Genomic DNA, 43567 nt, shown 5'->3' on the forward strand with positions numbered 1-43567 from the left:
TCAGGCGTGTCCTGCGTCCCGCCGCCCTGCGGCCGTACCTTCGACGGCGGGATCAGCGGCTCCGCGATCTCCCACAGCCCGTCCGGAACAATCCAGCTCCACGTACCCCGCCCCATGACGAGCTCAACGAGCCAACCCCCACATAGGACACGGTCTTAGAGGTTGTCTCACGTGGCGAGTTTCGCCAGCTTCTTGTAGCAGGTCAGCGCGGCGGCGAGACCGAGGAAGGCGAGGAAGTGGGAGCCCTTTCGCTCGTATCGGACGGTGAGGCGGCGGTAGCCAAAGAGCCAGGCGATGGACCGCTCGATCTTCCAGCGGTACCGGCCGAGTCGTTCGCCGGACTCGATGCCAGGCCGGGCGATGCGCGGGGTGACCGCCCGTTCCCGCAGCCAGGCGAGGTGCTCGGCGGAGAAGTATGCCTTGTCGGCGCGGAGTTTGACCGGTCGGCGCCGCCGTGGCCCGCGCCGGGAACGGATGGCGGGTATGCCGCGGATCAGCGGCCTGAGGGCGAGGCTGTCGTGCATGTTCGCGCCGGACGCGGCGACGGCGAGCGGGATGCCCTGGGCATCGGACAGCACGTGCAGCTTGCTGCCCTTCTTGGGGACTGTCAAACGAGCGGATCTGTCCCGTAGTCGGTGGTGACGTCGAGTAGCCGTCCATGATCATAATCTTGTGATGGATGTCAACTCCCTTGTCGGTACAGTGTTTTCCGGGCTTTCGGCGCTGGTCGTCGAGGATGTGGCGGATGGTGGTGACGCGATGGTGGTCACGGCCCGCACTCGGGATGTGGCGGTGCCGTGTCCGGTGTGCGGATCGCCGACGGCGAAGGCCCATGGATATCACCGCCGGACGGTGGCGGACGTGCCGGTCGACGGCCGCCAGGTCGTCGTTCACCTGCGCGTACGGCGGCTGGCCTGCCCGATCCTGGGCTGCCGGCGACAGACCTTCCGCGAGCAGATTCCCGGACTGCTGGAGCGTCACCAGCGCCGCACGGTTCGGCTGGCGGGCCAGATATCGCAGTTGGCACGGGAGTTATGCGGTCGGGCGGCGACCCGCCTGGCCGGCCTGCTGGCCGTGCCCGTTTCCCGCAGTACCGCGCTGCGCCACCTGCGGCGCCTGCCGCTGCCCCGGCGGGAGATCCCACGGGTGATCGGAGTGGATGACTTCGCGCTCAAGCGACGTCACCGCTATGCCACCATCATGACCAACGCCGAGACTGGCGAGCGGATCGACGTGCTGTGCGACCGCACCGCGGACACCCTGGAGAAGTGGCTGCGCGAACATCCTGGTGCCGAGGTCGTATGCCGGGACGGATCGGCCACCTACGCCGAGGCCGTCCGCCGTGCTCTGCCCGACGCGGTGCAGGTCAGCGACCGCTGGCACCTCTGGCGAAACCTCTGCGACAAAGTCCAGCTCGAAATCCGCGCACATGCCGGCTGCTGGGCCACCATCAACCCGTCCCGCCCCGGCGGCATACGCGAGCAGACCACCCGCGAACGCTGGAACAAGATCCACGATCTCCTCGGCCAGGGCGTTGGCCTGCTCGAATGCGCCCGCCGCCTCAGCCTGGCCCTGAACACCGTCAAACGCTACGCCCGTATGCCCGAACCCCAGGCCCTGCGCCTCACCCCCGCCTACCGGCCGACCCTCGTCGACCCCTACCGCGACCACCTGCGCGAACGACGCCGGGCCGACCCCGCCGTCCCCGTCACCCACCTGCTGCGCGAGATCCGAGACCTGGGCTACACCGGCAGCGCCAATCTGTTGGTCCGCTACCTCAGCCAAGGCCGTGCCGAAGGCGACCGACCCGTCACCACACCGCGTCACGCCGGCCGCCTCCTCCTTACCGACCCCGAAAACCTACGCCCGAAGGAAACGGCCCTGCTGGAGAAGATCACCGCGGCCTGCCCGGAGATGACCCAACTCGCCTATCTCATAAACGTCTTCGCCACCCTGCTGAAGCCGACCGAGGGAAACGACCTGAAGCTCACCGAGTGGATGACGACTGCCCGCGCCGCAGCACTGCCCCACCTGCACAGCTTCACCAACGGCCTCGAAATTGACCGGCTCGCCGTCAACGCCGGCCTCACCCTGCCCTACCACAACGGGCGCACCGAAGGCGTCAACACCCGCACCAAACGGATCATGAGACAGATGCACGGATGCGCCGGATTCGACCTCCTCCACCACCGCATCCTGCTCGCCTGACAGGCACCCACCGTCACCACCGACTACGGGACAGAGCCTGATTCCTGATAGACCCCCCTGCGACCTGTCCGACGTCAGGTACGCAAGGTGCCCCGGCAGCTGTGGGCTGCCGGGCACCCGGCTACTGGGATAGGTCAGGAGTTGGAAGTGATGGGCGGGTTGAAGCCGCCCTTGCCGTTGCCCGGGTAGACGAACAGCTTGCCGAGGTTGTTCATGGCGAGGATGTCGCTGCGGCCGTCGCTGGTGACGTCGGCCGCAGCTATCAGGCTCATCTTGCTCCAGCCGGAACCGGCCTCAATGGCTGAACCGAAGCCGCCCGCACCGTTGCCCGGATACACGAACAGCTTGCCGCCGCTGTGGACGGCGAGCACGTCGGCCTTCTTGTCACCGGTGAAGTCCGCGGCGGCGATCAGGCGCATCTCGCCCCAGCCGGAACCTGCCTGGGAGGGAGCGGTGAAGCGCCCCTTGCCATCGCCGGGGTACAAAAACAGCTTCCCGTCCTTGTGGACGGCGAGAATGTCGGCCTTGGCGTCGGCCGTGAAGTCACCGGTGGTCAGCAGGTGCATGTCGCTCCAGCCAGATCCGGCCTCAATAGCTGAACCGAAGCCGCCCTTACCGTTGCCCGGGTAGACGAACAGCTTCCCGCTGGTCTGGACGGCGAGAACATCGGCCTTCTTGTCGCTGGTGAAGTCGGCTGCCGCCAGAAGACGCATGTTGTACCAACCGGAACCGGCCTTGTAGCGGGGCCCGAACTGGCCCGTACCGTCACCGGCTTGAACGTACAGGCCACCGTCGACGGCATCGAGGGTCATGGCGTCGGCCTTGCCGTCGCCGTCGAAATCGGCGAGGTGCAACTGCCGCGCCCACACCTTTTCGACCGTGGCACGCACCCACTCAGCAAGGTCGTCCGTACGTGCGGCGATCGCGCCGGTGCGGGTCTCGCTCTCACCGAGGCAGCCACCCTGCCAGGAGCGGGAGGCCACGCCGACCAGTTCGGTCCTGCCGTCCTGGTTCTGCCGCACCAGGGGGGCGCCGGTGTCGCCCTTGCACAGGACGTCATCGGCGCTCGCGCCGACCAGGGCAACGTCCGTACCGGCAACGTCGTCGACCTTGAATGAGACGGTGTGGGCCGCGTCGGGCACCCATTCGGTCTTGGTACGGCCGAAGCCGGTCCCCTGGAGGGTTTCACCGGTGGCAGTAGGAGTGGTCGCCAAGGCCAGGGGGGTCTTACCCGTCGCGGGCTGCGAGAGCCGGGCCATGACCATGTCGCGGTCGTCACGGGGGACGAGTTCGACCACCTCGGTCACATGGCCGTTCGCACCGAGACCGATGGTGGCAGTGGTCTTCCACTGGGGCTTGCCGGGCGTGACGCCGGTTCCTGCGTTCGGAACCGCAGCGAAACAGGCGGCAGCGGTGAGCACCCACTGGGAATCCACCAGGGTCCCGGAGCAGGAGCGTCTCTGTCCCCCCTCTCCGATGTCGAGCTTAGCCGTGAACGCGTACGCAGCGTCCGGGGCCGCGGAGCCCACACCAGCCTGTGCAGGGCCGCCGGCAAGCATACCGGCCGTGGCGACGACCATCGCGAGAGCCGCTGTCGACACTGCTCGTGTGCGTATTGCAGACACGTTTGATTCCCTCATTTCTCATCTTCCTGATGGTGGTGGTGAAACACCGATTCCTATGAATCGGGCGGTAGGTGCGGAGCGTTCCGCCAACCGGCAACGCAGAGCCCGAGAGAATGGTGGGGCCCGCAGTCGTCGAAACAGGATGCCGTCGTCGTCATCTCGTGCCCACAGAAACTGACACACAGTACGTCCGGCCAATGTAGCGATCGGCCTCGGTCGCGGCCGAGGGGTACGAACGCCCTGCGACCACTGCGATGTCCTGGCCGAGGCGCGGCGAATACGTAGGCCGGGGACTATGGTGTCAGCGGCTCCTTGGGCCGTACTGCTGAGAATCAAAGCTCACGCGACTACTGTTCGGACGACGAGTTGCCTCGCCGCACTGCGACGTACACAGCAGGACGCCAGATTATTTGCTGATGCGGAGTTCGACGAGGACGGAGCGCTTCTCCCCGCCGGGAGTGTCGGTCTCGCCGATCTCGGTGACGTCGTTCGCGGGTGCCTTGTAGACCGTCGTCTTGCCGTCTGCGGTGACCGTGGCCTGCATGGGCTGGTCCTGGGTCCACACGAAGAAGGTGTCCGGGATTTCCATGGTGAGGTAGCCGGTGGTGCCGGTGGTAACGAAGCAGAAGCCCCGCTTGTCCAGGCGGGATTCCACGAAGACCTCCTTGGCGCCCAGGCAGGCGTTGATGCCTCCCTCGCCGTTGCCGGGCTTCAGCATGATGTTGCCGTCGCCGCGCTTCAGCACGATCTCGCGGTCCTGCAGGATCCGCTCGGCGCCAGGGTGGATGAAGTCCTCCACCAGAGAGGGCATTTCAGCTGTGGCAGCCGCCCTTGGTTCCGTTGCTGCGGCGGAGGCATCGGCTGTGGCGAGCCAGGTGAATGTCCCCCCAAGCACGAGGAAGCCGAGTCCCCCGGCCAGCGCTGCCTTCATCGATCGAGTTCTCATATCAAACCTTTGGGTCGAGCTTGGTCTTTGACCTCAATCCCATGGGGCGAGGCCAAAGCAACTTACCAGTAGGTACTACATGAGCATTTGATGTACGGTCAGGCGGCCGCCTCGGTATTCGACAGGCGTGCACGTTCGCAACCATCACGAGACCTGAACCTCCGTTGAAGGCGCCTGCCAGCCAGACTGCGGCCGGGCGGTGCTGCCCCACCCCTGCGTGTGTGGTCCTGCGCCCTTACGGGGGTCACGCAGGGAGAGTTCATGAAGCGTTCAACCCGTCCCAGATCACCCTTCAGCGGGGTGAGAAGCAGGAAGCTGCCGGAAGGCAGGGGCACGTACCGATTCGTCTCCCTTGCCCTGGTGGCGTCGGTCCTGGCCGGCGTCCTGGGGGCCAGCCCCGCGACTGCCGAGGAACCCGCTGTCATCGGCGTGGACAAGTGGGACCGTGACTACATCGTCCGGGCCTGGGAGGAAGGCGGGCCGGGAGTCAGGCAGGCGGCGGAAGCCGCCCTTGCCGGGACCGACGACAACATCCTCACCTTCCTCGCGACCGAGGAGAACCTGGCTCAGTACCACGACGAACGTATCGCGGCAGGCCAGATGGCCAGCACCGGCGGCATAGGGGTACGGGAAGCGGCCAAGAAGGCCCTGCTCGGATCCCAGGACGAGCTTGAGCAGTTCCTGATCGACGGCTGGAAGGCGCCGCAGGAACAGGACAGGCGTGTCCGCGTCGGCCAGATCATCAGCACCGGCGGCAACGGCGTGCGCGACGCTGGGAAGGCTGCTCTCCTCGGCTCCCCGGCAGATGTACAGAAGTTTCTCGACGAGGGCCAGTACGAAGCCCGCGCCACCGACCAGCGGGTCGAGGTCGGTCAGATCATGGCCGTCGGCGGACCAGCTACCAAGGCCGCCGCCAAACTCGCTCTCAGGGGCACCGAACAGGACGTCGCCGAATTCCTCGCCACAGGCCAGCATGTCGCCCGCGCTCGTGACGGGGAACAGGCCACCCTGGCCCAGCTGGCAAAACAGGCCGGCTACGCCAGCCGTCTGGCCCAGAAGGAATCAGACCAGGCAATCGAAGACGCTCGACGCGCAGAGGCCGCCTCCGTGCTCGCCAAGCTAGCTGCCGCAGAGGCGGTGAAGGAAGGGGAGGCCGCGGGCAAGGACTCTGTCCGCGCCGCCAGCGCCGCCGCCCGCGCCGCCCAGGCCGCCCGCGGCGCGGCTGCTGAAGCCAGCAACGCCATCGGAGCGGCCCGCGCCGCCAACGCCGCCTCCCGTATCGCTGCCTCCGCCGCCGCCGCAGCAGCCTCCGCGGCAACGAAGGCAGCCGATGCCGCCTCCCGCGCACGATCCGCCGCCGCTGCCGCAGCATCGGACGCGGGCAAAGCGGACGATGCCCGCAAGCTCGCGGCCGCCGCCCGCAAGGCCGCCGGTCTCGCCGACGACTCAGCCGCCGCCGCCGACCAGGCCGGGAAGGCCTCGGATGCCGCCGATGCCGCAGCGACCGCCGCCGGCAACGCAGCAGGCAACGCAAAGGCAGCCGCCGACGCCGCCGATGCCGCGAACGGTTACGCCGCACAGGCAGGGGTCAGCTCGGACGAGGCACGCAACGCCGCCGCCCAGGCACGACTGCACGCCAAGGAGGCCCAACGGGCCGCCACCGCATCCGGCGCCCTGGCACGCAAGTCCGCCACTGCGGCCTACCAAGCCCGTGATGCCGCCCGCTCCGCCGCCACCCACGCACGCAACGCCGCAGACGCCGCAGACGCCGCAGCCGACCACGCCGGAGACGCCTCCAAGGCAGCCGCAGAGTCCGCGAAGCACGCTGGCGAAGCGAGCAACGCCGCCGGCACAGCCGAGAAGGCACTTACCACCGCTCAACAGGTCTTCACACTCGCCCGTGCAGCCGAAGAGCAAGAACTCACCGACCGCACCACCGTCGGAGTGGAGAACGCCGAGAACCGCAAGAAGGAACGCGACGCCCTCAACGCCAGAATCGCCCAGTCCGTCAAACAGATCTACGCCCTGGACGACGAAGCACGCAGCCTCAACCAGGAGGCCGCCAAACCCGACACTGACCTCAAGGCGCTGTCGGCCAAGGGACGTGCCCTGGCCGTCAAGGCCATGCGGAACGGCGACCACGGCCCCTGGACCCAGGAAGCCGCCGCTGCCGCTCTCTCCGGCGACGACACCGCCGTCGTGCTCTACCTGCGCACCGGGCGAGACGAGGCGGTCGCCCGCGATACACGTTTCCAAGTCGAACAGCTTGCCGCGGACAGCCCCTACCAGACTGTCCGGGACGCAGCTGACCAGGCGCTCAAGGGCAGTAACGAGGACGTCGAAACGTTCCTGCGCCACGGACAATTCGAGGCAGCAGTCACGGAATACCGGATCCAGGTCGGAAAGGTGCACAGCACCGGCGGCCCCGGGGTGAAGGAGGCCGCTAAGGCCCTGCTCCAGGAAAACGATCCCAAGAAGCTCGCAACGTTCCTCCTGGCCGACCAGTACATCGCACGCAACACCGACGAGCGCGTCCGCGCGGGCCAGCTCCTCTCCAGCGGCGGACCAGAAGTAAAGGCCGCCGCCCGCATCGCACTGTCCGGCTCCGCAGACGAACTGCACACCTTCATCCAACACGGCCAGCACCAAGCCGACAGCATGGACCAGCTGACGGCTACCCACCTGGCACAGACAACCCAACTCATCGCCGAAACCGCACGCTCCGCCGCCAACGCCCGCGCCCAAGCCTGGAAAGCCCAACAAGCGGCCGCCCGCGCCCGCAAGGCAGAGGACGAAGCGAACAAGGCCGCAGCCAAGGCCACAGAGTCAGAGGCCCAAGCGTTCAGGTTCGCTGCCGCCGCGAATAAATCAGCCACAGAAGCTGAAGAATCCGCAGCCAAGGCCACCCAGTCCGCCGCCACCGCACGCACGGCCGCAGCCGACGCCAACCACTACGCCGACAACGCCGAAGCCTCCGCCTTCAGCGCCCAGTTCTCCGCCGACTACGCCCGCAACTCCGCCGCCGAGGCCCGCAAGTCCGCAGACAGAGCCCACGCCAGCGCCATAGCAGCCAACAAGAGCAAGGAAGAGGCGGCAGCCGACGAGAAGGCCGCATGGGACACAACCGAGAAGCTACTCAAAGCGGAACTCGAGGAAGCCAAACGTCAGGCCGAAGCAGAGTTCAAGCGTCAACAGCAGGCAGAAGAGGACCGGCGTAAGCGTACCTGCCACGTACCCTTCACCGAACGGGGAGATGCCGCCTTCCTGAACTGCGTAAAGCGGAACGGCGACGAAGCTATCATCGCAGGAATTGAGATGCCTCAATTCCTGCGGGATCTCGCCCTCGAGATCTCTGGAATCCAGGGAGTACTCGACTGCCTCAACGACCCTGCGTTCACGCAATGCGCCATAGCGTTCGCCGAGGTCATCCCCGCGGGCAAGATCCTCAAGCTCCGCAAGCTGGACAAGCTCGAAGAAGTCGCACAAAAGGTCCGCCTCCGCAAGCCCAAATGCCCCGCATGCTTCCTTGCCGGCACCAAAGTCCTCATGGCAGGCGGAAGCACCAAGAACATCGAGAACGTCCAGCCCAACGACCAGGTCGTCGCCACCGACCCTGCCACAGGCAACACCAGCATCAGGCAGGTCACCCGACAGGTCATCACCAAGGATGACAAGTGGTTCAACGAACTCACGATTGCCACCCCCAATGGCCCTGAGACACTGAACCCAACATACGAGCACCCTTTCTGGTCGCCGTCCGAGAATGCCTGGATCAATTCGGCAGACCTCCGGAAGGGAATGACCCTTCGCACCGCTGACAGTGGCAAGCAAGTCCATGTTCTGAAGAATCGGCCCTACCAGCTTTCAGCAACCACATACAACCTGTCCGTAGCAGGCGTTCACACCTACTACGTACTGGCAGGCAACACCCCCATCCTCGTCCACAACTGCCTTGAGTTCGACCCGCAAGCCGTAGGGGCTAGCCTCCCCAAGTTCGACGGAGGGCAGACCACGGGCTCTTACATGGATGAGGATGGATTCATTCTCGACCTCGCGAGCGGTAGAGACCCTGCCCACAGACGACTCATAGACGCAGTCAACAAGAGGCTCAAGGATAAACTGGGTCACACGTACAATTCGGATCGCGCGGACCATGTGGAGCAGAAGTTCGCAGGTCTCATGCTGGAAGATGGGATCGACAGAGCTGAAATAGTCATCAACAATCCGGCAGGCCCGTGCGTGGACATGGGAGGTCTCGGATGCGACCAGGTGCTCAACGCCTTGCTCGGCAATAAGTCGCTCACGGTACACTGGCCGGACGGCAAGGGTGGCTTCGAGTCGCACACCTACGGTAGCGGTAGCCCCAGAAGAGGGAATAGGCAATAATGACGATGCACGGAATTGCGGCGGTGTTTCGCCGCGAGCACATCGAGAATCCTAGGATTCTAATCACTCCCGAAGATGTTGACGAAATGATCAACATTCTCCTAGAGAGCGACATCACCGAATGTGCCGCCCAAATGTACTCGCTGGACCGTCCCCGTCTTCCCTCCGGAATCTTTGACCACTCCTTCATCATTGGAGTTCGCGAAGACCGAGAGGCTGGTGTTGTGTCATCGGCCGACGGGGGCTGCGAAGAGCCAAACGTGGTTTCAGTCGGGAACCACGAACTAGGCCGAGGCCCTGTGTACTACTGCCAAAATGGCAGCTCCTTCGACTTTCCATTGTTTTCAGAAATCCCGATCGAGAAAGTACGGGAAGTCGCCAAAGAGTTCGTTGCATCCGGCGGAAGGCGCCCTAACTGCGTCGACTGGGATGTAGCCGGGTATCACGATCAGTAGTCACAAGTTGATAGCTGTCGTGGATGCTCCGATAGGCAGGGAATCCTAAGGGCTGTCCCATATGTGCTCTGCGGGTCGATTCGGTCACCCTCTGAAACAAGCCTAAACGCGCACACGGCAAATGCCACTATGGGGCCTACAGAAGAAGGCCGCCCGCTGATCCTGCTGAATCAAGCCGGTGCGGGTGCCTTCGCTGGCGTCACCATCTTCCTTACCATCAGCGATAGCAGCTGCTGACGAGGGAAAAGCCGGTCCTGAGCCTCTTCGAGTTGGCCACCGATCGGGTGGCGGGCCGTGAATCGCAACGAGCGAGGCCCCCGAGCTGTTGATTGAGATGTCTGACGTCTCAACCACGTTGCTCGGGGGCCTCGTTGGTCGTCCATCCTGCCGCACTTGACCTGCCGCACGCACTCGTGGAATGGGTGACCATGCTGACCGTCACCCGTGAGGGCGACCGGCGCTGCAAGCTCCGCCCGTCACAGCGCGCGATGGTGGCACTGGTGTACCTGCGCGAACACACCACTTTGGCGAAGATCGCTGCCGGGTTCGGGATCAGCGAGTCCACCGCGCATGCCTACACCACCGCGGTCGTGGACCTGCTCGCCGCCCGTGCACCGGGCCTGCTGAAGACGCTGCGCGAGCACGACCCCGACTTTGTCCTGCTCGACGGGACGCTCGCCGAATGCGACCGGGTCGGCGACGGCCGGGCGGATTACTCCCACAAGCACCGACGCCACGGCGTGAACGTACAGGTCCTCACCGATCCCGACGGCCGGCTGCTGTGGCTCTCGCCCGCCCTGCCGGGCCGCACCCACGACCTGACCGCCGCCCGCACCCATCGGTTCATCCGGATCTGCGAGCGCCAGGGCGTCCCGATCCTGGCCGATCTCGCCTACCAGGGCGCCGGCCCGTGGCTGACCACCGGCATCAAACGCAGACCCCTACGGGAACTCACCACCACCGAGAAGACCCGCAACCGAGCCCTGGCCGCAGCATGCGCACCCGTCGGCGGCGTCGCCCGCCTGAAGTCCTGGCGCATCTTCCGCAGGTCCCGATGCAGCCCCAACCGCATGACGTCAATCGCCAAGGCCATCCTCACCCTGGAGCGGCCTGCGTGCGGACGTACGCCTCGATCGGCGCGACCTCGAAGCCGAGCTCCACCGCGTGGGCGACAGTGGGCGTGGCGTACCAGGCCGGGCCGGTGGAGGTGTCGCCCTTCGCCATGATCAAGCCCGGTCGGCGTTAACAACGCTCGTGATCAATACACCTAGTGTGATGCGCCGGAAATCCTGAGGGTTAGTAAGTACCCTGTTGTCATGACGTATTCGGGGCCTTCTGCTGTGGTGATCACGTTGTCCGAGGCCGAGCGTGCCGAGTTGTTGCGCCGGACAGAGGTGCCGCACCGGCGATCGGCTGAGAAGGCCCGCATCATCCTGGCGTGTGCTGACGGCATGTCAAACGCGGGTGTCGCACGGCTCGTGGGTGTCCAGGCCAAGACGGTCGGCAAGTGGCGTCGGGCTTTCACGGCGGAACGGATGGCCGGGCTTGAGGACGCCGGCTGGATCGGCCGGCCGAAGGCCGACCTGATCCTCGACGATGCTGAGCGCGGGCAGCTGCAGCAGTGGGCGCGGCGGGCCAAGACCGCCCAGTTCCTCGCGTTGCGAGCCAGGATCGTGCTGCGCTGCGCGGAGGACGGGACGAACCAGCAGGCTGCGGCCGACCTCGGTATCGACAGGTCGACCGTGGACCGCTGGCGGGCCCGGTTCATCGCGAAGCGCCTCGATGGTCTGCAGGACGAGCCGCGCTCGGGCAGGCCGCCTTCGATCCTCCTCGACCAGGTCGAGGAGGTCGTCGTGGCCACCCTGGAGTCGGTCCCGGGCCAGGACACGCACTGGTCGCGGGCCTCGATGGCCCGGCGCACCGGCCTGTCGAAGTCGACGATCGGGCGAATCTGGAAACGGTTCGACCTCAAGCCCCACCTGCAGGGCTCCTTCAAGCTGTCCACCGACCCGCAGTTCGTCGCCAAGGTCGTCGACGTTGTCGGCCTGTACCACCACCCGCCCGAGAAGGCGGTCGTGCTCTGCGTGGACGAGAAGAGCCAGATCCAGGCGCTGGACCGGTCCCAGCCGGTGCTGCCGATGATGCCGGGCATGCCCGAGCGCCGCACCCACGACTATCTGAGGCACGGCATCACCAGCCTGTTCGCCGCCTTCAACATCGCCGACGGCACCGTCATATCGGCACTGCACCGCCGCCACCGGGCGATCGAGTTCAAGAAATTCCTGATCCGGATCGACAAGGCGGTGCCCGCCGGACTCGACGTGCATTTGGTCTGTGACAACTACGCCACCCACGACACCGCCGAGATCCGGACGTGGCTCGGCAGACACCCCCGCTTCCACGTCCATTTCACCCCCACCGGCTCCTCTTGGATGAACCAGGTGGAGCGGTGGTTTGGCCTGCTGACCGACAAGCTCATCCGCCGCGGCGTCCACAGGTCCGTGAAGGCCCTGGAGGACGACATCACTGCGTGGATCGACACCTGGAACGAGAACCCTCGGCCTTTCACCTGGACCAAGACAGCCGACGAGATCCTCAACTCCCTCGCCGACTACCTCACCAAGGTCGGAACCACCGGCCAAAAAACAGAGCAGAACTAACCCTCAGGATTTCCGGCGCATCACACTAGAGCCCAGCATTGGGCGAAGGTCTGAGTCAACCCGCGTTCAGCAGAGGGCAGTAGTGCGGAATCCGGACAGACACGTGGAGCAAGTGTCGTTACCTACACGCGTCGGCGCACCTCTGAGGCGGCAACGCGGCGTGTCCGGCGGCTGCCCGTACCTTCCGGTCCTCACGCGTTTAGGCTGCTGTCGCATCTGGTCGGGGGCTCACAGCCGGGGCGACGCGCTGGGGCTTCGCGTGTCACAGCCGGCATCCAGCGAAACCGGAGAACTCCGGGGGAGGCAGTGGACCCAGATTCCAACCCCGTCCACTGCGAGGTCGAGCAGGCCCGTCACCGCCTCGGGCAGCAGATACTGAACGGCCGACTGCACAAGTTGACGGGCAGCGGCATCACCCTGCGGATCGACGGTGATCCCATACATCTGCTCGGTCTCGCGCGGGCCGGCGAGGACCGTACAGGCCTGCGCGACAGCGAACTGAGCGGCTCCCCGGTCCAGCCGGGCGTAACCGAGGGGTGAATCCGACCGGTCGCCACTGAGAGCCGGGAAGGGACAGGGTGACCGCCATGCGACCGACCGACGACCGTCGGGGACGCGTCGGGGGGACCTTGGGGGGAGACCGAATCTCATGACGGCGGTGTTGACGCGCGATCATTAACAAACCTAGTGTCAACGCTGAGCTCTATAAGGAAGGTTACCTAATAGTCTGTTGGATCATCGGTGCGGGTCCGCAGCGAGGTCTCCCGGGTTGGGTGAGGTCCTGCACGGTGATCGGACAGCACAGGAACGTCGAGCACACCGACCTTGAGCACGACGAAGCTCCCCCCTCTCTCGTCCTCTCCCTCGTCCTCCCGATCTGATGCCGTGGCATCCCGCCGTAAAACCTCCGGCGCCGTCGGGACCGCTTCGCCATGACCGACCGACGGCGCGCAGCGTGGTGTTCGCCGATCCCACATGACTCCTGTCCGCCTACACGACGTCCCCGCAACGGGACGAACAAAATCGGAGACACGTCTCTGTGACAGCGACCACACAAGCGAGCGACCCCGAAGATCCGAAGGGTGGCGGCCGGTTCGCCCTCGGCGCCGTACTCGCGAAAGCGCGTACGCGCCCTGAGTACCAGTTCTTCGCCGTCCTGCCCCGGGCACACCGCGGCCTGGCCGCGCTCTGGTGGGCGATGGTGGTGCTCCGCGGGCTGCTTCCGGCGGCGTTCACGCTGGCGGTCGGACTGCTCGTGGACGCCGTCCGGCACGGGAGGTCGCCCGGACCGGCGCTCCTCACCCTGACGGCGGTCTTCCTCTCGATCCAGGTGATGGCGCCCGTGCACGCCCAGGTCAGCGCCAATCTGGGCGAGCACCTCTCCTCGTGGCTGCACGACACGCTGCTGCGCGCCACCACCGTGCCCGACGGCGTCGCCCACCTCGAATCGCCGCGGCTGACCGACGACTTCACCCTGGCGCGCGACTTCGACCTCGGCATGGCCGGACCCCCGCTCACGCTGGCCATGGGATTTATCTCCGCCGGGCTGGTGGAGGCGACGGCCGGGCTCGCCCAGGCCGCCGTGCTCGTGGGCTACCACTGGTGGGCGGCCGTCCTGGTCGCCACCGCGTGGATCTCCACCCACTGGTGGCTGCGCGACAGTGCGGTGTGGGACCGCGACAGCCCGGAGGTGATAGCGGCGCAGCGACGGGCGGAGTACGGCTACCGGCTGGGCGTGGATCCGCCCGCCGCCAAGGAGTTGCGGCTGTTCGGGCTGAGTGAGTGGACGGTCGCCCGTTTCGCCGCCGACCGACGCAGGCTGGTGGATCTGCGCTGGGCCGACACCCGGTTGCGCCTGCGTCCCCTGCACCGCGCGCTCGCCGTGCTGTTCGTCGCCAACGGGCTCGTGTTCTGGCTGCTGGCACGGGACGCGGTCTCCGGAGACCTCGGCGCGGGCCAGGTCGTCGTCTTCGCGCAGGCCGCGATCGGCGCCATGCTGCTGGCCTTCGGCGGGCTCAACTGGGCGCTGCCCGCGGGCGCCGCGGCCGTCGCGGCGGTGCTGCGGATCGAGCGGGAGGCGGCGCCGATGGGCCGCCTGCCCACCCAGCGGCGTTCCGCCGAGGCGCTCCCGTCGACCCAACTGGTCCTCGAAAACGTTCACTTCAGCTACCCGGGCGAGTCCCACCCGGTGCTGGACGGAGTCGATCTGACCATCGAGGCCGGGACCTCCCTCGCCGTCGTCGGACTCAATGGGGCGGGCAAGACGACCCTGGTCAAGCTGCTCTGCCGGCTGTACGACCCGACGGGCGGACGGATCGAGGCGGACGGGACCGACCTGAGGGAGTTCGAGGTCGCGTCCTGGCGCGGCCGGGTGACCGCCGTGTTCCAGGACTTCATCCGCTACGAGCTGCCGCTGCGTGACAACGTCGCACCGCGGGGGGCCACGGACGCACAGATAGAGGCCGCGCTGGCGGCCGCCGGCGCGGAGGGCATCGCGGAACTGGACACGATCATGGCGCGTGGCTATCGGGGCGGTACGGACGTCTCGGGCGGCCAGTGGCAGCGCATCGCACTGGCTCGCGCGGTGTGCGCGGTGGAGCAGGGCGCGGGTCTGGTCATCCTGGACGAGCCCACCGCCCAGCTCGACGTACGGGGTGAGACCGAGGTCTTCGACCGCGTCCTGCGCGCGACCCGGGGGCGGACGACAGTGCTGATCTCCCACCGGTTCTCCACCGTGCGCCATGCCGACCGGATCTGCGTACTCGAACGCGGGCGGGTGGTCGAACTGGGCAGTCACGACGAGCTGATGGCGGCCAGGGGCCGCTACCACGAGATGTTCACCCTGCAGGCCGCGCAGTTCGACGAGACGCCGAAGCCGGACGGGACTCCGGAGGAGGGGGATCACGATGTCGTCACCCGCTGAGCAACTGCCGCCCGCAGCAAGGTCGCTGGGCCGCTCGCTGCGCCTGGGGTACCGCGCGGAGCCCCGGCTGATCGTGGTCGCCGGTGCCACCACAGTGGCGGCGGCGCTGCCGGACGCCCTGTTCGCCGTGGCGCTGGCCTCGCTGGTGAACGGGGTCGTGGACCGGTCCCAGAGCAACATCGCCGTCGCCGCGTTCGCCTTGGCAGCGCTGGCGACGGCGGGCTGGCTACTCGACGTGGTGAGCGAACGGCTCAACCGCCGGTTCACCGACCGTGCCGCTGCACGGGTCGAGGCCCACGTGGTTCGTCTGCAGTCGGAGGTAGGCACCCTGGAGCACCACGAACGCGAGGACTACCTGGACCGCCTCACCCTGCTGCGCGACCACGCGCCCGCTCTGAGCGAGCTTTACCAGCAGCTGTTCTCGGTGACGGGCGCGGTGCTGCGGGTGGTCGTCACACTGGCCCTGCTGACGTCGGTGCATCCGGCGTTCGTCCTGCTCGGCGTGTTCGCCGTTCCCTCGGTCCTGGTCTCCAACTGGTGCGCCGGCAAGGAGAGGACGGTCGAGGAGGCGGGCGCCCAGGATCGGCGTCTGTCCCGGCATCTGTTCCTGCTGGGCACAACGGCCGGGCCCGGCCGTGAGGTCCGGGTGTCGCGGATGGAACAGCGCCTGCGGACCGGGCGCCGCGCCGCCTGGGCGAAGGCGTACCGGCCGCTGGCCCGGGCCCGCCGCCGCAGCGGAGCGTGGCAGGCGGGAGCACTGGCGCTGTTCGGGGCGGCGCTGATGGGCGCCGTGGCGACGGTGGCCCAGGACGGGGTCGCCGCAGCGGGCTCGGTCATGCTGGTACTGACCGCCGGCAGTCGGCTGGCGGACTACGTGGCGCAGACCGTCAGCCAGACGCACTTCTTCCGGACCATCTGGCTGGACGGCTCGCGCCGGCTGGCGTGGCTGGAGGACTTCGCCGAAGCGGCGCGCGGCCGGGCCGACAGGCCCGCCCCGGACCGGCTGTCGCGGGGAATCGAGTTGCACAGCGTCAGCTTCCGCTACCCGGGCACCGAGAAGCTCGTGCTGGAGGATGTCGACCTGCGTCTGCCGGCTGGCGGGGTGGTGGCGGTCGTGGGCGAGAACGGTGCAGGGAAGTCCAGCCTGGTCAAGCTGTTGTGCGGCTTCTACCGTCCCGACGCGGGCCGGATCACCGTGGACGGCGAGGACTTGGCGCGCATGGCGCCCGACGAGTGGCGGGGCAGGCTCTCCGGGGCGTTCCAGGACTTCTTCCGCTTCGAGTATCCAGCGCAGCTGTCGGTCGGCGTGGGCGATCTGGCGCGGGTGGACGATCACGACGCCGTGACCGGCGCCGTCGTACGCGCCGGCGCCTCGGACGTCGTCGCCAAGCTGCCGGACGGTCTGGCCACCCAGCTCGGTGCGACCTGGACCGACGGCGCCGATCTCTCGCACGGCCAGTGGCAGAAGATCGCCCTGGCCCGCAGCCTGATGCGGACGTCCCCGCTGCTGCTCGTCCTGGACGAACCCAGTTCGGCCCTGGACGCGGAGACCGAGCACGCCCTGTTCGACCGGTACGCGGCCGCGGTCCGGCAGCCCGACTCCCGGGAGCGCGGCCAGATCACGCTGCTGGTCTCCCACCGTTTCTCGACGGTGCGGATGGCGGACACCATTGTCGTACTGCACGGTTCGCGCGTGGTCGAGCACGGCTCGCACGAGGAGCTGATGCTGCGGGACGGGCATTACGCACAGCTTTACCACACACAAGCGGCGGCTTATCGCTGACGGAGAGGTCGGCGCAGCCTTACAGCGACAAGTTCTTCGGCACTCGGTCCAGGAGGCAACGCCATTCATATATCCCGAACCCACGCCCCGGCGCGCAAGACAATCGTGAGTGCGCGCCCTGATATCGCGTCGCTTGTGGAGCGGGTACGCCGCATTCCCGACCGCTTCCGGTGGTTCCACGAGACACGCCGGTCGGCGGCGGTGAACCACGGCATCGACCCGTCGCTGCTCGGCGAACTGCTCGACCTCGGTCTGCCGCACGCGGGTGCGGGCGAGGATCTGCTGCTCGACGGAATCGACTGCACGAATCTGTCGCTGTGCCTGCGCCTGCGGGCGCCCCGGCGGATCGCGCTGCGGGGGTGGGGACGGGCCCTGCGGTCCGAGGCGGCGGGGCAGGCCCGCCGGCACCAGCTGCGGATCGTGCCGCGCTGCCCCTATCCGGGGCATCCGGGCGGGTGCGGCTTCCGTGTCCTGCCCGACGCCGTACTGGACGCGGCCCACGAGACGGCCGGGGCGACCGCCGTGCTGGACGGCTGCGACGCACGCGTCCATCTCCCCGCAGATCCGTCCGCCGGCCAGTCGGTCCCGGCCGAATTGCGACCTGTCCTGGACACGTTGAGCGAGGTGGACTACCAGATCCTGCCCCGCGAACTGGAACGCGACCTCGCCTTCCTGCGGGACAGCAACCTCGCCTGCTGCATGCTGGCCTCCACCCTCCTGGTTCAGGAGGCGGCCCTCCGCGGGATTGAGGCCCGCCCCTCCTTCGGCCTGACGGTGGTCCCCCCGTTCGCAATGCCCCACGCCTGGGTCGAGTTCCGGGTGGCGGGACGGTGGACGGCCTGGGACCCGCACCTGCTCAAGGCCCTCCGGGCCTGGGGCCTGTGCGACGCGGACAGCTGGCCCGACGACCGGGCGCTGAGCCGGTTCTTCCTGCGGCTCGGTGCCCGGAGCGGACCTGTCGCCACGCACCACGGACTGCACACCGACGTCTCCATGACGGTGGTGTGAGGCGGCCATGGCCCACGACTCCCCCGGTCCCCCGGATGCGGACCCTCACATACGCATCGTGTTCCTGGCCTCCGACCACGACCAGATGCGCTCCTACGGGCGTTGGGCCGCCGTCCTCGGTGGGCGTGCCCGGTGCCATGTGCTGAGGCCGGCCGCAGAAGGAGCTGCCGCCGGTGCGCAAGCCGCCCACTACACCCAAGAGTTGACCCGGCTGCCGCCCTTCCGTCCCAGCGCCGTCTTCGCCGCGCACGACCGGGCCGCGGCCGCGCTCGCGCTGTGCCGCTCCGCCCAGGCCCTCGGCCTGGACCACCTGGTGATCGCGAACGCGGCGCCGCCCGCTGTCTCGGACGCGCTGCGGTTGCCCGTCACCGTCCTGTTCACCGACGACCTCCCCGGAACGGGCCGGGCGCACGCCCCCGCCTGGCGGCACCACACGACAGGGCGTACGGAGCTGCGCCTGCTGGAATGCCGCGACGAGGACCTGTACGGCGCGGGCTCGCCCGGCGTCGCCGCCCTCCAGGAGGCCCTGCGCATCGCCCCCGGCTTCGGAGATCACATCAGCTGAGATTCCCTGCGGCCCGGCGCCGCCTCGCTCTAGCTCCCGGAGGAAACCGACATGCCACGGACCGGAACGACATACGACGGACGACCTCTACGAGCCCTTCTGGTGGGCACCGGCCAGATGGGCCTGGCCTGGCTCAGGACCCTCGCCGCCCATCCCGGCGTCACTCTGGCCGGCCTCGTCGACCTCGACGAACGCCGGGCCCTCGGCGCGGCGATTCGGACCGGCAACCGCCAGGTTCCGATCGCGGCACGGCTCCTGCCGCTGGCCCACGACACGGCCGCCGACTTCGTGATCAACACCGCCTCGCCCGACGCCCACCACGCCCTCTCTCTGGAGGCGCTGGAGGCGGCGCTGCCTGTGCTCAGCGAGAAGCCCCTCGCCGCGACGCTGCCGCAGGCCGTACAGCTGACGGCGCTGTCGAGCACCACCGGCGTGTTCCTGATGGTCGCCCAGAACCGCTATCACCACCCCCAACTCACGTACGTACGGGAGCAGGTGCGGCGGCTGGGTTCCGTGGGCCTGATCAGCTGCGAGTTCCTGCGCGCCCCGCGGTTCGGCGGTTTCCGCGACAGCATGGCTCATCCCCTGCTGCTCGACATGGCCGTGCACGCCTTCGACACCGCGCGTGACCTGGCGGGTGGCGTCCCGCTGTCCGTGCAGTGCGAGGAGTTCAACCCGCCGTGGAGCTGGTACGCGGGGGCCGCGGGCGCCTGTGCCACCTTCACGTTCGACGGCGGGACTCGGTTCGCCTATACGGGAAGCTGGTGCAGCCCCGGCCTGGAGACGTCCTGGAACGGCCACTGGCGTGTCAGCGCGGAGCGGGGTTCCGTCCGCTGGGACGGTACGACCGTCACGGTCCAGGAGGCTGCCACCGGGGGCGAGGACCCGACCGAGCACACCGACGGGACAGTGGCCCAGGAGCCCGGGGGGCTGCGAGAGGTGCTGGACGACTTCCTCACCGCGCTGCGTACCGGCTCCGAACCCTGGGGCGCGTGCCGGAACAACCTGCTGAGCACCGCGATGCCCCATGCCGCGGTGGCGGCCGCGCGCGGCGGACACCGGGTCCTGGTCGCGGACGTGCTGGCCGCCGCCGCGCACGACGCGGCTCGCGACGCCCCGCCCCACGTGGCCGAGGCGCTGGCGGCCTGGCGGCTCCCCGAACCGGCGGCGTCCGTATCCGCGGGGGCCTGAGCGTGCTGATCACACTGGTCCAACAGCCCGCCGCGGGGGCCGACCCCGAGGAGAACCTGTGCCGCGGCTTGGCCGCGGTGGCCGAGGCCGCCGCCCAGGGGTCCGACCTGGTGCTCTTCCCCGAGCTGTGGCAGATCGGCGGTTCCTCCTGTCCGGCCGAGCCCAGGCCGCGGGCCCGGTGGCTCGACCACGCGCTGGAACCCGACGCCCCCTGGCTCACCACCTTCGCCGAAGCCGCGGCCGAGCGGGAGATCGCCGTCGCGATCACCTATCTCGCCCGTCACCCCGACGGGCCGCGCAACGCCGCCGCCGTCTTCGACCGGTTCGGCCGCCGGGTGCTGGTGTACGCCAAGGTCCACATCTGTGCCTTCGGGTGGGAGACGGTGTTCGTACCCGGCGAACGGTTCCCGGTCGCCGTGCTCGACACCCGGACAGGGCCGGTCACGATCGGCGTGATGATCTGCTTCGACCGGGAGTTCCCCGAGTCGGCGCGGGCGCTGGCGCTGGCGGGCGCGGAGTTGATCCTGACGCCGAACGCCTGTCTGCTGTGCGACGACCGCGTCGGGCAGTTTCGTGCCCGGGCCTTCGAGAACATGGCGGCCGTCGCGATGGCCAACTACCCCGTCCCCGCGTTCAACGGCCGCTCCTGCGCCTTCGACGGTGTCGCCGTCGGCGATGACGGCCGCCCGCGCGACCACACCGCGGCCATGGCCGGGCCCCTGCCACGCCTGACACAGGCCCGGATCGACCTGTCGGCGCTGCGCCTGCACCGGGAGCGGCAAATCTGGGGCGGCCGCTGGCGGCGCCCCGCCGTGTACGGCCCTCTGCTCGGCCCGGACCCGGACCGGGCGCGCTCCCCTCACCGGCCCGAGGAGACCACGTGACCGACCGCTCTCGTCCGTATCCCTTCCGCTTCGGCGTGCTGGCGGGAGGCGCGCCCACGCCCGACGCGTGGCGCGCGCTCGCCCGGCGCGTGGAGGACATCGGGTACTGCTCGCTCCTGTTCCCCGACCATCTGGGCAACGACTGGGGCCCGTTCACCGCGTTGACCGTCGCGGCCGAGCACACCACCGCGCTCACCCTGGGCACGCTGGTGCAGGCAGTCGACCTCCGGCAGCCGGTCGTCCAGTACAAGGAACTGGCCACCCTGGATCTGATCAGCGGCGGCCGCACCGAGATCGGTCTGGGCGCGGGCTGGTTCGGCCAGGACTTCACGCGCGCCGGCATCACCATGGACCCGCCCGCCACCCGTATCGAGCGGCTGGCCGAGGCCGCGGTCATCCTGCGTGAGCTGTGGACCAAGGGCTCCTGCACATTCGACGGCCGCCACTTCTCGGTGGCGCAGGCCGTGGGGGAACCACGTCCGGTCAAGGGCGATCCGCTGATCACGATGGGCGGCGGCGGCCGCCTCATGCTGCGGACTGCCGCGCGGCACGCCGACATCGTCAACCTCAGCGCCTCCCAGGCCGCCGGCACCAAGGGATCTTCGTTCGGCGCCACGGCCACCGCCGAGCATTTCGACGAGCGCGCGCGCTGGATACGTACCTGGACCGCGGACCGCCCGGCGCCGCCCGAACTGCAATGCCTGGTGTTCGCCGCCGCGATCACCCCCGACGCCAGCCGGTACGCGGCGGGCGTCCTGCGGCGGATGTTCGGCCTGCCGGCGGAACAGGCGCTCCGGTCGCCCCTCGCGCTCGTCGGGACCGTCGACGAGGTCTGCGCGCTGCTGATCGAGCGCCGCGAGCGCTTCGGGATCAGCTACTGGGTGCTGGACAGCAGGCACGCCGAGCAGTTCGCACCCGTGGTGGAAAGCCTGGTCGGTACCTGAGGCACACCCCGCCCCGTCTGTCACGTCCGGTAGTTGACGCCCGGCCTGCACCTACCGCCCATCCGTACCGGCCCGTTCGGCCAGCCCCCGTACTCAGGAAGAGGCACCGTGTCCCCCATACCTCGGTCAGGCCCCCGCCCCAGCCCCGCCCTCGCACCCCTGGTCTTCTCCGCGGACGACTGCTATGTCCTGCCGCTGCTCGCGACCTTCAGCTCGCTCGCCGCCGCCAACGCCCACCTGCTGCCGGATCTGCGCTGCCTGCTGCTGCACGAGGACCTGAGCGAGTCCGCCCAGCGTCGTGTCCGGTCCCACGCCGATCGGCTGGGGCTGCGGGTGGAACTCACACGCATGCGTCTGCCGGATGTCGATTTCAAGGTCAACCGCGGTGCCAGCCGAGCCAATTACTTCCGACTCAGCCTCGGCGAACTGCTGCCCGACGAGAACCGGGCGCTCTACCTGGACGCCGACCTGCTCGTCCTCGGCGACCTGGAACCCCTGCTCACCACGGAGCTGGCTGGCGAACTGTTGGCCGCGGTGCGCGATCCCGTCAACCCGGTCTACGCCGAGGGGTTCGCGCTCCCGGGGTGGGAACGGCTGGGCATCAAGGCCGACCAGGAGTACTTCAACAGCGGGGTGATGCTCCTCGACCTCGCACGCTGCCGCGCCGAGCACTTCTTCGAGCGGTGCTTCACCTTCCTCCGTGAGCGGCCGGAGTGCATCCGGCTCTGGGACCAGGACGTGCTCAACTGGGCTGCCGGCGACCGCTGGAGGCGGCTCGACCGGGCCTGGAACACCTTCGCAATGTCCGCGCTGACCCGTACTCCGTACGTGCGCTACCGCTCCGACCACCTGGTCCCGCTCACGACACTGGTGGCGGAGGAGGAGGACGCGAAAGTGCTGCACTACGCCTCGACGGTCAAACCTTGGGTTCCCGGCTACCCGCCCGGGCCCGCGCTGGACCGCTACCGCGCCGTCCTAGACTCCGTCCATCTGGCCGAGGCCCCGGACCAGGGCGGCGGCCGATGAGCGAACGGGTCGTCCCGTGGGACAGCGGGTTCGAATCACTCCTACGCGCCTATCTGCCGTTCCTCGCCCCCTCGACCGCGATCGAGCCCGCCACGCGCCTGTCCCTGCTGGGGCTGGACTCGTTGGGGACGGTCAACCTCATGGTCGATCTGGAGGACGCGTACCGGATCGAATTCCCCGACGGCGCGATCGGCCGGGCCCTGGAGGCGGACGCCTCCTGGCTGTGGACGACGGTGCGGGAACTGAGCACAGGACGGACCAAATGAATACCGACCGCGTAGGCACATACCGAACGGGCACGGACGATTCCGCCCCGCTGGCGCTGTCGCAGGAGCATATGTGGGAGTCGATGCGCTTCCTGAATCCGGCCCATCCCGGTGCCACCTTTCTGACCATGCCAGCCGCCAACACCATCCGCGGCGAGCTGCGCCCGGCCGCGCTGGAAGCCGCGCTGAACGCGGTGGTGAGCCGCCACGAGGAACTGCGGATCACCTTGAGTGAAACGGGCGCGGGGGCCCGGCAGCGGGTGGCCGAGCACATCCGTGTCCCTCTCGCCGTCGACGAACTGCCCGAGGACCCGGACCAGGCCCGGGCGCGGGCCCACCTCCTCCACGCGGCCGAGGACGACCGCCCGTTCGACCTCGTACGAGGCCCCTTGCTGCGCGCCCGCCTGCTCAGGCACTCGGCCCGCGAGCACGTGCTGCTGATCACCTTTCAGCATCTGCTGGTGGACGGATGGGGCCTTGGCTCCTTCTACCAGGCCCTGGAGGCCGCCTACGGCGACACGGTCACCGGACGCGCGCCGTCGCTGCCCCCGCTGCGCGCCTCCTACCGCGAAGTGGCCGCCAGGCAGTGGGCGAGGGCCGATTTCGGTCGCGCGGCGTGCGAGGCTTACTGGCGCGAGCAGTTGGACGGAGCGCCGCCGCCGCTAGAGATCCCCTGTGACCGGCCGCGGACCGCGCTGTCCGGCGGCGAGTACGCCGTGCGCGGCTTCGCGTTCGGGCAGGCGACGGCGGACCTGCTGACCTCAGCCGCGTGGCGCTGGCGGACCAGCCCGTTCACGGTGCTGACCGCCGCGTTCAACCTCCTGCTGCACCGACTGACCGGGACGACGGACGTCTGTGTCGGTTCGGTACGCACCACCCGTAGCGACCCCGACGCGGCAGCGCTGGTGGGCCAGTTCACCAACACCGTCTTCCTGCGGACCCGGTTCTCGCCGGCCGATGACTTCGCGGCCCTGGTGGGGCGGGTCTCCCGGACGGTGCGGGAGGCCTATGACCACGACATCCCCTACCGGCGCCTGCTCGATCTGCTGGGCCTGGACCGTTCCGGCGGACATCCCCGCCCGCCCGGCGACGTCTGCCAGGGATGGCTGCAGGTCAACGGCGGCGGCCCGGCGCCTGAGGCGGCCTCGGCGGCCCTACCCCTCGACGGGTTCGACACCCCGCCGGACTCCCTACCCACCAGGCTGTACCCGGCCGGGGACGACCCGCGCAGGCTCGCCTCGTTCGCGCGGGAGAACCCCACGTTCGAGTTCGACGCGGACTACGCGACCGGCGTGATGCAGTACAACACGCAAATCTTCGGGAAAGAGACGATCGATCACCTCGCGGATCAATTCAGACGCACGTTGACCATGGCTCTCAACAATCCCGGTCAGCCGATCTCGAAGCTGAAACGCAGCTAGCAACAAAGGAATGCAAAGAAAGCTCACGCAGGGCCGTGGGCGAGTTTTGTGCTGCCTTTTTACGCCGTTATGGAAGGCGAAAATAGTTCATTGCCGAAAAGATTTTCCAGTGGTAGATTTTTTCGTGCCCGAGAATTTCCGAATAGATCGGGAAGGGAAATTTCTGCTATGCGTGTACTCGGCCTTGGAGGCTCCCACCACGACTTCTGCGCCTGCCTCGTGGACGAGGGCCGGGTCGTCGCGGCGGTCGAGGAGGAACGCCTGACGCGGGCCAAGGTCGCCTTCGGCCTCGGCCCCCGGCTGGCTCGCTGTCTGGCCGCCGACTCGGTTCTGGAGCAGGGCGGGATCGGCATTGACGACGTCGACCTGGTGGTGGCCAACGACTTCCTCAACAAGGTCTACTCGGTCCGCTTCCAGGACCGGGTGACCTGGATCGGCCACCACCTGTCCCACGCGGCGAGCACCTATTACCCGTCCCCCTTCGAGCGTGCCGCGGTCCTGGTGATGGACGGCCGTGGGAGCGAGACGACGGTCGGCGGCAGAGCGGCGGGCGAGACCGTCACGCACTATCTGGCGCAGGACACCGACCTGCGGGTGGTGCGGGCCCAGGTCGGCCTGGTGACCCGGACGGCCTCGCCACTGGACGACCCGTACGAGGACTCGGTGGGCTGGTTCTACGAGATCATCACCAAGTGCATCGGCTTCATCGGACGGCACCGGCTGTCCGAGCCCGGCAAGACCATGGGGCTCGCTCCCTACGGTACCCCCCGGTACGTACAGGACATGGCGCAGACCTACACACTGCACGACGGCGAGTTCCGGCAGTCCACCGCGCAGCAGCAGGCGTTGCGCGCCTTCGCCGAAGAGCAACTCGCCCGCGCGGCCGGCTCGGAACAGGCTGTCGCCGAGACGGCCGCCGACCTCGCCTACGCCACCCAGGCCAACACCGAGCGGATCGTGGTGGAGTTGGCCCACTGGCTGCACACCAGGACCGGCGCCACAGCACTGTGTCTGGCGGGCGGCGTCGCGCTCAACAGCGTCGCCAACTACCTGATCCTGGAACGGACTCCGTTCGAAAAGCTGTTCATCGTTCCTGCGGCCGGGGACCAGGGGACGGCGCTCGGCGCCGCGCTGTACGGGTACCACGCGCTGGCCGGCCGGCCGCGCGAGGTCTCCGCCGAGCCGTTCTCCCCCTATCTGGGCCGTGCCTACGACGAGGCCGACGTGCGGCGGGCGCTCGACGCGCAGGGCGATCGGATCGTCGTGGAGCGGCCGACGGACATCCACCGGGCCACCGCGGCGGAGCTGGCGGGCGGGAGCGTGGTGGGCTGGTTCCAGGGGCGGGCTGAGATCGGCCCGCGGGCGCTGGGAAACCGCAGCATCCTCGCCGACCCGCGCCAGGCGGACATGAAGGACCGCATCAACCACAAGGTGAAACACCGCGAGCCCTTCCGGCCCTTCGCCCCCGTGGTTCTGGAGGACCGTCAGGCCGAATTCTTCAGCACGGCGGTGCCGGCCTACTACATGCTCCTGGTCCCCCAGGTGCGGTCGGACAAACGGGACGTGATCCCCGCAGTCACCCATGTGGACGGCACCGCACGGCTGCAGACGGCCTCCGCCGTGCTGAACCCTCACCTCACGCTGCTGTTGGAAGAGTTCGACAAACTGACCGGTGTACCCGTCCTGCTGAACACCTCTTTCAACGATAACCACGAACCGATCGTCGAGACGCCCGAGGACGCCGTCCGCTGCTTCCTGGGCACGGGCATCGACGTGCTGGCCATCCATGGCTTCCTCGTGCGGAAGGCCCCGTGAACGGCGGGGGCGCGCAGCACGCACCGGCCTGCGGCCCGATGCCCGTGGTCGTGATCCTCTGCGGCGGCCAGGGACTGCGACTGCGCGACGACACCGACGATCTACCCAAGCCGCTGCGACCGCTGCACGACGGCCGGCCGCTGCTCCTGCATGTGCTGGACTACTACCGCTCCCGCGGCTGCCGCGAATTCGTCCTCTGCCTAGGCTACGGCGCGGCGGCCGTCCGGTCCACGCTCACCGGCGCCTACGACGGCTCCCGTGACCGGCCGCAACTGACCTATGTGGACAGCGGCCCCGAGGCGGAGAAGTGCGACCGGCTGCTGGACGCCCGACCGTACATCGCCGGCCGGCGGTTCCTGCTCGGGTACGCCGACATCCTCTCCGACGTCTCCCTGGACCACCTGCTCACCGTGCACGAGGCCGCCGGTGCGCTCGTCACCCTGGTCGGCACTCCGACCCGGTCGCGTTTCGGTCGTATCGCCCTCGGCCAGGGCTCTCGGGTGGCCCGCTTCGAGGAGAAACCCCCCGACCCTGAACTCGCCTCGGCCGGCTACTTCCTGTGCGAGCCGGCCTTGCTGGACCGCATCGCGGCCGACCACTCCTTCGAGTCCGAGATCCTGCCCGCGCTGGCCCGGGAGGGGCAGCTCGCCGCCGTGGTTCACGACTCGTTCTGGCAGCCGCTGGACACCTACAAGGACTTCCTCGAACTGGAAACGCTGGCGTCGACAGGGCAGGCGGTGACGTCATGGACGTTCTGAGGCACGGCGGCGTTCCGAGCCGGGGCAGTTGGACCGGCCGGCACGTACTGATCACCGGCAGCAGCGGCTTCATCGGATCGTGGCTGGGGGTGCTGCTCCAGCAACTCGGCGCGGAGGTCAGCGGGTTCGGACTCGACATGACCGAGCACGACGCGCGCCGCACCGCCTGGCTGTCTGCCCGCGGCATCCACCGCCGTGAAGGTGACATCCGGGACCAGGCCGCGGTGCTGGCGGCCTTCCGCGCGGCGCGGCCCGACGCCGTCGTCCACCTGGCGGCGCAGCCGTTGGTCGGTGTGGGACTGGCGGACCCGGCGGGCACGCTGAGTGTGAACATCGGCGGCTCGATCAGTGTGCTGGAGGCGGCCCGCGTCACCTCCCCGGCCGCACTGGTGCATGTCACCTCGGACAAGTGCTACCGCAATCGCGGCTGGGCCTGGCCCTACCGGGAGGTGGACGAACTAGGTGCCGACTGCCCGTACAGCACCTCCAAGGCCGCCGCGGAGCTGGTCTTCGAGTCGTATCTGACCCATGCGTTCACCGGCCCGTCGGCCACCGCCACCGCCTCGGTCCGCTTCGGCAACGTCATCGGCGGAGGCGACTTCGCGGCGGGGCGCCTGGTCCCGGACACGGTCCGCGCCCTGGCGGCCAGCGAACCGCTCCGGCTGCGCAGGCCCGACGCGGTCCGGCCGTGGCAGCACGTGCTGGACGTGTGCCACGGACTAGTCCTGCTCACCGAGCGGTTGCTCGCAGGACGGCCGGACGCACACTCCGCCGTGTACAATTTCGCGCCGCCCTGGAGCGAGAACACAGTCCGTGAGGTCGTGGAGAACCTGGCGGCGGCGTGGGGCCTCTCGGCCCGCCTTCTCGTCACGGAGCCGGATCCGGCGCAATCCGGCGCCGACACGGACCAGTTGCTGCTCCGTCTCGACGGCCGCTTGGCCCGCGAGGAGTTGGGATGGGAGCACCGCCTGCCGCCGGCAGCGGCCGCGGCCTCCGTCGTCCAGTGGCACCGCGCCGTGCTGGACGGCGCGGCGGAGGGCGAGACGACGCAACGGCAGGCCGCGCGGTCCCTCGTGCCGCCGGCCACCACGGAAAGGGCGGCTTCCCATGTCTGAGCCCCGCACGGCCCTGATCTTCTCACGTGAGTACCCGCCCAACACGGTCGGCGGCACCAGTACAGTGGCCCGCAATCTCGCCGTGGGACTGGCGGCCGAGGGCTGGACGGTCCACGTCGTGACCACGGACCCAAACGCGAATGACGACCGCCGTACCGCGCACGGATCCGTCACAGTCCACCGGGCTGGCACCGGCACCACCTACGACTCGCGCTCCGGCCTGGACGGCTCGGCCCTGCGCAGCCACCGGCTCCTGCTGAGGGTGGCCGAGAAGGCGGTCGCCGAGAAGGCGGGTGTCGACGCGGTGCTGCTGCCGGACCTGTTCTGCTTTCCCGAGGCCCGGCTGCTCGCCGACCGGGTGGGAGCGCCCCTGGTGAACATCCTGCTGCAGGACTTCCGCGCCATCACTCCGTACGACCGCGGCGCGCACCACGTCACGAGCGGTGTGTCCGGCGAGCGCGCGCACCTGCTGGCCGTCGAGGAGAAGGCGGTACGGGCCAGCGACCACACGGTGTTCATCAGCCACGCGCTGCACCAGGCGATGGCCACCTACTACCCGTTGGACCCCGATCGTGTCTCGGTCGTCCATCTCGGCGTGGACCCCGAGGAGATCGACGCCGTACTGGCGGATCCCGATCGGCACCTGCTGCCCGCCGGGCTTCCGGACGACGCGCGGCGGCGGCCGCTGCTCGTGGCGTGCGGCAGGCTCGTGCCGGTGAAGGGCTTCGCGACCCTGGTCGACGCGCTGGCGCTGCTGCCCGACCGTCCGCACCTGGCTCTGGTCGGCGTGGGCCCCGAGGAGGAGGCTCTGCGTGCCCGGGCCCGCGAGCAGGGTGTGGCGGACCGGGTCACACTGCTGGGTGATGTGCCGAGGCGGCGCGCGCTCGCCTGGATGAGCGTCGCCTCCGTGGCGGTGGTGCCCAGCCTGTGGGAGTCGTTCGGCTATGTGTGCGCCGAGATGATGGCACTGGGCCGACCGGTCGTCGCCTCCCAGGTGGAGTCGCTCGCCGAGCTCGTCCCCTCGCCGCGCTATGGCTACCCGGTCGAGGTCGAGGGGCCGATCGGGGCCCGGCGGATGGCACCGCGGCACCTGGCCGACGCGCTCGCCCTGGCACTGGGCAACGTACAGGAGGCCGAGACACGCGGCGGGAACGCCCGCAGACGGATCCAGAACCACTTCACCAACGCGGCCTTCGCCGGCGCTGTCGCCGCCCTGTCGGAACGGCTGAGCGATGAACGCCGCTGAGCGGGAACTGGCCACGCTGTGCGCCTCCGTGGGCCCGCCGGACCACCGGGCGGCGCGGCTGAGCGACATGCGGGCCCGTACAGCGGCTCGCCCGGCGGGGAGTCTGGGGGCGCTCGACGCGGCGGCGCGGCAGGCCGCCAGCGTCCTGGGGCGTCCCTGCCCCGGGCCGCTGCCCCTGGTGGCCAGCGTCCTGGCCGGCGACCACGGTGTCGCCCGGTACGGGACATCGCCCCACCCCCAGCGCGCGACCGGCGCCCTGCTGCGCATGCTGCGAGCCGGACAGGCGCCGCTGAACCTGCTCGCCGACCGCGCCGGCGCCCGGATCGAGACCGCCGATCTCGGTCTGTACGAGGACAGCGGCGACCCGCGCTACAAGGTCGGCACCTGCACCCGGGCCATCGACCGCGAGGACGCCATGGCCCGCCGGGAGGCACTGGCGGCCGTCGCCGCGGGCGCGCGCTTCGCGGACGAACGCATCGGGGGCGGCGCCCTGGTGGCGGTCGGCGAGATCGGCGTGGGCAACACGACCGCCGCCGCCGCTCTCGCGGCCCGGCTGTTGGATCTGCCGGCCGACCAAGTGGTCGGAGCCGGCTCCGGCCTTGCTCCTGAGGCACTCGCGGGCAAGAAAGACGTGGTGCGCCGGGCGGTGGAGCGCTCCCGTACGGCGGTCCCAGGCGAGGACACGATCGGTCTGCTCGCCTCGCTCGGCGGCTACGAAATCTGCGGCAATGTGGGCGTGATCCTCGCGGCCGCCCGCAACCGCTGCCTGGTGGTCCTCGACGGTTGCATCACCGCCGTCGCGGCGGTGGCCGCCGTCCGGCTGTGCCCCGCCGCACGCGAGTACCTCGTGGCCGGCCATGTCTCGACCGAACCCGCGCACCGACCGCTGCTGCGCACGCTGGACCTCGTCCCCCTCCTAGACCTGGGCATGCGCCTCGGCTCGGCGAGCGGGGCGCTGCTGGCCGCGGGGCTCGTGCAGTCGGCGCTGGTGGTCGCCGCACTGACTCCCGCCGCCCGCGTCTTCGGCCTCACCGGAGGTCCGTCATGAACGGCCCGGGCGTGGACGGCCGGCGGGTACGGGGCGTCGTCTTCGATCTCGACGGCACCCTCGTGGATTCCGCGGCGGCGCACCGCGCCGCGCTGCGGGTGGCCCTTGCCCGGTTCCCCGGACCGGGGCCGGCGCCGAGCGCGGCCAGACTGCGGGTCGCCGAGGGAGCCACCGACCGGGCCACCCTGGTCAACCTGTTAGGCGAGCGCGGGGCCGAGGCGGCGCTGAGCGTCTATCAGGACGCCCTGGCAGCGGCCTGGGACAGCGCTCCCGGTGGGGCGATGCCCGGTGCGCTTCGCATGGTGGAGCGACTGCGTGCGTCCGGGCTCGCCCTGGGGGTGTGCACGGGGCGCTCGCGGTCCTCGGCCGAACTGCTGCTGCGCTCCGCCGGGATACGGCTATCACTGCTGGTGGCCCGGGAGGATGCGGCGCGCGAGAAACCGGCGCCGGAGGGCCTGACACGGGCCGTGGCACTGCTGGGGCTGCGCGCTGCGGAGGCCGCATTCGTCGGTGACACCGCCGCCGACGCGGCTCAGGGCGCCGCCGCCCGGGTCCGCACCTTCGTCGTCACAGGCGAGGGCGTCCCGCCCCCGGGCCACGCGCTCAGACTGCACCGCCTGGCGGACCTGCCACGGCAGCTCGGGCTCCACGACCCGCCACCGGCCGACCGGTCGGCACCTTCCCTTCCCACCCTTGTACGCAACACGGGCACATCCAAAGGAGAGTGACATGGCCATGCACCGAGACGCGGTGGTCGATGAGATCAGCGAGCGGGTCAAGGCTATTATTCCGGCCGCGGCGGCCGCCGGACTGGCGCCGGACAACGACCTGTTGGAGCGCGGTATGGACTCACTGGCCGTGCTGGAGCTGCTGGTGTGGATCGAGGGGCGGTTCTCGTTCTCGATCCCCGACGAAGAGTTGATCATGGACAACTTCTCGTCCATAGACAAGATGGTCGAGTACGTCATGGCGAACCGTTCATGATTCCCGCCCCCGAGGCCGCGGAGACCGTCGTGGTCACCGGCGGAGCGGGATTCCTCGGTTCCCATCTGTGCGACCGGCTGCTGGTGGCCGGCTGGCGGGTGGTGTGCGTCGACAACTTCTCCACCGGACTCCCCGAGAATCTGGTGCAGGCACGCGCCTACGACACCTTCGGTCTCCATGTCCACGACGTGTGCGAGCCCTTCGACATCCCCGGGCCGGTCTCCGCGGTCATGCACCTCGCCTCGCCCGCCAGTCCCCGGGACTACGGCCGCCTCACCCTGGAGACGCTGCGGGCGGGATCGCTGGGCGTGTTCCACGCGCTCGAACTGGCGCGGCGCAAGGGCGCCAGAGCCGTCTTCACCTCCAGCAGCGAGGTCTACGGCGACCCGCTGGTCCACCCTCAGACCGAGGACTACCGCGGCAACGTCAACCCGGTCGGCCCGCGGGCGGTCTACGACGAGGCCAAGCGCTTCGGCGAGACCGCGTGCCTGACTTACCGGGAACGGTACGCGGTGGACACCGCGATCGTCAGGCTGTTCAACACGTACGGACCGCGGATGCGGGAGGACGACGGACGGATGGTCCCCACGTTCGTCCGCCAAGCGCTGACGGGCGACGCCCTCACCGTGTTCGGCCGCGGCGACCAGACACGTTCGCTGTGCTACGTCGACGACACCGTCCAGGCTCTGCTGGAGATGATGCGGTCCGGCCACCCGGGCCCGGTGAACATCGGCAACCCCGAAGAGCTGTCCGTACGCGCGACAGCCCTGCTCATCCGCGAACTGACCGGAACGCGCTCACCGGTACGGGAGCTTCCCGCCATGCCCGAGGACCCGCGCCTACGATGCCCCGACATCGCCCTGGCCCGCGAGGTCCTCGGCTGGGCCCCCCGGATCGGCGTGCGCGATGGACTGCTCCGCACGATCGGCTGGTACCGGGAACAGCAGGCAGACGAACGGGGGATCCGTGCCGCCCAGATCCTCTGAGCATCCCGCCGCCCCGGCGCCGCCGACCCCGGGCACCGACGGGCTGCACCTGTTCTTCGCCCGCAGCGCCCGGCTCCGTCCAGAGCGGACCGCGCTGCGCACGGCGACCGGCGACCTGACCTACGGACAGTTGCACGACGACGCCTGCCAGTGGGCGGGGACCCTGCTGGACGAGCTTCCAGGACCGCGCCGTGTCGCCGTACTCGCCCGACGTGGCGAGACCGCGTACACCGGCCTGCTCGCCGCCCTCTACACGGGCGCGGCCGTGGTGCCGCTGAACCCGGACCTGCCGCCCGCACGTACCCGGGCGGCGCTCGCCCAGGCGCGGGTCGACGCCGTGATAGCCGATGAGGCCGGCGCCGCCCTGCTGCCCCTAGTGCTCGCGAGAGCGGACTCCGTACCCGTGCTCGTCACCGGGCCGGCGACGGTGCCCGGGCCCTGCCCCGGTCCGGTCCTGCGCCCCCGGGAGCGGCTGCGCCTGGCCGCACCGCGGCCGGTGCCCCCCGGCGCGGGTGCTTATCTCATGTTCACCTCCGGGTCCACCGGCCGCCCCAAAGGTGTCCCTGTCTCCCACGCCAACGCGACCGCGTTCCTGCGCACGGTGCTGGAGCGCTACCGCTTCACCCCCGAGGACGTCTTCTCCCAGACCTTCGACCTCACCTTCGACCTCGCCGTCTTCGACCTCTTCGCCGCGTGGGCGTCGGGCGCCACCGTCGTCAGCACCCCCTGGTCGGCCCTGCTCGACCTGCCCGCCTTCGCGAAACAGCACGGGCTGACCGTGTGGTTCTCCACACCCACGAGCATCGCGCTCGCGGCCCGCGGCCGCCGGCTGCGGTCGGGCTCGCTGCCCGGGCTGCGCTGGAGCCTGTTCTGCGGTGAGCCCCTCACCGTGCCCGACGCCCGCCTGTGGCAGGCCGCCGCGGATCGTTCGCGGCTGGAAAACCTCTACGGCCCCACCGAACTGACCGTCGCCTGCACCGCCCACCGCTGGGACCCGGACCGCTCTCCCGCGCTCAGCGCGAACAAGGTGGTCCCGATCGGGAGCCTGTTCGCCGGACTGACCGCCGTACTCCTGGAGCGGGACGGGCGTGAAGCGTCCGAGGAGGGGGAACTGTGCGTCGCCGGGGCGCAGTTGGTCGGCGGCTACTGCGACCCCGCCGACGACGCGGGCCGTTTCGTGCACCGGGCTGGACGCTCCTGGTACCGCACCGGGGATCTGGTGCGCCGGATCCCCGGCGGGGAGTACGTCTTCCTGGGCCGGCTCGATGACCAGGTCAAGGTCAACGGCTGGCGTGTCGAACTGGGCGAGGTGGAGGCCGCGCTGCGCTCCCTGCCCGGTGTGGAGCGCGCCGTGGCCGTTCAGGCACCGGGCGACGGTGGGATCGCCTGTTTCTACACCGGCACTCCCCGGCCTCCCGCTGAGCTCAAGGCGGGCCTGGCCGGGCGGCTGCCGCGAGCCGTTCTGCCGGACTCGGTGGAGCACCGCGACGAGCTGCCTCTGACAGCCAGTGGGAAGGTCGACCGCCACCGGCTCGCCGGCACCCTGGCCGGCGGCACTGACCCGGAGGCGGACGCCTGATGGACTTCAGCCTGTTCTACTTCGCCGACGACAGCACCGCGCCGGCCACCCGCGGGTCCGGTCCGCAGCCAGCCGGCAGCCGCTACCACCTGCTTCTGGAAGGTGCGAAGTTCGCCGACCGTCAGGGCTTCACCGCGGTCTGGACCCCGGAACGGCACTTCCACCCCTTCGGGGGCCTGTACCCAAATCCCGCCGTCACCGGCGCAGCGCTGGCCGCCGTGACCGAGCGGATCGGCATCCGCGCCGGGAGCGTGGTCGCACCCCTGCACGACCCGCTGCGGATCGCGGAGGAGTGGTCGGTGGTCGACAACCTCTCCGACGGCCGGGCCGCGGTCTCCTTCGCCTCGGGCTGGCACCCCCGGGACTTCGTCCTGCGCCCCGAGGCCTACGGCGCCCGGCGTGACTCACTCGCCGAAACCGTCCGATCGGTCCGCCGCCTGTGGCGCGGTGACGAGATCGAGCGTACGGACGGCGAGGGGGCGCCACAGCGGGTCCGGGTCTATCCGCCGCCGGTCCAGAGCGAGCTTCCGTGCTGGCTGACGAGCGCGGGCGGCACGGAGACGTTCCGGCTGGCGGGCGCGCTGGGCACCGGGGTCCTCACCCATCTGCTCCGGCAGGACCTTCCCTCGCTGACGGCCAATCTGGCGGTGTACCGCGAGGCCCAGGAGGCCCGTCCGGCGGGCGCCGGGCCACGGGGCCGGGCCTGCGTCATGCTCCATGCCTTCCTCGGCCCGGACCGCGAACAGGTGCATGCCGCGGTACGGGCCCCGATGAGGGCGTATCTCGCCAGTGCGCTTGGCCTCTTCGGCGGAGCCCAACGCGCCTCGGCCACCGGCCGCCCACTGCCCGCTCGCAAGGCGGAGGAGCTGCTCGACCTCGCCTTCGAACGCTACTTCTCCCGGTTCGGCCTCTTCGGCACGGTGGAGGACGCACTGGAAACCGTCGGCCGCCTCAAGGAAGCGGGGGCCGACGAGATCGCCTGCCTGGTCGACTTCGGCATGCCCACCGACACGACCCTCGACAGCCTGTCGCTGCTGGCCGCACTCCGTGAACGGGCGGCCGCGCTGTGAGCCGCAGACCGGGCGCCCGGACCCCCGAATCCCGAGCAACCGAGGAGGACTGTGTGCGCCACCGCTCCACGTCGGCCGACCCGCTGTCGGACTTCTGGGTCAGTACCCGCCTGCGCGCGGGGGCCGCTGTCTCGGGGACCGCCGCCCCGCGCCCTGCCATGCCCCGCTCCTTCAAGGAGCGGCTTGCCGCGGCCCTGTCGGCGGCCTATCGGGAAGGCCCGGCGCCGCATCGGGGCCACGACTCCCCTGGTGCGCGCACCACGCCCTCCGCCGGCGCCCTGTACCCCTTCGACGTCCTGGTCTGCCTGCCCCGTGACTCCGCGCCGGTCTGGGACCTGTACTGGTACGACGTCGGCCGTGCCGCTCTGGTCGCGCTCGCCGCCGCCCCGCCCCGCCGGCCGTCCCCCGCCCCCTGGGCGGAGGCGGCGGCCCTGGTCGTACTCGCTGCCCGCCCCTGGCGTTCGATGGCCAAGTACGGCCCCCGCGGATATCTCTACGCCTGCCTGGACACCGGGCACGCCACGGCCGCGATCGGGCTGTCCGCGGAGGCTGCCGGACTCGCGCCCACCACCCATCTGCGCTTCGACAGGCGGACCCTCGCCGCCCTCCTCGGTCTCGACGAGCTGTGCAGCGAGCCGCAGGCAGTGATCACAGTGGCGCGTACCGGTGCGGCGTCCGCTCCGTACCCGTTCGTCCCGGCGCCGCCCGGCGCACCCGTGTGGCTCGAAGGGGCGCGCGGCGGGCTGCCGCTCCCCGGAGCCGCCGAACAGGCCAACTGGCAGCAGCTGGAACGCGGGACAGGACGGCCCACTACCGGGACGGTGCCCCCGGCCCGCCCGGTGCGGACGGCCTCGATGCGCCCGGCCGCGGTTGGCATCCGCGTCCGGTTGTACCGTGAGCGCCGACCCGCCGACCCCGGCGAACTGGCGCGTACAGCCGAACGCCGCTCGTCCGCCCGCGGGTTCACGACCGGCCGACTGGCCCTGGTCGAGATCGGCCAGGTCCTGAGCGCGCTGCACGGCGGCACGGTGGTCGACGGCACGCCCGCGCCCTCGGTCCTGCCCGGCGTCCGGCTTTTCAGCCGTGCCGTGTGGGGACTGCCCGGCGGTGCCTACGCCTTCGACCCCGACACCCACACACTCGACTTCCGGGGCAGCGCCCCGGACGACGAACAGACCGCCGCCACCGCCTACTTGGGGCAGCACAGCACGCGCGCGGCCGCGCTGCTTGTGCTGCACGCCCCCGTCGGCGCGGCTCTGCGCACCCTGGGCCGACAGGGGCTGGCGGAAATACACTTCCACGCCGCACACCTAGCGTACCGGCTGAGTCTGGGGGCCACCCGCTACGGTGTAGGGCTCACCTGCGTCGGAGGTTTCGACGACGCGGCCTGCACGACGCTCTTCCGGCTGGAGCCCGCGGACGGCGACGTGGTGCATGCGCTCGCCCTCGGGGTGGCGGACGTCTCGGCCGTCAAACGGGACCGCAAGGACGTGCCGTACGACAGCTCCGCCGCGGCCGGCTCCTCCGAGGAGGCGGCATGCTGAGCCCCGCCGCGAACCCCTTCGCCCCGCGTCTGAGCCCCGCCGAACTGGCGGCGCTGCCGGCCGAGCAGCGCGCCCTGGCCGAGCGCCTCGGCGCCTTCGCCCTCCCCGGGCACGGCGTTGCCGGTGCCTGGCCACCGCTGGACCGCGCCGGCTGGGCGGCCCTGGGCGCCGCCGGGCTGCTCGGTGTGGGTCTGCCGAAAGAAGCCGGCGGCGGGGGGGCAGGGGCCGGGGGCAGCGCCCTCCTCGCCCGCAGCCTGGTCCGGGCGGGCGGGGCCGGGCTGCTCCTCGGCGTCGGCGTGCAGGCCGACATCGCCCCGCGGTGGCTGCTGCTGCCCGGCCGTGCGGAGCTGGCCACGCGGTGGCTGCCAGGGCTGCTCGACGGCACGGTGGTGGCCTGCCAGGCCGACACCGACCCCGCACCCGACCGGCCCGTCACGGCCGTGTTCGACGGCGGGGACGTGGTGCTCAACGGCAGTAAGCACTATGTGATCAACGCGGCGTCCGCGGATGTGGCCTTCGTCGGCGCGCGACTGGGCGGCGCGGCGGCGCTTGTGCTGGTGCCCCTGGACACGCCCGGGGTGACGGTGCGCGCGCCGTACGACAAGTGGGGGACGCGGGCCGTCGACTCCGCCGCGATCGACTTCGCCGGTGCCCGGGTCCCCGCCTCGCACCTGCTGTCCCAGCGGGGCATCGGCCAACTGCTGCGCTGGAACCGAGTCATGGCCAGAATGCGCTTCCTCGTCGCGGCCGGCGCAGCGGCTTTTCACGCCATGCTCCTGGAGCGTGTCCAGGTCTATGTGAAAGTCCGGCCGCTGGGTGGCAGGCCGCTCGGCGCGTGGCCGGTCAACGCCCATGCGCTGGCCCGGGCCCGGGCGGACCTGGAGCTGATGGAGGCCGGCATACGGCAGGCGTCCCGAGCGTTCGACGGGGGCCGGGCCCCGGTGTCCGAGGTCGCCCAGCTGAAGTGGTTCTGCGTCGAGCGCGCGACCGCCTTCGCGGGGCTGTGCGCCGACCTCGAGGGCGGCGCGGGTTATATGCGCGGCACCGCGTTCGCGCTGGACATCCACGCGGAGCTGCGAGGTCTGCGTATGGCGAGCGGCAGCCAGACCACGATGCTCACCGTCGCCAACCACACGCTCGCGTGCCGTGCCGAACTCGCCTCCGCGCCCGGGGAGCCGCGTCCGACGTCCGAGGAGGAGCACCGGTGACACCGACACTGTTCGAGGCGTTCGAGCGCGCCTGTACGGAGCACGGGCCACGCACCGCGCTGACCGAGGGAGCCCGGCGGCTGACGTACGGGCAGTTCGCGGCGCTCGTAGACCGCCGGGCGAAGGAGCTGGACGCCTGCCTGGACGACGCCCGGCGAGTGGTCCTGTACGCGCCCAACAGCATCGATTACCTCGTCAGTTACGTGGCTCTGCTGCGGACCGGCCGGGTGCCGTTCCTGGTGGACGCGCAGTTCGGCAGCTCCGAGCTGGAGCACATCCGCAAAAGCTGCGGAACCGACGCCGTCCTCGCCGCCCCGGAAACGGTCTCCCTACTGTCGTCCGCGGTCCGGACCCACCGGCTGCCCGCCCACACGTTGACGGTCTCCGTACTCGAACGGCACTCGTCCGACGCTCCGGAGCTGCACCAGGACACCGCCGTCTGCCGCTTCACCTCGGGCACCACAGGGGCGCCGAAGTGCCTGGAGTTCTCCCACACCGCCGTCCTGGCAGCCGCCGCCAACTGGCGTGACGGCACGGGCCTTTCCGAGACCGACGGCACACTGTGCGTGGCCGCATTCACCAACGGGCTGGCGTTCAACACCTCGTTGCTGCCGACCTTCCTGGCGGGCGGCAGACTCCATCTGCTAACCACGCTGCCCACGTCGGCCCGGCTAGCCCATGCCGTCCGGGCCACCGGCGCGACCCGTATCGCCGCGTTCCCCCTGGTCTACGAGGCACTCGCGCGCTCGTCTCTGCCCGACGACTCCCTGTCGGGCCTGCGGCTGGCCTTGTCCGCGGGAGCACCGCTCGACCCGACGGCGAGGTCGGCGTTCACCACCCGGTTCGGTGTGCGGATCGCCGACTACTACGGGATCGCCGAGACGGGCCCGTGCACCTACGAGCGCGACTCCGCCGTCACCACCGGACTCGGGACTCCGCTGCCCGGTGTGTCGGTGCGCACAGCCGCGCCCGCGGAAGGGAACGGCGCCGCGCGGATCCTGGTCAGGACAGCATCCATGGCCACGCGCTACCTCAACGAGCCGGGGCTGCTGGAACGGGCGGTGGACACCGAGGGCTACTACCGCACCAGCGACACCGGCAGCCTCACGGACGGGCGCCTCATGGTGACCGGCCGGCTCGGCGGTCCGGTGAACATAGCCGGCCGCAAGGTCGATCCGACCGAGGTCGAGGCATCGGTGCGCACGCTGCCCGGGGTCACCGACGCCGCCGTGTTCGCGGACCGTGGCGCCGACGGTGCACCCGTCCTGCATCTCGCCGTCGCCTCGGCGCGGCCGCTCGCCAGGACCGACATCGTCCGGGGTCTGCGCTCCCGGATCGCCGGCTACAAGATCCCCGCCATGATCACCATGGTGGAGCAGATCCCGCGCTCCGCCGCCGGCAAGATCAGACTCCGCGCACTCTTGTCGGCCGTTGCCGAGATATCCGGACGCACCCCTGTCACCGGACCGAAAGGACGCCCATGAGTACCGACAGCACGCCCGGCAGCCTGCGCCACGAGATCGAGGAACTGGTGGTCCTGGCGACGGGGCGCGCGATCAGTGTCCAGGAACTGCGCGACTGCGACGGTTCGCTGGAGGCGGTCGGCGTCAACTCGCTCGCCTTCCTGAACCTCATCGAGGTGCTGGAGACCCGCTACGGTGTGGCCGTCGACGCCGACACCGATCCGGCCCGGCTGGTATCGGTCGACTCGCTCGTCGGCCTTGTCTCCGCCGGTGCGGAGTAGCGCCGTGGGCCGACCGCGACCTCTCGTCGAGCCGGCGCCACTCCCGGAGTACACCGGAGCGGCCACGCGCGAAAATTTCCTGACGGCTCTGCTCGACCGGTGCGCCCACCGGAAGGGCCGGACATCCGGGCCCGTTGCCCGGCGCGCGCGCCGGCCGGGCTCCCTGGACGAGGTGTGGGCGTCCCTGCCCTTTCCCCTCGCGGCAGCACTCACCGAACACGTCGAGGGCGTCCTGCCCCTGGTGGGCACGATCGCGGGCCGGAGCCCACTGCTGCGCGCGGGCCGCGCGGGTGAGGCGCTGATCGTCTCAGGACTGTTCACCCCCAACTCTTCGCTGTCCCCCCGCGTGGCCTCCTTCCGGGGTCATGTCGAGGGGAGCGAGGTAGTCATGTCCGGAGCGGTGTCCTTCGCGGCGCTGACGGCCGACGCAGCGTTGTCGGCCGTGTCACTGGAGGGGCGTTCCCATGTGTTCCTGCTGCCTCTGGCGGACAGGGAGGCCGGCATCGGCCGGGCCGAACGGATCGAACTGCGGCTTCCTCCGGACCACCTCTCCGCCCCGCTGTCCTGGGGCCCGGGAGGCCTTGCGGCAAGCGCCTTCGAGGCGCACGCGCGGGCCTTCGCTCCCGGAGCCTGCGCCGCCGCCCTGCGGGCGCTGGGCTGTCTCCGCCGTGCGCTGACTGCCCGGAACTCCGCGTCCGGTGTGCTCAGTACGTCGCAACTGCTGGCCCATGAGGTGACGCGTACGGAGATCACGGCAGGGCTCGCCGCACTGGCCGCGGACACACCCACGGACCCGGTCGCCGCGCTGGCCGCCTGCACCGGCGTGCTCGACAGCGTCGCCCTGCTGGCGCAGGAGTTCGTCGGCGCCGGGATGGTGGACGAGAGCTCCCTGCGGACCGATCCGGACTGGGACCCGTCCTGGACGACCCCGTCCGTACGGGTCCACTTCGGCGGCCGGCGGATGGTCGAGGGAGAACTGGCCCACCGTATGGGCCTCCTCCCGGCGACAGGGTGAAGACGCTGAACAGAGTGAACAGGAGAATCTGATGCGTTCCTCGGTCGAATCGTCCCCCTGGCTGGTCCGGCCACGCCCGGACCCCCGCGCGGACCTGCGCCTCTTCTGCTTTCCGTACGCTGGCGGCGGCGCTTCCCCGTACGTCTCCTGGGCCGGCCTCCTCTCGCCGCGGATCGACGTCAGCGCCGTGCGCCTGCCGGGCCGGGAGACCCGCGCGAGGCAGACCGCCTACCGGCACGCGGACGAACTGGTGGCCGCACTCGGCGAGGCCTTCGGTGAGCGGTGCACGGGCAGATTCGCCTTCTTCGGCCACTGCATGGGTGGCCTGCTGGCCTTCGAACTCGCGCGCTGGCTGCGCCGCCACGGCCACCGCGGTCCTGAGCACCTGTTCGTGGCGGGCCGTCGCGCCCCTCAGCTGCCCCGCCCGGGGCCCCTGATCCACGAGCTTCCCGACACAGACTTCGCCGCGGCCGTCGCCGAGCGCAGTGCAACCTCGTCCGACGTGCTGCTCACGGACCGTTTCCGCGGGGTGCTGCTGCCCCTCCTGCGAGCCGACTTCGCCGTCAACGACACCCACACCTACCGGCCCGAGCCGCCGCTCACCTGCCCCATCACCGCCCTCGGCGGCCGGGACGACGGCGATGTCCCACCCTGGAGCCTGGCGGCCTGGCGGGAGCACACCTCGGCCGACTTCCGTACGAAGCTCTTCGACGGCGCTCACTTCTTTCCCGCAACCGCCCGCTCCGACGTCCTGGACACCGTGAGGGCCCGGCTGTTGGGAGAGCGGGAGGAATCACCACGACACGGGTAGCGACCCCAGTCCGTACACCAGCATGTCCGTGTGGAAGGGCAACTGCTCCTCCTCGACAGCGAGTCGGAGTCCTGGAAGTCGACGCATCAGTTCCGAGATGATCAGCGTCGACTGCGTCTCGGCGAGGGAACTGCCCAGGCACCGGTGAATTCCGTAGCCGAAAGCGAGCTGCCCGCGCACCTCGCGGGTGAGGTCGAACTCGTCGGGGCGGGGATAGACAGACCCGTCCCGGTTCGCGCTCGGCAGGTGCACCACCACGGCCTCGCCGGCACGGACGGTCCGGTCCGCGATCCGGACGTCCCGGGTGGCCACACGTGCGACTCCGTGCTGGATCAGAGTCCAGTAGCGAAGCGCCTCCGCCGTCGCGGCGCGGCACCAACGCTCCGGATCGCCTCGCACGAGATCGCCTTGCGCGGGATCACGCAGAAGGGAGAGCATCGTCAAGGAGATCAATCCGGTGGTCGTCTCCAGCCCGGCGACCACGATGAGGTTCGTCGCGCCGATGATCTCCTGCGTGGAGAAGCCGCCGCCGCGCTGCCGTGCCAGATGCCCCAGCATGTCGTCGTCCGCGCCGCCGCGTTTGGCCTCGATGATGTCGGCCAGGCAGCGATTCATCCGGCCCGCCGCCGTCAGCCGTTCCACCGCCGTGGCGTCGTGCTTCTGCAGGACCCTCGCACAGTCGAGAAACAACTCGCGCCGCTCGGGCGGTATACCCACCATCTCGGCGACCGCCATCGCGGGCAGCGGCGCCGCCACACCAGCCACGAGGTCCGCGGGGGAGGCCTCCCGCGCGAACTCCTCGACCAGGCCGGATGCCGTCTGTTCCAGACGCGGCCTGAGTGCCTGCACCCGGCCGTTGCGGAAGTACTCGGCGACCAGCCGCCGCAGTTGCGTGTGCTCCGGCGGGTCCATGGAGAGAAAGTGACCGGGCAGCCGCGTCTTCGGCGCCAGCGGAAAGTTCGGGTACCCGGGAAGTGTCGAGTCGGAGCTGAAGCTGGTGTCGGCGAGAACGGTGCGGGCGTCCGCGTGACCGGTCACCAGCCATGCCTCCCCGCCGTAGAGGAGAGTCACACGGCGCGGCCCTTCCTCCCCTCGTGCCCGGTACTGCGGCGGCAGATACGGGGCGGTCCGCGGGATCGGGAACTCCATGCGCAGATCCTTCCCCTCGTCGGCAAGGCCTTAACCAGCAACTCGCCCCTCACCGGCCCCTCAAGGAGAAGGCACTCATGCGGACACGCTCGCACGACCACGGCGCACGCCTCGGAATCGTCGGAACGGGCCGCCTCGGCGGGGCAGTCCGCCGGCTCGCCACCGACCAGGGCCACCCCGTGCACGTGTACGACACCCGCGCCCCCGGAAAGTGGCGTGCAGCGTCCGTACCCGATGTAATCGTCGACTGCTCGGCCGCCGCGGTGGTGAACCAAGTGGCGGATTTGTGCGGGGAGTTCGGCCTGCCGCTGGTGGAGTGCGTGTCAGGCCTCACGGACGGCCAGTTGGATCACCTGTCCGCACTGGGCAGGGCGGCGCCCGTGGTGCTCGCGGCCAATCTCTCGCTCGGCAACTACCTACAGACCCGCGCCCTGCGGTACATCGCGGACGTCTTGGTCGCGATGGAGCGCGCTGGCGTACGCGACGTCATGCCGGAGGCCGCCGTCCTGGAACGCCACCCGGCCACCAAGGCGCACCGGCCCAGCACGACCGCCGTCGCCCTTGCCCGGGAGTGGTCGCGGCGCACCAGCGGCATGGTCGTGGACGTCGCCTCGCTGCGCGCCGGCCCGGCCGTCAGCGACCACGAGATCAGGCTCGGCTGGGCCGAGCAGTCGCTCACCGTCACCCACGAGGTGCGGTCCCTGGGCGCCGCCGCGTCCGGAGCCATCCGTATCGCAGGCTGGGTCGCCGGCCGGCCTCCCGGCACCTACACGGTTCATGAGGCGTACGACGATCTGCTGGCAACGACGGGCGGTACGGCGGAGCCCGGACCTCAAGGCGGCGACGGCCGGGGGTGACGGGCCGCGCGCCCGCCGCCCGTCAGGGGCCGAGAGAGTCACGCCGATCAGGCGGGCTACGCGAGCCCGGCGACCAGAAGACCGCTCCGGTGGCATTCAGCCCGGATCCACCGGCTGATGTTTCCGAGGTCCGATTTCTCGCCGAGGGCTGATGATGGGCGCTTCGGTCAGGTCGCGGCGGGCCGCGCCGGGGTCGTCGAGGATCCGCGCACCGGCCGCCTGACCGTCGCCACCGACCACGGCGCGCAGAGCCTGGAGTACGCCCTGGGCTGCCTGCGGCTGGCCGGCATCGCCGTCCGGGACGTGGAACTGGCCCCGCCGACCCTGGACGACGTGTTCCTCTCCCT

36 protein-coding genes and 3 pseudogenes are annotated in these 43567 nt (G+C 70.1%); 34 read left to right on the top strand and 5 right to left on the bottom strand.

What is annotated here, in order from left to right; all coding sequences use genetic code 11:
• Both AB0F29_RS39110 and AB0F29_RS39115 read right to left on the bottom strand, forming a co-directional pair.
• Window positions 1-116 (bottom strand): annotated as a pseudogene (locus tag AB0F29_RS39110) (IS5/IS1182 family transposase); the annotation flags it as partial.
• 51 nt (window positions 117-167) lie between these two features.
• Complete coding sequence (locus AB0F29_RS39115) at window positions 168-611, bottom strand: transposase (RefSeq protein WP_361883060.1); 444 nt, start codon at window positions 609-611, stop codon at window positions 168-170.
• Between the two features lie 91 nt (window positions 612-702).
• Here AB0F29_RS39115 and AB0F29_RS39120 point away from each other — a divergent pair, with 91 nt between their 5' ends.
• Window positions 703-2208, top strand: coding sequence for an ISL3 family transposase (locus AB0F29_RS39120; protein WP_361883156.1), 1506 nt, complete (start codon window positions 703-705; stop codon window positions 2206-2208).
• Window positions 2209-2342: 134 nt separating this feature from the next.
• Here AB0F29_RS39120 and AB0F29_RS39125 read toward each other — a convergent pair whose 3' ends face one another.
• Window positions 2343-3788: an FG-GAP-like repeat-containing protein gene (locus AB0F29_RS39125; protein ID WP_361883159.1), complete on the bottom strand. Its 1446-nt coding sequence runs from the start codon at window positions 3786-3788 to the stop codon at window positions 2343-2345.
• 451 nt (window positions 3789-4239) lie between these two features.
• Window positions 4240-4644, bottom strand: a complete 405-nt coding sequence (locus AB0F29_RS39130) for a hypothetical protein (protein WP_361883063.1) — start codon at window positions 4642-4644, stop codon at window positions 4240-4242.
• Window positions 4645-5040: 396 nt separating this feature from the next.
• Here AB0F29_RS39130 and AB0F29_RS39135 point away from each other — a divergent pair, with 396 nt between their 5' ends.
• From AB0F29_RS39135 to AB0F29_RS39285, 31 genes and pseudogenes are all read left to right on the top strand, one after another.
• Window positions 5041-9165: a polymorphic toxin-type HINT domain-containing protein gene (locus AB0F29_RS39135; protein WP_361883066.1), complete on the top strand. Its 4125-nt coding sequence runs from the start codon at window positions 5041-5043 to the stop codon at window positions 9163-9165.
• Complete coding sequence (locus AB0F29_RS39140) at window positions 9165-9620, top strand: Imm1 family immunity protein (protein WP_361883069.1); 456 nt, start codon at window positions 9165-9167, stop codon at window positions 9618-9620. Before AB0F29_RS39135 ends, AB0F29_RS39140 begins: the two co-directional genes overlap by 1 nt.
• Before the next feature lie 371 nt (window positions 9621-9991).
• Window positions 9992-10729 (top strand): annotated as a pseudogene (locus AB0F29_RS39145) (transposase family protein); the annotation flags it as partial.
• Between the two features lie 231 nt (window positions 10730-10960).
• Window positions 10961-12280, top strand: a complete 1320-nt coding sequence (locus AB0F29_RS39150) for an IS630 family transposase (protein WP_361883162.1) — start codon at window positions 10961-10963, stop codon at window positions 12278-12280.
• 306 nt (window positions 12281-12586) lie between these two features.
• On the top strand, window positions 12587-12820 hold the full coding sequence (locus AB0F29_RS39155) for a hypothetical protein (RefSeq protein WP_361883072.1): 234 nt from the start codon (window positions 12587-12589) through the stop codon (window positions 12818-12820).
• A gap of 499 nt (window positions 12821-13319) precedes the next feature.
• Window positions 13320-15203 carry an ABC transporter ATP-binding protein gene (locus AB0F29_RS39160; RefSeq protein WP_361883075.1) on the top strand — a complete coding sequence of 628 codons (1884 nt, stop codon included), beginning with the start codon at window positions 13320-13322 and terminating at the stop codon, window positions 15201-15203.
• Window positions 15187-16986, top strand: a complete 1800-nt coding sequence (locus AB0F29_RS39165; protein ID WP_361883078.1) for an ABC transporter ATP-binding protein — start codon at window positions 15187-15189, stop codon at window positions 16984-16986. Before AB0F29_RS39160 ends, AB0F29_RS39165 begins: the two co-directional genes overlap by 17 nt.
• A gap of 135 nt (window positions 16987-17121) precedes the next feature.
• Complete coding sequence (locus tag AB0F29_RS39170) at window positions 17122-17994, top strand: hypothetical protein (protein ID WP_361883081.1); 873 nt, start codon at window positions 17122-17124, stop codon at window positions 17992-17994.
• 58 nt (window positions 17995-18052) lie between these two features.
• Complete coding sequence (locus AB0F29_RS39175) at window positions 18053-18559, top strand: hypothetical protein (protein ID WP_361883084.1); 507 nt, start codon at window positions 18053-18055, stop codon at window positions 18557-18559.
• A gap of 51 nt (window positions 18560-18610) precedes the next feature.
• Window positions 18611-19750: a Gfo/Idh/MocA family oxidoreductase gene (locus AB0F29_RS39180; RefSeq protein WP_361883087.1), complete on the top strand. Its 1140-nt coding sequence runs from the start codon at window positions 18611-18613 to the stop codon at window positions 19748-19750.
• A 2-nt stretch (window positions 19751-19752) separates the two neighbouring features.
• Window positions 19753-20634, top strand: coding sequence for a carbon-nitrogen hydrolase family protein (locus AB0F29_RS39185; protein WP_361883090.1), 882 nt, complete (start codon window positions 19753-19755; stop codon window positions 20632-20634).
• The gene (locus AB0F29_RS39190; protein ID WP_361883093.1) at window positions 20631-21578 is read left to right on the top strand and encodes a TIGR03621 family F420-dependent LLM class oxidoreductase; all 948 of its coding nucleotides are present in this window, start codon (window positions 20631-20633) and stop codon (window positions 21576-21578) included. The genes AB0F29_RS39185 and AB0F29_RS39190 overlap by 4 nt, the downstream gene beginning before the upstream one ends.
• A gap of 108 nt (window positions 21579-21686) precedes the next feature.
• On the top strand, window positions 21687-22604 hold the full coding sequence (locus AB0F29_RS39195) for a glycosyltransferase family 8 protein (RefSeq protein WP_361883096.1): 918 nt from the start codon (window positions 21687-21689) through the stop codon (window positions 22602-22604).
• On the top strand, window positions 22601-22870 hold the full coding sequence (locus AB0F29_RS39200; protein ID WP_361883098.1) for a phosphopantetheine-binding protein: 270 nt from the start codon (window positions 22601-22603) through the stop codon (window positions 22868-22870). The genes AB0F29_RS39195 and AB0F29_RS39200 overlap by 4 nt, the downstream gene beginning before the upstream one ends.
• Window positions 22867-24291 (top strand): condensation domain-containing protein, encoded by a 1425-nt coding sequence (locus tag AB0F29_RS39205; RefSeq protein ID WP_361883101.1) that lies wholly within the window; start codon window positions 22867-22869, stop codon window positions 24289-24291. The genes AB0F29_RS39200 and AB0F29_RS39205 overlap by 4 nt, the downstream gene beginning before the upstream one ends.
• A gap of 168 nt (window positions 24292-24459) precedes the next feature.
• A complete protein-coding gene (locus AB0F29_RS39210; protein ID WP_361883104.1) occupies window positions 24460-26106 on the top strand; it encodes a carbamoyltransferase C-terminal domain-containing protein in 1647 nt (548 codons plus the stop codon).
• A complete protein-coding gene (locus tag AB0F29_RS39215; RefSeq protein WP_361883107.1) occupies window positions 26103-26864 on the top strand; it encodes a sugar phosphate nucleotidyltransferase in 762 nt (253 codons plus the stop codon). The genes AB0F29_RS39210 and AB0F29_RS39215 overlap by 4 nt, the downstream gene beginning before the upstream one ends.
• The gene (gene rfbG, locus AB0F29_RS39220) at window positions 26852-27979 is read left to right on the top strand and encodes a CDP-glucose 4,6-dehydratase (RefSeq protein WP_361883110.1); all 1128 of its coding nucleotides are present in this window, start codon (window positions 26852-26854) and stop codon (window positions 27977-27979) included. The genes AB0F29_RS39215 and rfbG overlap by 13 nt, the downstream gene beginning before the upstream one ends.
• Complete coding sequence (locus AB0F29_RS39225; protein ID WP_361883113.1) at window positions 27972-29225, top strand: glycosyltransferase family 4 protein; 1254 nt, start codon at window positions 27972-27974, stop codon at window positions 29223-29225. The genes rfbG and AB0F29_RS39225 overlap by 8 nt, the downstream gene beginning before the upstream one ends.
• On the top strand, window positions 29212-30273 hold the full coding sequence (locus AB0F29_RS39230; protein WP_361883116.1) for a nicotinate-nucleotide--dimethylbenzimidazole phosphoribosyltransferase: 1062 nt from the start codon (window positions 29212-29214) through the stop codon (window positions 30271-30273). Before AB0F29_RS39225 ends, AB0F29_RS39230 begins: the two co-directional genes overlap by 14 nt.
• The gene (locus tag AB0F29_RS39235) at window positions 30270-31001 is read left to right on the top strand and encodes an HAD family hydrolase (protein ID WP_361883118.1); all 732 of its coding nucleotides are present in this window, start codon (window positions 30270-30272) and stop codon (window positions 30999-31001) included. Before AB0F29_RS39230 ends, AB0F29_RS39235 begins: the two co-directional genes overlap by 4 nt.
• A 1-nt stretch (window position 31002) precedes the next feature.
• On the top strand, window positions 31003-31257 hold the full coding sequence (locus AB0F29_RS39240; RefSeq protein WP_361883120.1) for a phosphopantetheine-binding protein: 255 nt from the start codon (window positions 31003-31005) through the stop codon (window positions 31255-31257).
• The gene (locus AB0F29_RS39245) at window positions 31254-32243 is read left to right on the top strand and encodes an NAD-dependent epimerase/dehydratase family protein (protein WP_361883123.1); all 990 of its coding nucleotides are present in this window, start codon (window positions 31254-31256) and stop codon (window positions 32241-32243) included. Before AB0F29_RS39240 ends, AB0F29_RS39245 begins: the two co-directional genes overlap by 4 nt.
• The gene (locus tag AB0F29_RS39250; RefSeq protein WP_361883126.1) at window positions 32224-33822 is read left to right on the top strand and encodes an AMP-binding protein; all 1599 of its coding nucleotides are present in this window, start codon (window positions 32224-32226) and stop codon (window positions 33820-33822) included. The genes AB0F29_RS39245 and AB0F29_RS39250 overlap by 20 nt, the downstream gene beginning before the upstream one ends.
• A complete protein-coding gene (locus AB0F29_RS39255; RefSeq protein WP_361883129.1) occupies window positions 33822-34892 on the top strand; it encodes a MupA/Atu3671 family FMN-dependent luciferase-like monooxygenase in 1071 nt (356 codons plus the stop codon). Before AB0F29_RS39250 ends, AB0F29_RS39255 begins: the two co-directional genes overlap by 1 nt.
• Window positions 34893-34945: 53 nt before the next feature.
• Window positions 34946-36436, top strand: a complete 1491-nt coding sequence (locus tag AB0F29_RS39260) for a nitroreductase family protein (protein WP_361883132.1) — start codon at window positions 34946-34948, stop codon at window positions 36434-36436.
• Window positions 36430-37644 carry an acyl-CoA dehydrogenase gene (locus AB0F29_RS39265; RefSeq protein ID WP_361883135.1) on the top strand — a complete coding sequence of 405 codons (1215 nt, stop codon included), beginning with the start codon at window positions 36430-36432 and terminating at the stop codon, window positions 37642-37644. Before AB0F29_RS39260 ends, AB0F29_RS39265 begins: the two co-directional genes overlap by 7 nt.
• Entirely contained in the window at window positions 37641-39128 is a 1488-nt protein-coding gene (locus AB0F29_RS39270; RefSeq protein WP_361883138.1) for a class I adenylate-forming enzyme family protein, read from the top strand. The genes AB0F29_RS39265 and AB0F29_RS39270 overlap by 4 nt, the downstream gene beginning before the upstream one ends.
• The gene (locus AB0F29_RS39275; RefSeq protein ID WP_361883141.1) at window positions 39125-39388 is read left to right on the top strand and encodes a phosphopantetheine-binding protein; all 264 of its coding nucleotides are present in this window, start codon (window positions 39125-39127) and stop codon (window positions 39386-39388) included. The genes AB0F29_RS39270 and AB0F29_RS39275 overlap by 4 nt, the downstream gene beginning before the upstream one ends.
• A gap of 4 nt (window positions 39389-39392) precedes the next feature.
• Entirely contained in the window at window positions 39393-40403 is a 1011-nt protein-coding gene (locus AB0F29_RS39280) for a hypothetical protein (RefSeq protein ID WP_361883144.1), read from the top strand.
• A gap of 31 nt (window positions 40404-40434) precedes the next feature.
• Window positions 40435-41214 (top strand): thioesterase domain-containing protein, encoded by a 780-nt coding sequence (locus AB0F29_RS39285; protein ID WP_361883147.1) that lies wholly within the window; start codon window positions 40435-40437, stop codon window positions 41212-41214.
• On the opposite strand, the gene AB0F29_RS39290 is transcribed toward AB0F29_RS39285, so the two are convergent.
• Window positions 41197-42363, bottom strand: a complete 1167-nt coding sequence (locus AB0F29_RS39290; RefSeq protein ID WP_361883150.1) for a cytochrome P450 — start codon at window positions 42361-42363, stop codon at window positions 41197-41199. The genes AB0F29_RS39285 and AB0F29_RS39290 overlap by 18 nt on opposite strands.
• 77 nt (window positions 42364-42440) lie before the next feature.
• Here AB0F29_RS39290 and AB0F29_RS39295 point away from each other — a divergent pair, with 77 nt between their 5' ends.
• Together AB0F29_RS39295 and AB0F29_RS39300 are read left to right on the top strand one after the other, a co-directional pair.
• Window positions 42441-43220 (top strand): dihydrodipicolinate reductase C-terminal domain-containing protein, encoded by a 780-nt coding sequence (locus AB0F29_RS39295; RefSeq protein WP_361883153.1) that lies wholly within the window; start codon window positions 42441-42443, stop codon window positions 43218-43220.
• Between the two features lie 201 nt (window positions 43221-43421).
• A pseudogene (locus AB0F29_RS39300) lies at window positions 43422-43567 on the top strand (daunorubicin/doxorubicin resistance ABC transporter ATP-binding protein DrrA); the annotation flags it as partial.

This window comes from Streptomyces sp. NPDC026589 (assembly GCF_040638385.1).
In the GTDB taxonomy this organism is placed as follows: Bacteria; Actinomycetota; Actinomycetes; order Streptomycetales; family Streptomycetaceae; genus Streptomyces.

What these genes read in the sequence shown, in the direction of transcription:
- AB0F29_RS39125 (WP_361883159.1), bottom strand. Translation starts at nt 3,788, where the DNA reads ATGGTCGTCGCCACGGCCGGTATGCTTGCCGGCGGCCCTGCACAGGCT.
- AB0F29_RS39135 (WP_361883066.1), top strand. Translation starts at nt 5,041, where the DNA reads ATGAAGCGTTCAACCCGTCCCAGATCACCCTTCAGCGGGGTGAGAAGC.
- rfbG (WP_361883110.1), top strand. Translation starts at nt 26,852, where the DNA reads ATGGACGTTCTGAGGCACGGCGGCGTTCCGAGCCGGGGCAGTTGGACC.
- AB0F29_RS39210 (WP_361883104.1), top strand. Translation starts at nt 24,460, where the DNA reads ATGCGTGTACTCGGCCTTGGAGGCTCCCACCACGACTTCTGCGCCTGC.
- AB0F29_RS39265 (WP_361883135.1), top strand. Translation starts at nt 36,430, where the DNA reads ATGCTGAGCCCCGCCGCGAACCCCTTCGCCCCGCGTCTGAGCCCCGCC.
- AB0F29_RS39140 (WP_361883069.1), top strand. Translation starts at nt 9,165, where the DNA reads ATGACGATGCACGGAATTGCGGCGGTGTTTCGCCGCGAGCACATCGAG.
- AB0F29_RS39295 (WP_361883153.1), top strand. Translation starts at nt 42,441, where the DNA reads ATGCGGACACGCTCGCACGACCACGGCGCACGCCTCGGAATCGTCGGA.
- AB0F29_RS39200 (WP_361883098.1), top strand. Translation starts at nt 22,601, where the DNA reads ATGAGCGAACGGGTCGTCCCGTGGGACAGCGGGTTCGAATCACTCCTA.
- AB0F29_RS39165 (WP_361883078.1), top strand. Translation starts at nt 15,187, where the DNA reads ATGTCGTCACCCGCTGAGCAACTGCCGCCCGCAGCAAGGTCGCTGGGC.
- AB0F29_RS39275 (WP_361883141.1), top strand. Translation starts at nt 39,125, where the DNA reads ATGAGTACCGACAGCACGCCCGGCAGCCTGCGCCACGAGATCGAGGAA.
- AB0F29_RS39235 (WP_361883118.1), top strand. Translation starts at nt 30,270, where the DNA reads ATGAACGGCCCGGGCGTGGACGGCCGGCGGGTACGGGGCGTCGTCTTC.
- AB0F29_RS39130 (WP_361883063.1), bottom strand. Translation starts at nt 4,644, where the DNA reads ATGCCCTCTCTGGTGGAGGACTTCATCCACCCTGGCGCCGAGCGGATC.
- AB0F29_RS39285 (WP_361883147.1), top strand. Translation starts at nt 40,435, where the DNA reads ATGCGTTCCTCGGTCGAATCGTCCCCCTGGCTGGTCCGGCCACGCCCG.
- AB0F29_RS39230 (WP_361883116.1), top strand. Translation starts at nt 29,212, where the DNA reads ATGAACGCCGCTGAGCGGGAACTGGCCACGCTGTGCGCCTCCGTGGGC.
- AB0F29_RS39255 (WP_361883129.1), top strand. Translation starts at nt 33,822, where the DNA reads ATGGACTTCAGCCTGTTCTACTTCGCCGACGACAGCACCGCGCCGGCC.
- AB0F29_RS39290 (WP_361883150.1), bottom strand. Translation starts at nt 42,363, where the DNA reads ATGGAGTTCCCGATCCCGCGGACCGCCCCGTATCTGCCGCCGCAGTAC.
- AB0F29_RS39180 (WP_361883087.1), top strand. Translation starts at nt 18,611, where the DNA reads ATGCCACGGACCGGAACGACATACGACGGACGACCTCTACGAGCCCTT.
- AB0F29_RS39240 (WP_361883120.1), top strand. Translation starts at nt 31,003, where the DNA reads ATGGCCATGCACCGAGACGCGGTGGTCGATGAGATCAGCGAGCGGGTC.
- AB0F29_RS39225 (WP_361883113.1), top strand. Translation starts at nt 27,972, where the DNA reads ATGTCTGAGCCCCGCACGGCCCTGATCTTCTCACGTGAGTACCCGCCC.
- AB0F29_RS39245 (WP_361883123.1), top strand. Translation starts at nt 31,254, where the DNA reads ATGATTCCCGCCCCCGAGGCCGCGGAGACCGTCGTGGTCACCGGCGGA.
- AB0F29_RS39205 (WP_361883101.1), top strand. Translation starts at nt 22,867, where the DNA reads ATGAATACCGACCGCGTAGGCACATACCGAACGGGCACGGACGATTCC.